The organism is Bacillus sp. LQ01 (assembly GCF_057624735.1).
The window spans coordinates 1-55,813 of sequence record NZ_JBYEZL010000010.1 but is presented as its reverse complement, the minus strand read 5'-3'; the positions used below and the strand labels follow the sequence as shown (position 1 = coordinate 55,813).

71 protein-coding genes and 2 other annotated features (1 of these 73 cut by a window edge) are annotated in these 55,813 nt (G+C 39.1%); of the genes, 69 read left to right on the top strand and 2 right to left on the bottom strand.

Annotated features, from left to right (window positions below):
* The 67 genes from clpC to AC22L0_RS28155 form a co-directional block, all read left to right on the top strand.
* Positions 1–2,293 carry the 3' portion of an ATP-dependent protease ATP-binding subunit ClpC gene (gene clpC, locus AC22L0_RS28485; protein WP_000971187.1) on the top strand. It extends 143 nt beyond the left edge of the window, so 2,293 of the gene's 2,436 nt are visible here — the last part of the coding sequence; the start codon falls outside the window, past its left edge; its stop codon occupies positions 2,291–2,293.
* Positions 2,294–2,388: 95 nt separating this feature from the next.
* Complete coding sequence (gene radA / locus AC22L0_RS28480) at positions 2,389–3,765, top strand: DNA repair protein RadA (protein WP_001085202.1); 1,377 nt, start codon at positions 2,389–2,391, stop codon at positions 3,763–3,765.
* Positions 3,766–3,768: 3 nt separating this feature from the next.
* Positions 3,769–4,842: a DNA integrity scanning diadenylate cyclase DisA gene (disA, locus tag AC22L0_RS28475; RefSeq protein ID WP_000392158.1), complete on the top strand. Its 1,074-nt coding sequence runs from the start codon at positions 3,769–3,771 to the stop codon at positions 4,840–4,842.
* Positions 4,843–5,002: 160 nt separating this feature from the next.
* Positions 5,003–6,112 carry a PIN/TRAM domain-containing protein gene (locus AC22L0_RS28470; RefSeq protein ID WP_000919677.1) on the top strand — a complete coding sequence of 370 codons (1,110 nt, stop codon included), beginning with the start codon at positions 5,003–5,005 and terminating at the stop codon, positions 6,110–6,112.
* A 16-nt stretch (positions 6,113–6,128) separates the two neighbouring features.
* A complete protein-coding gene (ispD, locus tag AC22L0_RS28465; RefSeq protein ID WP_000288286.1) occupies positions 6,129–6,809 on the top strand; it encodes a 2-C-methyl-D-erythritol 4-phosphate cytidylyltransferase in 681 nt (226 codons plus the stop codon).
* Between the two features lie 116 nt (positions 6,810–6,925).
* Entirely contained in the window at positions 6,926–7,402 is a 477-nt protein-coding gene (gene ispF, locus AC22L0_RS28460; protein ID WP_000488388.1) for a 2-C-methyl-D-erythritol 2,4-cyclodiphosphate synthase, read from the top strand.
* 89 nt (positions 7,403–7,491) lie between these two features.
* Positions 7,492–8,949 carry a glutamate--tRNA ligase gene (gltX, locus tag AC22L0_RS28455; RefSeq protein ID WP_000415143.1) on the top strand — a complete coding sequence of 486 codons (1,458 nt, stop codon included), beginning with the start codon at positions 7,492–7,494 and terminating at the stop codon, positions 8,947–8,949.
* A 47-nt stretch (positions 8,950–8,996) separates the two neighbouring features.
* Positions 8,997–9,244: a binding site (T-box leader), on the top strand.
* A 150-nt stretch (positions 9,245–9,394) separates the two neighbouring features.
* Positions 9,395–10,060, top strand: a complete 666-nt coding sequence (gene cysE, locus AC22L0_RS28450; RefSeq protein WP_000476497.1) for a serine O-acetyltransferase — start codon at positions 9,395–9,397, stop codon at positions 10,058–10,060.
* The gene (gene cysS, locus AC22L0_RS28445; RefSeq protein WP_000152276.1) at positions 10,041–11,438 is read left to right on the top strand and encodes a cysteine--tRNA ligase; all 1,398 of its coding nucleotides are present in this window, start codon (positions 10,041–10,043) and stop codon (positions 11,436–11,438) included. The genes cysE and cysS overlap by 20 nt, the downstream gene beginning before the upstream one ends.
* A 2-nt stretch (positions 11,439–11,440) precedes the next feature.
* On the top strand, positions 11,441–11,848 hold the full coding sequence (locus AC22L0_RS28440; protein WP_000564261.1) for a Mini-ribonuclease 3: 408 nt from the start codon (positions 11,441–11,443) through the stop codon (positions 11,846–11,848).
* Positions 11,845–12,588 (top strand): 23S rRNA (guanosine(2251)-2'-O)-methyltransferase RlmB, encoded by a 744-nt coding sequence (gene rlmB / locus AC22L0_RS28435; RefSeq protein WP_000200237.1) that lies wholly within the window; start codon positions 11,845–11,847, stop codon positions 12,586–12,588. The genes AC22L0_RS28440 and rlmB overlap by 4 nt, the downstream gene beginning before the upstream one ends.
* Before the next feature lie 3 nt (positions 12,589–12,591).
* Complete coding sequence (locus AC22L0_RS28430) at positions 12,592–13,104, top strand: NYN domain-containing protein (RefSeq protein WP_000997880.1); 513 nt, start codon at positions 12,592–12,594, stop codon at positions 13,102–13,104.
* A 67-nt stretch (positions 13,105–13,171) separates the two neighbouring features.
* Complete coding sequence (locus tag AC22L0_RS28425) at positions 13,172–13,831, top strand: RNA polymerase factor sigma-70 (RefSeq protein ID WP_000387193.1); 660 nt, start codon at positions 13,172–13,174, stop codon at positions 13,829–13,831.
* Between the two features lie 136 nt (positions 13,832–13,967).
* Positions 13,968–14,114: a 50S ribosomal protein L33 gene (gene rpmG, locus AC22L0_RS28420; protein ID WP_014481927.1), complete on the top strand. Its 147-nt coding sequence runs from the start codon at positions 13,968–13,970 to the stop codon at positions 14,112–14,114.
* Positions 14,115–14,146: 32 nt separating this feature from the next.
* Entirely contained in the window at positions 14,147–14,326 is a 180-nt protein-coding gene (secE, locus tag AC22L0_RS28415; protein WP_048534910.1) for a preprotein translocase subunit SecE, read from the top strand.
* Between the two features lie 120 nt (positions 14,327–14,446).
* Complete coding sequence (nusG, locus tag AC22L0_RS28410) at positions 14,447–14,980, top strand: transcription termination/antitermination protein NusG (RefSeq protein WP_000415794.1); 534 nt, start codon at positions 14,447–14,449, stop codon at positions 14,978–14,980.
* Positions 14,981–15,147: 167 nt separating this feature from the next.
* Entirely contained in the window at positions 15,148–15,573 is a 426-nt protein-coding gene (gene rplK, locus AC22L0_RS28405) for a 50S ribosomal protein L11 (RefSeq protein ID WP_001085872.1), read from the top strand.
* 176 nt (positions 15,574–15,749) lie between these two features.
* The gene (gene rplA / locus AC22L0_RS28400; protein WP_001987630.1) at positions 15,750–16,442 is read left to right on the top strand and encodes a 50S ribosomal protein L1; all 693 of its coding nucleotides are present in this window, start codon (positions 15,750–15,752) and stop codon (positions 16,440–16,442) included.
* Between the two features lie 49 nt (positions 16,443–16,491).
* Positions 16,492–16,636 (top strand) — a sequence feature (ribosomal protein L10 leader region).
* A 39-nt stretch (positions 16,637–16,675) separates the two neighbouring features.
* Positions 16,676–17,176 carry a 50S ribosomal protein L10 gene (rplJ, locus tag AC22L0_RS28395; protein ID WP_000048716.1) on the top strand — a complete coding sequence of 167 codons (501 nt, stop codon included), beginning with the start codon at positions 16,676–16,678 and terminating at the stop codon, positions 17,174–17,176.
* A 67-nt stretch (positions 17,177–17,243) separates the two neighbouring features.
* Positions 17,244–17,603 (top strand): 50S ribosomal protein L7/L12, encoded by a 360-nt coding sequence (gene rplL / locus AC22L0_RS28390; RefSeq protein ID WP_000159736.1) that lies wholly within the window; start codon positions 17,244–17,246, stop codon positions 17,601–17,603.
* A gap of 76 nt (positions 17,604–17,679) precedes the next feature.
* Positions 17,680–18,279, top strand: coding sequence for a class I SAM-dependent methyltransferase (locus tag AC22L0_RS28385; RefSeq protein ID WP_087965424.1), 600 nt, complete (start codon positions 17,680–17,682; stop codon positions 18,277–18,279).
* A 291-nt stretch (positions 18,280–18,570) separates the two neighbouring features.
* Positions 18,571–22,104, top strand: coding sequence for a DNA-directed RNA polymerase subunit beta (gene rpoB / locus AC22L0_RS28380; protein WP_000147553.1), 3,534 nt, complete (start codon positions 18,571–18,573; stop codon positions 22,102–22,104).
* A 37-nt stretch (positions 22,105–22,141) separates the two neighbouring features.
* Positions 22,142–25,753 (top strand): DNA-directed RNA polymerase subunit beta', encoded by a 3,612-nt coding sequence (gene rpoC / locus AC22L0_RS28375; RefSeq protein WP_000567939.1) that lies wholly within the window; start codon positions 22,142–22,144, stop codon positions 25,751–25,753.
* A gap of 113 nt (positions 25,754–25,866) precedes the next feature.
* Positions 25,867–26,115, top strand: coding sequence for a 50S ribosomal protein L7ae-like protein (locus tag AC22L0_RS28370; protein WP_000121837.1), 249 nt, complete (start codon positions 25,867–25,869; stop codon positions 26,113–26,115).
* A 114-nt stretch (positions 26,116–26,229) separates the two neighbouring features.
* A complete protein-coding gene (gene rpsL / locus AC22L0_RS28365; protein ID WP_001142341.1) occupies positions 26,230–26,652 on the top strand; it encodes a 30S ribosomal protein S12 in 423 nt (140 codons plus the stop codon).
* A gap of 29 nt (positions 26,653–26,681) precedes the next feature.
* Complete coding sequence (gene rpsG / locus AC22L0_RS28360) at positions 26,682–27,152, top strand: 30S ribosomal protein S7 (RefSeq protein WP_001137491.1); 471 nt, start codon at positions 26,682–26,684, stop codon at positions 27,150–27,152.
* A 208-nt stretch (positions 27,153–27,360) separates the two neighbouring features.
* Positions 27,361–29,439: an elongation factor G gene (fusA, locus tag AC22L0_RS28355; protein ID WP_000090370.1), complete on the top strand. Its 2,079-nt coding sequence runs from the start codon at positions 27,361–27,363 to the stop codon at positions 29,437–29,439.
* A 117-nt stretch (positions 29,440–29,556) separates the two neighbouring features.
* A complete protein-coding gene (gene tuf / locus AC22L0_RS28350; RefSeq protein WP_001029614.1) occupies positions 29,557–30,744 on the top strand; it encodes an elongation factor Tu in 1,188 nt (395 codons plus the stop codon).
* 398 nt (positions 30,745–31,142) lie between these two features.
* Complete coding sequence (gene rpsJ / locus AC22L0_RS28345; protein ID WP_001040596.1) at positions 31,143–31,451, top strand: 30S ribosomal protein S10; 309 nt, start codon at positions 31,143–31,145, stop codon at positions 31,449–31,451.
* A gap of 34 nt (positions 31,452–31,485) precedes the next feature.
* Positions 31,486–32,118: a 50S ribosomal protein L3 gene (gene rplC / locus AC22L0_RS28340; RefSeq protein ID WP_000160207.1), complete on the top strand. Its 633-nt coding sequence runs from the start codon at positions 31,486–31,488 to the stop codon at positions 32,116–32,118.
* A 25-nt stretch (positions 32,119–32,143) separates the two neighbouring features.
* The gene (rplD, locus tag AC22L0_RS28335; protein ID WP_001127258.1) at positions 32,144–32,767 is read left to right on the top strand and encodes a 50S ribosomal protein L4; all 624 of its coding nucleotides are present in this window, start codon (positions 32,144–32,146) and stop codon (positions 32,765–32,767) included.
* Positions 32,767–33,057 (top strand): 50S ribosomal protein L23, encoded by a 291-nt coding sequence (gene rplW / locus AC22L0_RS28330; RefSeq protein ID WP_001205558.1) that lies wholly within the window; start codon positions 32,767–32,769, stop codon positions 33,055–33,057. Before rplD ends, rplW begins: the two co-directional genes overlap by 1 nt.
* Before the next feature lie 28 nt (positions 33,058–33,085).
* On the top strand, positions 33,086–33,916 hold the full coding sequence (rplB, locus tag AC22L0_RS28325; RefSeq protein WP_000511583.1) for a 50S ribosomal protein L2: 831 nt from the start codon (positions 33,086–33,088) through the stop codon (positions 33,914–33,916).
* A gap of 60 nt (positions 33,917–33,976) precedes the next feature.
* Positions 33,977–34,255: a 30S ribosomal protein S19 gene (rpsS, locus tag AC22L0_RS28320; RefSeq protein WP_000124454.1), complete on the top strand. Its 279-nt coding sequence runs from the start codon at positions 33,977–33,979 to the stop codon at positions 34,253–34,255.
* A gap of 17 nt (positions 34,256–34,272) precedes the next feature.
* Complete coding sequence (rplV, locus tag AC22L0_RS28315; RefSeq protein WP_001148024.1) at positions 34,273–34,614, top strand: 50S ribosomal protein L22; 342 nt, start codon at positions 34,273–34,275, stop codon at positions 34,612–34,614.
* Between the two features lie 3 nt (positions 34,615–34,617).
* Positions 34,618–35,277 carry a 30S ribosomal protein S3 gene (gene rpsC, locus AC22L0_RS28310; protein ID WP_000529956.1) on the top strand — a complete coding sequence of 220 codons (660 nt, stop codon included), beginning with the start codon at positions 34,618–34,620 and terminating at the stop codon, positions 35,275–35,277.
* A 1-nt stretch (position 35,278) separates the two neighbouring features.
* A complete protein-coding gene (gene rplP, locus AC22L0_RS28305; RefSeq protein WP_000928969.1) occupies positions 35,279–35,713 on the top strand; it encodes a 50S ribosomal protein L16 in 435 nt (144 codons plus the stop codon).
* Positions 35,703–35,903: a 50S ribosomal protein L29 gene (gene rpmC, locus AC22L0_RS28300; protein ID WP_000855718.1), complete on the top strand. Its 201-nt coding sequence runs from the start codon at positions 35,703–35,705 to the stop codon at positions 35,901–35,903. Before rplP ends, rpmC begins: the two co-directional genes overlap by 11 nt.
* A 20-nt stretch (positions 35,904–35,923) precedes the next feature.
* On the top strand, positions 35,924–36,187 hold the full coding sequence (gene rpsQ / locus AC22L0_RS28295; RefSeq protein WP_000004106.1) for a 30S ribosomal protein S17: 264 nt from the start codon (positions 35,924–35,926) through the stop codon (positions 36,185–36,187).
* A 43-nt stretch (positions 36,188–36,230) separates the two neighbouring features.
* A complete protein-coding gene (gene rplN, locus AC22L0_RS28290; protein ID WP_000615912.1) occupies positions 36,231–36,599 on the top strand; it encodes a 50S ribosomal protein L14 in 369 nt (122 codons plus the stop codon).
* 38 nt (positions 36,600–36,637) lie between these two features.
* Positions 36,638–36,949, top strand: coding sequence for a 50S ribosomal protein L24 (gene rplX, locus AC22L0_RS28285; RefSeq protein ID WP_000558200.1), 312 nt, complete (start codon positions 36,638–36,640; stop codon positions 36,947–36,949).
* A gap of 26 nt (positions 36,950–36,975) precedes the next feature.
* Positions 36,976–37,515, top strand: coding sequence for a 50S ribosomal protein L5 (gene rplE / locus AC22L0_RS28280; RefSeq protein ID WP_001080831.1), 540 nt, complete (start codon positions 36,976–36,978; stop codon positions 37,513–37,515).
* A 33-nt stretch (positions 37,516–37,548) separates the two neighbouring features.
* Positions 37,549–37,734: a 30S ribosomal protein S14 gene (rpsN, locus tag AC22L0_RS28275; RefSeq protein ID WP_001085700.1), complete on the top strand. Its 186-nt coding sequence runs from the start codon at positions 37,549–37,551 to the stop codon at positions 37,732–37,734.
* A 29-nt stretch (positions 37,735–37,763) separates the two neighbouring features.
* A complete protein-coding gene (gene rpsH / locus AC22L0_RS28270; RefSeq protein WP_000245511.1) occupies positions 37,764–38,162 on the top strand; it encodes a 30S ribosomal protein S8 in 399 nt (132 codons plus the stop codon).
* A 32-nt stretch (positions 38,163–38,194) separates the two neighbouring features.
* Positions 38,195–38,734: a 50S ribosomal protein L6 gene (gene rplF / locus AC22L0_RS28265; protein ID WP_000086558.1), complete on the top strand. Its 540-nt coding sequence runs from the start codon at positions 38,195–38,197 to the stop codon at positions 38,732–38,734.
* 31 nt (positions 38,735–38,765) lie between these two features.
* Positions 38,766–39,128 carry a 50S ribosomal protein L18 gene (gene rplR / locus AC22L0_RS28260; RefSeq protein ID WP_000628816.1) on the top strand — a complete coding sequence of 121 codons (363 nt, stop codon included), beginning with the start codon at positions 38,766–38,768 and terminating at the stop codon, positions 39,126–39,128.
* Between the two features lie 21 nt (positions 39,129–39,149).
* Entirely contained in the window at positions 39,150–39,650 is a 501-nt protein-coding gene (rpsE, locus tag AC22L0_RS28255; RefSeq protein WP_000554646.1) for a 30S ribosomal protein S5, read from the top strand.
* Between the two features lie 13 nt (positions 39,651–39,663).
* Positions 39,664–39,846, top strand: a complete 183-nt coding sequence (rpmD, locus tag AC22L0_RS28250; RefSeq protein WP_001085234.1) for a 50S ribosomal protein L30 — start codon at positions 39,664–39,666, stop codon at positions 39,844–39,846.
* A 33-nt stretch (positions 39,847–39,879) separates the two neighbouring features.
* Positions 39,880–40,320, top strand: coding sequence for a 50S ribosomal protein L15 (gene rplO / locus AC22L0_RS28245; RefSeq protein WP_000766081.1), 441 nt, complete (start codon positions 39,880–39,882; stop codon positions 40,318–40,320).
* Entirely contained in the window at positions 40,320–41,621 is a 1,302-nt protein-coding gene (gene secY, locus AC22L0_RS28240) for a preprotein translocase subunit SecY (protein ID WP_000490117.1), read from the top strand. Before rplO ends, secY begins: the two co-directional genes overlap by 1 nt.
* A 56-nt stretch (positions 41,622–41,677) precedes the next feature.
* Positions 41,678–42,328 (top strand): adenylate kinase, encoded by a 651-nt coding sequence (locus AC22L0_RS28235; protein WP_001048989.1) that lies wholly within the window; start codon positions 41,678–41,680, stop codon positions 42,326–42,328.
* The gene (map, locus tag AC22L0_RS28230; protein WP_000582539.1) at positions 42,328–43,074 is read left to right on the top strand and encodes a type I methionyl aminopeptidase; all 747 of its coding nucleotides are present in this window, start codon (positions 42,328–42,330) and stop codon (positions 43,072–43,074) included. Before AC22L0_RS28235 ends, map begins: the two co-directional genes overlap by 1 nt.
* A 68-nt stretch (positions 43,075–43,142) precedes the next feature.
* Entirely contained in the window at positions 43,143–43,361 is a 219-nt protein-coding gene (gene infA / locus AC22L0_RS28225) for a translation initiation factor IF-1 (protein ID WP_001029884.1), read from the top strand.
* A gap of 35 nt (positions 43,362–43,396) precedes the next feature.
* Positions 43,397–43,510 carry a 50S ribosomal protein L36 gene (rpmJ, locus tag AC22L0_RS28220; protein WP_000868344.1) on the top strand — a complete coding sequence of 38 codons (114 nt, stop codon included), beginning with the start codon at positions 43,397–43,399 and terminating at the stop codon, positions 43,508–43,510.
* 21 nt (positions 43,511–43,531) lie between these two features.
* Positions 43,532–43,897, top strand: a complete 366-nt coding sequence (gene rpsM, locus AC22L0_RS28215; protein ID WP_000090788.1) for a 30S ribosomal protein S13 — start codon at positions 43,532–43,534, stop codon at positions 43,895–43,897.
* A 24-nt stretch (positions 43,898–43,921) separates the two neighbouring features.
* A complete protein-coding gene (rpsK, locus tag AC22L0_RS28210) occupies positions 43,922–44,311 on the top strand; it encodes a 30S ribosomal protein S11 (protein WP_000101798.1) in 390 nt (129 codons plus the stop codon).
* 180 nt (positions 44,312–44,491) lie between these two features.
* The gene (locus AC22L0_RS28205; RefSeq protein WP_000569643.1) at positions 44,492–45,436 is read left to right on the top strand and encodes a DNA-directed RNA polymerase subunit alpha; all 945 of its coding nucleotides are present in this window, start codon (positions 44,492–44,494) and stop codon (positions 45,434–45,436) included.
* A 35-nt stretch (positions 45,437–45,471) separates the two neighbouring features.
* On the top strand, positions 45,472–45,834 hold the full coding sequence (rplQ, locus tag AC22L0_RS28200; protein ID WP_000331490.1) for a 50S ribosomal protein L17: 363 nt from the start codon (positions 45,472–45,474) through the stop codon (positions 45,832–45,834).
* Between the two features lie 103 nt (positions 45,835–45,937).
* On the top strand, positions 45,938–46,780 hold the full coding sequence (locus AC22L0_RS28195; protein WP_000711759.1) for an energy-coupling factor ABC transporter ATP-binding protein: 843 nt from the start codon (positions 45,938–45,940) through the stop codon (positions 46,778–46,780).
* Positions 46,756–47,637: an energy-coupling factor ABC transporter ATP-binding protein gene (locus AC22L0_RS28190; RefSeq protein ID WP_000406535.1), complete on the top strand. Its 882-nt coding sequence runs from the start codon at positions 46,756–46,758 to the stop codon at positions 47,635–47,637. The genes AC22L0_RS28195 and AC22L0_RS28190 overlap by 25 nt, the downstream gene beginning before the upstream one ends.
* Positions 47,625–48,419: an energy-coupling factor transporter transmembrane component T family protein gene (locus tag AC22L0_RS28185; RefSeq protein ID WP_001186526.1), complete on the top strand. Its 795-nt coding sequence runs from the start codon at positions 47,625–47,627 to the stop codon at positions 48,417–48,419. Before AC22L0_RS28190 ends, AC22L0_RS28185 begins: the two co-directional genes overlap by 13 nt.
* A 14-nt stretch (positions 48,420–48,433) precedes the next feature.
* Positions 48,434–49,177, top strand: coding sequence for a tRNA pseudouridine(38-40) synthase TruA (truA, locus tag AC22L0_RS28180; RefSeq protein WP_002098927.1), 744 nt, complete (start codon positions 48,434–48,436; stop codon positions 49,175–49,177).
* A 152-nt stretch (positions 49,178–49,329) separates the two neighbouring features.
* On the top strand, positions 49,330–49,767 hold the full coding sequence (rplM, locus tag AC22L0_RS28175) for a 50S ribosomal protein L13 (protein WP_001260793.1): 438 nt from the start codon (positions 49,330–49,332) through the stop codon (positions 49,765–49,767).
* A gap of 21 nt (positions 49,768–49,788) precedes the next feature.
* Positions 49,789–50,181, top strand: coding sequence for a 30S ribosomal protein S9 (gene rpsI, locus AC22L0_RS28170; RefSeq protein ID WP_000079986.1), 393 nt, complete (start codon positions 49,789–49,791; stop codon positions 50,179–50,181).
* 162 nt (positions 50,182–50,343) lie between these two features.
* Positions 50,344–50,772 carry a DUF2521 family protein gene (locus AC22L0_RS28165; RefSeq protein ID WP_001101005.1) on the top strand — a complete coding sequence of 143 codons (429 nt, stop codon included), beginning with the start codon at positions 50,344–50,346 and terminating at the stop codon, positions 50,770–50,772.
* Positions 50,773–50,838: 66 nt separating this feature from the next.
* Positions 50,839–51,552 carry an N-acetylmuramoyl-L-alanine amidase CwlD gene (cwlD, locus tag AC22L0_RS28160; protein WP_000822439.1) on the top strand — a complete coding sequence of 238 codons (714 nt, stop codon included), beginning with the start codon at positions 50,839–50,841 and terminating at the stop codon, positions 51,550–51,552.
* Between the two features lie 144 nt (positions 51,553–51,696).
* Complete coding sequence (locus AC22L0_RS28155; protein WP_000628846.1) at positions 51,697–52,764, top strand: Mrp/NBP35 family ATP-binding protein; 1,068 nt, start codon at positions 51,697–51,699, stop codon at positions 52,762–52,764.
* Between the two features lie 174 nt (positions 52,765–52,938).
* On the opposite strand, the gene gerD is transcribed toward AC22L0_RS28155, so the two are convergent.
* Positions 52,939–53,553, bottom strand: a complete 615-nt coding sequence (gene gerD / locus AC22L0_RS28150; protein WP_000827296.1) for a spore germination lipoprotein GerD — start codon at positions 53,551–53,553, stop codon at positions 52,939–52,941.
* A 139-nt stretch (positions 53,554–53,692) separates the two neighbouring features.
* Between gerD and kbaA the strand changes: the two genes are divergently transcribed.
* Entirely contained in the window at positions 53,693–54,304 is a 612-nt protein-coding gene (kbaA, locus tag AC22L0_RS28145; protein WP_001088526.1) for a KinB signaling pathway activation protein KbaA, read from the top strand.
* A 117-nt stretch (positions 54,305–54,421) separates the two neighbouring features.
* Here kbaA and pdaB read toward each other — a convergent pair whose 3' ends face one another.
* Entirely contained in the window at positions 54,422–55,186 is a 765-nt protein-coding gene (gene pdaB / locus AC22L0_RS28140; protein WP_000464705.1) for a polysaccharide deacetylase family sporulation protein PdaB, read from the bottom strand.
* Between the two features lie 170 nt (positions 55,187–55,356).
* Here pdaB and AC22L0_RS28135 point away from each other — a divergent pair, with 170 nt between their 5' ends.
* A complete protein-coding gene (locus AC22L0_RS28135) occupies positions 55,357–55,575 on the top strand; it encodes a hypothetical protein (protein ID WP_000901147.1) in 219 nt (72 codons plus the stop codon).
* Positions 55,576–55,813 lie beyond the last annotated feature (238 nt).

Here is a 55,813-nt window from a genome sequence, read left to right as displayed (position 1 = left end):
AGCGTTAATTGCTCTTGGATTGAGCCCGGAGAAAGTGCAAAAAGAGGTAGAAGCGTTAATTGGACGTGGAACAGAAGCTTCTCAAACTGTACATTATACACCTCGTGCTAAAAAAGTTATTGAATTGTCTATGGATGAAGCGCGTAAGCTAGGACATTCTTACGTTGGAACAGAACATATTTTACTTGGCTTAATCCGTGAAGGTGAAGGTGTAGCGGCACGTGTTTTAAATAATTTAGGCGTCAGCCTTAACAAAGCAAGACAACAAGTGTTACAACTTCTTGGAAGTAACGAGGCAAGTTCAGGTCACCAAGGTGGTTCATCGACAAATGCCAATACACCGACACTAGACAGTTTAGCGCGCGACTTAACAGTTGTTGCACGTGAGAATCGTTTGGATCCTGTTATTGGACGTAGTAAAGAAATTCAACGTGTAATTGAAGTGTTAAGCCGTAGAACAAAAAACAATCCAGTGTTAATTGGAGAGCCTGGTGTAGGTAAAACAGCAATTGCTGAAGGGTTAGCACAGCAAATCGTAAATAATGAAGTTCCTGAAACGTTAAGAGATAAGCGTGTTATGACACTAGATATGGGAACAGTGGTAGCTGGGACGAAATATCGTGGTGAGTTTGAAGATCGTTTAAAGAAAGTAATGGATGAAATACGTCAAGCAGGGAATATTATTCTATTTATTGATGAACTTCATACATTAATCGGTGCAGGTGGAGCAGAAGGTGCAATCGATGCATCAAATATTTTAAAACCATCTTTAGCACGCGGAGAATTACAATGTATTGGTGCGACAACTTTAGATGAGTATCGTAAATATATTGAAAAGGATGCAGCTTTAGAGAGACGTTTCCAGCCAATTCATGTTGATGAGCCGAGTCTAGAAGAATCAACTCAAATCTTGAAAGGTTTACGCGATCGTTATGAGGCCCATCACCGTGTGTCTATTACAGATGATGCAATTGATGCAGCTGTGAAACTTTCCGATCGTTATATTACGGATCGTTTCTTACCAGATAAAGCAATTGATTTAATTGATGAAGCTGCTTCAAAGGTTCGCTTACGTTCTTATACAACACCACCAAACTTAAAAGAGCTTGAAGTGAATCTTGAGGAAATTCGAAAAGAAAAAGATGCGGCTGTACAAAGTCAAGAGTTTGAAAAGGCTGCTTCCTTACGTGATATGGAACAACGCTTACGTGAGAAATTGGAAGATACAAAGCGTCAGTGGAAAGAACAACAAGGAAAAGAAAATTCAGAGGTTACGGTAGAAGATATTGCAAATGTCGTTTCTACATGGACACGTATCCCTGTTTCTAAACTTGCACAAACAGAGACTGATAAATTATTAAACTTAGAATCCATTCTTCATGATCGTGTCATCGGCCAGGATGAAGCGGTAGTGGCTGTAGCGAAAGCTGTTCGTCGTGCAAGAGCAGGACTGAAAGATCCGAAACGTCCAATTGGTTCATTTATTTTCTTAGGGCCAACAGGTGTAGGTAAAACAGAATTAGCAAGAGCATTGGCAGAATCTATGTTCGGTGATGAGGATGCAATGATTCGCATTGATATGTCTGAGTATATGGAGAAACATTCAACTTCTCGCTTAGTTGGTTCTCCTCCAGGATATGTTGGGTATGAAGAAGGCGGACAATTAACAGAGAAGGTTCGTCGTAAGCCGTATTCAGTTGTCCTATTAGATGAAGTAGAGAAGGCGCATCCTGATGTATTTAATATTTTACTACAGGTATTGGAAGATGGTCGTTTAACTGATTCTAAAGGACGTACAGTTGACTTCCGTAATACGATTGTTATTATGACGTCTAACGTTGGTGCTGAGGCGTTAAAACGTAACAAACATCTTGGATTTAACGTACAAGATGAAAGCCGTGATTATTCGGATATGAAAGGTAAAGTAATGGATGAGCTGAAAAAGGCATTTCGTCCAGAATTCTTAAACCGTATTGATGAAATTATCGTATTCCATATGCTTGAGAAAAAACATATTCAAGAAATTGTGACTCTTATGGTAAATCAGTTAGTGAATCGCTTAAAAGAACAAGAAATTGAATTGCAATTAACAGAAGGAGCGATTGCAGCTATTGCTGATAAAGGGTTTGATCGTGAATATGGTGCTCGTCCACTACGTAGAGCAATTCAGAAGCATGTAGAAGATAGACTATCGGAAGAACTTTTAAAAGGTGCTATTGAGAAAGGACAAAAAGTTATCTTTGATGTAGAAGGGGAAACATTTGTCATTCATAGTGCTGAAAAGGTAAAATAAGTATAGACAAACTAAGAGGGCTACGAGATAGCCCTCTTTCTTGTACGAGAAGGTCAAATGTTTATAGATGAAAGCGAAGTGAAATATAAAAAGATATGGCTAAAAAGAAAACAAAATTCACATGTCAAGAGTGTGGTTATCAATCACCAAAATATATGGGTAAATGTCCAGGGTGTGGTCAATGGAATTCGCTTGTTGAAGAGATGGAACCCGTTGTATCATCCAGACGCCTAAATTATGCAAATGCAATTCAAACAGAAGTAACAAAACCAAGACGTCTTACAGAAGTAGAAACAAAGTCTGAGGCACGTATTGAAACAAAATTTCAGGAGTTTAACCGTGTACTAGGTGGCGGAATTGTAGATGGATCTTTAGTACTTATTGGTGGGGACCCTGGGATTGGAAAATCAACGTTATTATTACAGATTTCCTCGCAATTAGCAGATGCTTCATATGATGTATTGTATATATCAGGTGAGGAGTCAGCAAAGCAGATTAAACTTCGTGCAGATCGTTTACATGTAAATGGTAGTAATCTATTTGTTGTATCAGAGACAGATTTACAGCGTATTGCAGCACATATTGAAGAGATGAATCCTGCTTTTGTTGTTATTGATTCTATTCAAACGATACATTTACCTGAGGTGACATCAGCTCCTGGTAGCGTGGCGCAAGTACGTGAATGTACAGCAGAATTAATGAAACTTGCAAAAACAAAGGGAATCCCAATTTTCATCGTAGGACATGTGACAAAAGAAGGTGCAATTGCGGGGCCGCGTATGTTAGAACATATGGTCGATGCAGTTCTTTACTTTGAAGGAGATCGACACCATACATATCGTATTTTACGAGCTGTAAAGAATCGTTTTGGTTCTACGAATGAAATGGGTATCTTTGAAATGAAAGAACTTGGCCTTGCAGAAGTCTTAAATCCTTCTGAAATTTTCCTTGAGGAAAGACCAGTTGGAGTTGCAGGTTCAACAGTAGTTGCCTCAATGGAAGGAACAAGACCAGTTTTAGTAGAAATACAGGCATTAATTTCCCCTACTAGTTTTGGAAATCCTCGAAGAATGGCGACAGGAATTGATCATAATCGTGTCTCGCTTATTATGGCGGTACTAGAGAAAAGAACAGGTTTACTATTACAAAATCAAGATGCGTATTTAAAAGTAGCTGGTGGTTTGAAATTAGATGAACCGGCAATTGATTTAGCTGTTGCCTTAAGTATAGCTTCAAGTTTTAGAGATAAATCTACGGCACCAACTGATGCGGTAATAGGAGAAGTTGGATTAACTGGAGAAATAAGAAGAGTATCAAGAATCGAACAACGTGTACAAGAAGCAGCTAAATTAGGATTTCAACGTGCTATCATTCCTAGAAAAAATTTAGGGGGGTGGACAATTCCAGAGGGGATTGAGGTTGTAGGTGTTTCTAATTTAGGAGAAGCGCTTCGTTTGACATTAGGAGGCTAGGCTATGGAAGAAAATAAGCAACGTGTCAAAAGTATAATTAATATTTTACAGCTCGTGGCCCCGGGAACACCACTGCGCGAAGGGATAGATAATGTACTTCGTGCACAAACAGGGGGACTAATTGTTCTTGGGTATAATGAGCAGATTAAAAGCATTGTTGATGGTGGTTTTCATATTAATTGCGCATTCTCTCCTGCTAGTTTATATGAATTAGCAAAAATGGATGGAGCACTTATTTTAAATGAAACTGGAAGTAAAATTTTAATTGCAAACGCACAGTTAGTTCCGGATTCATCTATTGATTCTATTGAAACAGGTATGCGTCACCGAACAGCAGAGCGTGTAGCAAAGCAGACGGGCAGCCTTGTTGTGGCCATTTCACAAAGACGTAATGTAATTACGCTATATCAAGGGAACTTACGTTATACACTAAAAGATATAGGTGTCATTTTAACGAAGGCAAATCAAGCAATTCAAACGCTAGAAAAATATAAGGCTGTATGGAATGACGGCATTACGAATTTGGGTATTCTAGAATTTGAAGAGGTCGTTACAATGTCCGAGGTGGTTCACGTTTTACATAGTGTTGAAATGGTGCTGCGTATAAAAAATGAAATATTGAGCTATATTCATGAGCTAGGAACAGAAGGTAGGTTAATTCGTTTACAGCTTACAGAATTACTAGCTGATTTAGAGGCAGAGGCAGCATTGTTAATTAAAGATTATCACCAGGAGAAAACACAAGACCATCATCAAATCTTGAAAAAGTTACAAGATCTTGCAAATACACAACTTTTAGAGGATAGTGATTTAGTTAAATTACTTGGGTATCCAGGACAAACAAGTTTAGAAGAAAGTGTGACACCTAGAGGGTACCGAATCACAAGCAAGATTTCTCGTGTTCCGCCACTTATTATCGAGAATTTAATTAATCGATTTAAAACATTGCAAGGTGTTTGCCGAGCAACTATTAATGAATTGGATGATGTGGAAGGAATTGGAGAAGTGAGAGCGAAGAAAATACGAGAAGGTCTAAAAAGAATTCAAGAGCATCTCTATATGAGTAGACACAATTAAGAATATTACATTGATTCTATAATATAACGACACTAGAACATTTTTGGTATATGATATGATATATTGGTAAATAAAACTATTTACAAAAAAACACGTCCGCTTTTGCATTCGGCGTTTTGATTAGCGAAACAATGGTTAATAATGAGTAGGAGGTGGTTGGATGTTAAAACGGATTGTACAGCTCTTCTTTTTAGTGATCGGGGGAGCGTTAGGGATTTACTTAATCCCAAAAATTATTAATGTATTAGATATCGGTGCGGTTCCTTTGTTGGAAGGATCGTATGTTCGTGCAATTATTGGTGCAATTATTTTATTTTTAACAACATTTTGGCTTGTAGATTATATTGTTCAACTTATTAAGCATATTGAAGAGGCTCTTGTAAAGGCGCCTGTAGCAGATGTTTTATTTGGTACATTAGGATTAATCTCTGGTCTTATTGTTGCATATTTAATTTTGATACCAATTCGTGAATTTACAATTCCAGTTATTAGTACGGTGTTGCAAGTGTTCTTCACCCTTTTACTTGGATATTTAGGATTCCAAGTAGGGTTTAAAAAGAGGAATGAATTGCTAGGATTATTTACATTACCCCAACGCGGAGGTAAGAAGAAAAACAATAGTGAGAATGAAGAGGTAGAGGTCGAAGCAGAAAAATCTACGACTCATTGGAAAATTCTTGATACGAGTGTAATTATTGACGGACGTATTGCAGATATTTGCCAAACAAAGTTTTTAGAAGGAACAATTGTCATTCCGCAATTCGTATTAGAAGAGCTTCAGCATATTGCCGATTCTTCAGATGCTTTAAAGCGTAATCGTGGCCGCAGAGGGCTAGACATTTTAAATCGTATTCAAAAGGAGATGCCAATTCCGGTAGAAATTTATGAAGGCGATTTCGATGATATCCAAGAAGTAGATAGCAAGCTTGTAAAGTTGGCAAAAATCACTGGTGGAACTGTAGTAACAAACGATTTCAATTTAAACAAAGTTTCTGAATTACAAGGGGTTACGGTGTTAAACATTAATGATTTAGCTAATGCGATTAAACCAGTCGTACTCCCTGGTGAAGAATTAAGTGTTTATGTTGTGAAAGATGGTAAAGAACAGAATCAAGGTGTTGCATACTTAGATGATGGTACGATGATTGTAGTAGAAGATGGTAGAGAGTATGTGGGTTCACAACTTGATGTACTTGTTACTAGCGTATTACAAACATCGGCTGGTCGTATGATTTTCGCAAAACGTAAATTGCTAGAAAAAGCATTATAAGTAGAGGATTATTAATATGTATACATTAATTATTCCGGCAGCGGGCCAAGGGAAACGAATGGGTGCTGGTAAAAATAAGTTATTTTTACTTATAGATGAAGTACCAATTATTGTGCACACATTGCGTGCTTTTGAAAAAGATAAAGCGTGCAAAAGTATTATTATGGCAATTAACGAAGAAGAACGCCCGTATTTTGAAGAGTTGATGCAGAAGTACCAGATTGAAAAGCAGGTACAATTTATTCAGGGTGGAGCCGAAAGACAAGATAGCGTATATAACGCACTTCAGTATGCGAGTGGTGTCGAATATGTTCTTGTTCATGACGGGGCGCGCCCGTTCGTAACGAATAAAGTGATTCGCGATGTATTAACTGCAGCAGAAAAATATGGAGCTTCCATTTGTGCAGTGCCAGTAAAAGATACTGTTAAGAAAGTAGAGCAGGGTGTTGTTGTAGAAACGGTAGAGCGGTCTCAACTTAACGCTGTACAAACACCACAAGGATTCTCTGTTTCTCTTTTGCTAGAAGCTCATAGAAGCGCAAAGCAAAGTTGTTTTCTTGGCACAGATGATGCAAGTCTCGTAGAACGCGTTGGGAAGCAAGTTGGTGTAGTGGAGGGGAGTTACTATAATATTAAAGTGACGACTCCGGAAGATCTACTAATTGCTGAAAGTTTCCTTCGTGTTCAGAAGAAATAACGTTGATGATGTGTTAATAAAGAAAAGCTCGGCAACAGCCGGGCTTTTCTTTATAAGGATAGCGATATAATATAGAGTCATAAAGCTCAGTAGTTTAGCTTAAGGAGGAAGTAAGGATGTTTCGAATTGGACAAGGTTTTGATGTACATGAATTTGCGGAAGGGCGTCCGTTGATTATCGGTGGAATTACAATTCCACACGAGAAAGGATTAATTGGTCATTCAGATGCAGATGTATTGTTACATACGATTGCTGATGCATGTTTAGGTGCGATTGCAGCAGGAGATATCGGAAAGCATTTTCCTGATACAGACCCAGCTTTTAAAGATGCAGATTCAGCTGTATTGTTACAAAAAGTTTGGGAATTTGTGCGTGAACAAGGTTACGAGTTAGGAAATTTAGATTGTACAATTATTGCTCAAAAACCAAAAATGGCACCACATATTGAGAGCATGCGTAAGCGCATTAGTGAACTGTTAGAAACGTCTATCAATAACATTAATGTAAAGGCAACAACAACAGAAAAATTAGGATTTACAGGTAGAGAAGAAGGGATTGCTTCTCAAGCGGTTGTTTTATTACAGAAAAAATAATGGTTTTTAATTCGTAAGATGGATAATCACATTTTTTTGGTGTACAATTATAGAATGTGTTGACATTAAGAATGGAAGGTGTACCAATTATGGAAAAGCAAGTGAGAGTGCGCTACGCGCCAAGTCCAACAGGACACTTACATATCGGAAATGCGCGTACGGCATTATTTAATTATTTATTTGCTCGTCATTTAGATGGCAAATTTATTATTCGTATTGAAGATACTGATGTAAAACGTAACGTGGCTGGTGGAGAAGAAAGCCAATTAAAATACTTGAAATGGCTCGGTATGGACTGGGATGAAGGTGTTGATGTTGGTGGTGAATTTGGACCATATCGCCAAACAGAGCGTTTAGATATTTATAAAAAATTATATGAAGATTTATTAGAGCGTGGTCTAGCTTATAAATGTTATATGACAGAAGAAGAGCTAGAAGCAGAGCGTGAAGGACAAATCGCTCGCGGTGAAACACCTCGTTACGCAGGTAACCACCGTGAATTAACTGAAGAACAAGTGAAAGAATTTGAAGCTGAGGGACGTATTCCAAGTATTCGTTTCCGTGTACCAGCTGATCGTGACTACACATTCAAAGATATTGTAAAAGATGAAGTTGCGTTCCATTCAAATGATTTCGGTGATTTTGTTATTGTGAAAAAAGATGGAATTCCAACTTATAACTTTGCAGTAGCAGTAGATGATCATCTAATGGAAATTACACATGTACTTCGTGGTGATGATCATATTTCAAATACACCGAAACAAATGATGATTTATGAAGCTTTCGGCTGGGATATTCCACAATTCGGTCATATGACTCTAATTGTTAATGAAAGTCGTAAAAAGTTAAGTAAGCGTGATGAATCTATTATTCAATTTATTGAGCAATATAAAGAGCTTGGGTATCTTCCAGAAGCAATCTTTAACTTTATTGCACTACTAGGTTGGTCTCCGGTAGGAGAAGAAGAAATCTTCTCTAAAGATGAGTTTATCAAAATGTTCGATGCAGCTCGTTTATCAAAATCACCTGCATTATTTGATTCTCAAAAACTAAAATGGATGAACAACCAGTATATGAAAAAGCAAGATTTAGATACGGTTGTAGAGTTAAGCTTACCGCATTTAGTGAAAGCTGGACGTGTGGGAGAAACTTTAAGCGAACAAGACCAAGCTTGGATTCGTGATGTAATTGCTTTATACCATGAACAAATGAGTTTTGGAGCTGAAATTGTAGAGCTTTCTGAAATGTTCTTTAAAGATCATGTTGATTATGAAGAAGAAGGACAAGAAGTATTAAATGGTGAACAAGTACCTGAAGTACTTCGTGCATTTGCTGGTCAAATAGAAGCTCTAGAAGCAATGGAGCCAGCAGCAATTAAGGCAGCGATTAAAGCAGTTCAAAAGGAAACAGGACATAAAGGTAAAAATTTATTTATGCCAATCCGTGTTGCAACTACAGGACAAACGCATGGTCCAGAGCTTCCGAATGCTATTGCACTTCTTGGAAAAGAAAAAGTTTTAAATCGTCTTCAAAAAGTAATTGGTTAACATTTTCTAGGTTTAGAAATATAATAAGTATACCTAAAACCTAATAAGGAAAAGCGACGAGAAGGAGAAGTAGAAAATCAGGCTTTTTACAGAGAGAACCACCTTTAGGCTGGGAGTGGTTTATAAGCGGATTTTTGAAATGCCCCTTCGAGTCTTCTGCTGAACAGCGAATTGCTTCGTGGGATGTCTTAGGCCGCAAAGTAAGCAGAAGCGGTGTACACCGTTATCATGGATGAGTTTGAGGCTTTTTTTAAGCCTAAACAGAGTGGAACCGCGCTTAAAAGGCGTCTCTGTCAATATGACAGAGACGCCTTTTTTTTATACCGTGTAAATAGGTATGAATATAGAATTTATCTCCTTATATAAAGAATTAGGGGAGAAGTGATGAGTTAGGGGAGTTAGTTCGTTCGACAAAAAAGCAGCCCATAAAGGGGAGGGAACACCGATGTTTAAGAGGCTTCGGGAAGATATTGAAGTCGTTTTTGAACAGGATCCAGCGGCAAGAGGTTATTTCGAAGTCATTTTAACTTACTCTGGATTACATGCAGTTTGGGCCCATCGAATTGCACATGCTTTTTATAAAAGAAATTTTTTCTTTCTTGCACGTTTTGTTTCACAAGTGAGCCGCTTTTTTACTGGCATTGAGATCCATCCAGGAGCAACTATTGGTCGACGCTTTTTTATAGATCATGGAATGGGAGTTGTAATTGGAGAAACTTGTGAAATTGGTGATAATGTAACGATTTATCAAGGGGTTACATTAGGTGGTACAGGAAAAGAAAAAGGGAAGAGGCACCCAACAATTCAGGATAATGTATTAATTGCGACGGGTGCTAAAGTTCTTGGGTCTATTACTGTGGGAGAGAATTCTAAAATCGGAGCAGGGTCTGTCGTATTAAAAGAAGTTCCTGCACATTCTACAGTTGTAGGTATACCTGGCCGTGTCGTTATTCAAAATGGAGTAAAGATTGGTCAAGAATTAAATCACTCTGACCTTCCAGATCCGATTTTTGATAAATTAAAGGCTATGGAAGTAGAACTTGATAAATTGAAGAAACAATTGGAATTAAAGGTAGAAAGGAAGGATAAAAATGACTATTCACATTTATAATACGTTAACACGTCAAAAAGAAGAGTTTGTTCCATTAGAAGAAAATAAGGTAAAGATGTATGTATGCGGACCTACAGTTTATAACTACATTCATATTGGGAATGCAAGACCTCCTATGGTATTCGATACAGTGCGTCGTTATTTAGAATACAAAGGATACGATGTGCAATATGTATCTAACTTTACGGACGTAGATGATAAATTAATTAAAGCGGCAAATGAATTAGGTGAAGATGTACCAACGATTGCTGATCGTTTTGTTGAAGCGTACTTTGAAGATGTAACAGCACTAGGTTGCAAACACGCAACAGTTCATCCTCGTGTAACAGAAAATATGGATATCATTATTGAATTTATTCAAGAACTTGTGAATAAAGGGTATGCATATGAATCAGAGGGTGATGTGTACTTTAAGACGAAGGAATTCGAAGGTTACGGTAAATTATCACATCAACCAATCGCAGATTTACGTCACGGTGCTCGTATTGAGGTAGGGGAAAAGAAACAAGACCCTCTTGATTTTGCTTTATGGAAAGCTGCGAAAGAAGGAGAAATCTTCTGGGAAAGCCCTTGGGGGCAAGGACGTCCAGGATGGCATATTGAATGCTCAGCAATGGCGCGTAAGTACTTAGGGGATACAATTGACATTCATGCTGGTGGGCAAGACTTGGCGTTCCCGCATCATGAAAATGAAATTGCGCAGTCAGAGGCATTGACTGGAAAAACGTTTGCACGTTACTGGATGCATAATGGATATATTAATATTAACAATGAGAAGATGTCTAAATCGCTGGGTAACTTTATTTTAGTTCACGATATTATTAAGCAATACGACCCGCAGTTAATTAGATTCTTTATGTTATCAGTACACTATCGTCACCCGATTAACTTTAGTGAAGAGTTATTACAAAGTACGAATAATGGACTGGAAAGAATTAAAACAGCTTATGGAAACTTAAAGCATCGTATGGAGAGTAGTACGGATTTAACGGACCATAATGAGAAATGGTTAGCTGAAATAGAGAAATTCCAGACTGCATTTGAAGAGGCAATGAATGATGACTTTAACACTGCAAATGCAATTACCGAATTATACAACGTAGCAAATCATGCAAATCAATATTTACTTGAAGAACATACATCTAAAGTTGTGATTGAAGCATACGTAAAACAACTGGAAACGTTATTTGATATTTTAGGATTAGAATTATCAAAAGAAGAATTACTGGATGAAGAAATTGAAGAGCTTATCCAAAAGCGCATTGAAGCTCGTAAAAATCGCGATTTCGCATTGTCTGATCAAATTCGTGACGATTTAAAAGAACGTAATATTATTTTAGAAGATACCGCTCAAGGTACAAGATGGAAAAGAGGATAAGGATGATTGATGCAAAGCAATTAAACAGCTTGGCGTTAGCGTATATGGGTGATGCGGTATATGAACAATATATCCGCTATCACCTCCTTCAAAAAGGAAAAGTTCGCCCTAATCAATTACATCGCTTAGGGACGAGCTTTGTTTCAGCAAAAGCACAGGCGAAAGTTGTTTATCATTTATTAGAGACGGCATTTTTGACAGAGGAAGAAGAGGCGGTATTAAGAAGAGGGCGTAATGCAAATTCAGGTACAGTTCCGAAAAATACGGATGTACAAACATATCGACATAGTACAGCCTTTGAAGCACTAATTGGTTATCATCATTTATTAAATAATCGTGAAAGATTAGACGAAATTGTATATAAGGCAATTGCAGTTTTAGAAGAAAAGGAAGGGGGCACATCATCATGACTAGTGAATATATTATCGGACGTAACCCTGTAATTGAAGCGTTAAGATCAGGGAGAGATATTAATAAAATTTGGATCGCAGAAGGTGCTGCCAAAGGACAAGTACAAATTGTACTAGCGTTAGCGAAAGAAAATAAGATTATTTTACAACATGCACCAAAGAAAAAGTTAGATCAATTAGTTGAGGGTAATCATCAAGGTGTAATTGCTCAAGTAGCTGCATATCAGTATGCAGAGTTAGAAGATTTATTCAAAGTGGCAGAAAAACGTAATGAAGATCCGTTCTTCTTGATTTTAGATGAGATTGAAGATCCGCATAACCTAGGTTCTATTATGCGTACTGCTGATGCAACAGGAGCTCATGGAATTATTATTCCGAAGAGAAGAGCTGTGGGACTTACCGCATCAGTTGCGAAAGCATCAACAGGAGCGATTGAATACATTCCTGTTGCGCGCGTAACAAACTTATCTCGTACAATTGATGAATTAAAAGAGCGTGGACTTTGGATTGCTGGTACAGATGCCAAAGGGAAAACGGATTACCGTAATTTAGATGGTACAATGCCGATTGGATTAGTAATTGGTAGTGAAGGAAAAGGTATGAGTCGTATTATTGGTGAAAAGTGTGATTTCTTAATCACTCTACCGATGGTTGGTAAAGTTACATCCTTAAATGCTTCAGTAGCCGCAAGTTTGTTAATGTATGAGGTATATCGTAAACGTCACGAAATTGGTAAATAAAAAATGAACGATATTTTAATCGTTGACGGCTACAACATTATCGGAGCTTGGGGAGATTTGAAGAAACTGCGGGATGTAGATTTACAATCATCAAGAGATGCGCTTATTGATAAGATGGCGGATTATCAAGGTTATACAGGCACAAAAGTGATGATAGTCTTTGATGCCTATACAGTCCATGGTATTGAAAAAAAGATGAAACAATCTCGTGTAGAAGTAATATTCACACGAAAGAATCAAACTGCAGACGAAAAGATAGAGCAACTTGCGATAGAGCTTAGAAATATAAATACACAAATATATGTTGCGACTTCTGATTATACAGAACAATGGGTTATATTTGCGCAAGGTGCCCTTCGAAAATCTGCGCGTGAATTAGAGTTGGAAGTACAAGCGATGGAACAACAAGTAAGAAGGCGTACAAAAGACGCGAAAGAACAGCAGCCCGCCATGCGAAAGATATTTAGTAAGGATATTACAGAAAAATTAGAAAAATTAAGAAGAGGAGAGCGTTGAAGCATTGACGCTCTTTATCTTTTTACTGTATAATATTGCTAAATAAATAGCGGTCGGAGGGATCAAGGTGGAAGCAGGCTTCGTAAGTATAGGCGACGTTACATTTCGTGATTTAGAGGATGAGGCAATCGTTGAGTTAGTTCGAAAAGGTAATACTGACGCTCTAGAATATTTAATTCACAAGTATAAGAACTTTGTTCGTGCGAAATCAAGATCTTACTTTTTAGTGGGTGCCGATCGAGAAGACATTGTTCAAGAAGGTATGATAGGGTTGTTTAAAGCAATTCGTGATTATAAAGAGGACAAGCTGTCTTCATTCAAAGCATTTGCTGAACTATGTATCACTCGACAAATTATTACCGCTATTAAAACGGCAACAAGACAAAAACATATTCCTTTAAATTCGTATGTGTCTTTAGATAAGCCGATTTACGATGAGGAATCTGATCGAACGTTATTGGATGTTATTTCTGAAGCGAAGGTGACTGATCCTGAAGAGATGATCATTAGCCAGGAAGAATATACAGACATAGAATCAAAAATATCTGAATTATTAAGCGATTTAGAAAGAAAAGTGCTTTCTTTATATTTAGATGGTCGTTCTTATCAAGAGATTTCAGAACAGTTAAACAGGCATGTGAAATCTATTGATAACGCTTTACAAAGAGTAAAGAGGAAATTGGAACGATATATGGAAATGAGAGAAAGTACAACTTTAAATTCATAAGAAGTAACAAGTGCTGCAGGTGTAAAATAAATCACCTGTTTTCTTTTGTAGAGAGTACAAAATGCATGTCATTGACATTGTCTTTTATTGTATGATACATTTTTAGGGACATAATGTTACAAGGTTGGTGTAACTAATGAGGAAAAAAGTTGTACTCTCATGTGAAGAGTGTAAAAATCGAAACTACTCTACTATGAAAGATACGAGCTCAATAGAGCGACTTGAAATAAAAAAGTTTTGTAAAACATGCAATCAGCATACAGTTCACAAGGAAACAAAATAAATAATTGAAATAATACACTGGAGGTCCCGCAGATGCGTTTAACGAACTTTTTCGGCGATGTAGGTCGCGAAATGAAAAAAGTAAGTTGGCCTAAAAAAGATGAATTACTCCGCTCAACAGCGACTGTTGTTGCTACAGTTGTGTTCTTTGCGATTTTCTTCGCAGTAGTTGATATGGGCATTTCTTCTTTAATTCGGTTAATTCTTGAATAAGAAGCACTTATCCATGATATAATGTTATTTATAAGAACTGTGTAAAAGCCCGGTGAACGGGTTTTTTCATTTGCGCAAAAAAATGTACGTCAGGGAGGGAAGGACGCTCGTCCTAAATGAATGGAAAAAAGTTGGTATGTTGTCCATACTTATTCTGGATATGAAAATAAAGTAAAAGCAAACCTAGAGAAACGTGTAGAATCAATGGGTATGCAAGATAAAATTTTCCGTGTTGTTGTCCCGGAAGAAGTAGAAGTAGAAATGAAAAACGGAAAAGAAAAATTAATGAAAAGAAAAGTGTTCCCAGGTTATGTATTAGTAGAATTAATCATGACTGATGACTCTTGGTATGTTGTACGTAACACGCCGGGTGTAACTGGGTTCGTTGGTTCTTCTGGTTCTGGATCTAAACCATCACCTCTATTAGAAGAGGAAGTTGTTACCATTATGAAACATATGGGAATGGACAACGAAGTGGTTGATTTCGACTTTGAACTTCATGAGACAGTACGTGTAAATGAGGGGCCATTCGCAGATTATACAGGTGCTATTGAAGAAATTGATGTGGAGAAGAAAAAGGTTAGCGTGCTTGTGGATATGTTTGGTCGCGAGACTCCAGTTGAACTTGACTTCCATCAAATTGAAAAATTATAAAATGAAACTTGAAATGAATTGTAAAAAGTGATAATATCTTTTAAGTCAGTACGTCTTCGTTATCGGAGACGTTTTTTGAAAGATTTTATCCTTACAGATAAAATATGACGTGGGAGGGCAAATCACTGTCCAATTGACCACATCACGGACTTAAGGAGGTGTGTCTCGTGGCTAAAAAGGTAATTAAAATGGTAAAGCTTCAAATTCCTGCAGGTAAAGCTAACCCAGCTCCACCAGTTGGTCCAGCATTAGGACAAGCAGGTGTTAACATCATGGGCTTCTGTAAAGAGTTTAACGCTCGTACAGCAGATCAAGCTGGTCTTATCATCCCTGTTGAAATTACGGTATTTGAGGACCGTTCATTCACTTTCATTACTAAAACTCCTCCTGCTGCTGTTCTTCTTAAGAAAGTAGCTGGTATTGAGTCTGGTTCTGGTGAACCAAACCGTAATAAAGTGGCAACTGTTAAGCGTGATAAAGTACGCGAAATCGCTGAAACTAAAATGCCTGACCTAAACGCTGCTAGCGTAGAAGCTGCAATGCGTATGGTTGAAGGTACTGCACGCAGTATGGGCATCGTTATCGAAGACTAATTCGATTTGTTTTTAAAAAAGGTTGCGGGTCTGGAATTCCAATTCGCAACCTTTATTATCGTAAATGATTATCGTTTTTAAATAAATGGATGGCGCTCATCCTCAGGTTATACCTGAAAACAGGCGTAAACGTGGGAGGTTATTCCGCTAAAACCACATTCGAGGAGGAAATAAAAATGGCTAAAAGAGGTAAAAAGTACGTAGAAGCTGCAAAGCTTGTTGATCGTGCAGCTGCTTACTCTGCAACAGAAGCAGTAGAATTAGTAAAGAAAACAAACACAGCTAAATTTGATGCAACTGTAGAAGCTGCATTCCGTTTAGGTGTTGACCCTAAGAAAGCTGACCAACAAATCCGTGGTGCAGTTGTTCTTCCACACGGTACTGGTAAAGTACAACGTGTATTAGTATTTGCTAAAGGTGAAAAAGCTAAAGAAGCTGAAGCTGCTGGAGCTGACTTCGTAGGCGATACTGATTACATCGGTAAAATCCAACAAGGTTGGTTCGATTTCGATGTAGTAGTAGCAACTCCTGACATGATGGGTGAAGTTGGTAAACTTGGTCGCGTATTAGGACCTAAAGGTTTAATGCCAAACCCTAAAACTGGAACAGTTACTTTCGATGTAACTAAAGCTGTTAACGAAATCAAAGCTGGTAAAGTTGAATACCGCGTTGATAAAGCTGGTAACATCCACGTTCCAATCGGTAAAGTATCTTTCGAAGATGCTAAATTAGTAGAAAACTTCAAAACAATTGCTGACACTTTACAAAAAGTTAAGCCAGCTGCTGCAAAAGGTACTTACATGAAGAACGTAACAGTTGCTTCTACAATGGGACCTGGCGTACGTGTAGACGTTTCTACATTAGCGTAAATTTTGGAAGTTGACTTCATAAAGAAGTTTTAATATAATCATTTATGTTGTGAATTTAATTAGTGTACCGTAGACAGTAGGTGTCAATAGACTTAATTTCCTACCTAGGTGTTAATATACGAAGCGGAATCTTTTTTCTGTGACTATATGCCTCCATGTCTACAAGTTGGGCATGGAGGTTTTTAGTGCACTTTCGGTACATCTTCTATATAATCTACAGGAGGTGTAATAACATGAGCAAAGTAATCGAAACTAAACAACAAGTTGTAACTGAAATCGCGGACAAACTTCGCGCTAGTAAATCTACAATCGTTGTTGACTACCGTGGTTTAACAGTTTCTGAAGCAACAGAATTACGTAAGCAATTACGTGAAGCTGGCGTTGAGTTCAAAGTTTACAAAAACTCTCTAACTCGTCGTGCTGCAGAATCTGCTGAAATGGCTGAGTTAAATGAATTCTTAACAGGACCAAACGCAATCGCGTTCAGTAACGAGGATGTAGTTGCTCCTGCGAAAGTATTAAACGACTTCGCTAAAGATCATGAAGCTTTAGAAATTAAAGCGGGCGTAATCGAAGGTAAACTTGTAACACTTGATGAGGTTAAAGCAATCGCTACTCTTCCATCACGTGAAGGCTTACTTTCTATGCTTCTTAGCGTTCTTCAAGCTCCAATCCGTAACCTTGCACTTGCTACTAAAGCAGTTGCAGACCAAAAGGAAGAGCAAGGCGCTTAATTTTTTAAAAGATAATTACGTATTATCGATAAAACAATACAAACCTATTTAAGGGAGGATATTTACAATGACTAAAGAACAAATCATTGAAGCAGTTAAATCTATGACTGTATTAGAACTTAACGACTTAGTAAAAGCTATCGAGGAAGAATTCGGCGTAACTGCTGCTGCTCCTGTAGCTGTTGCTGGTGGCGCTGGAGAAGCTGCTGCTGAGAAAACTGAATTTGATGTGGAACTAACTAGCGCTGGTGCACAAAAAATCAAAGTTATCAAAGTTGTTCGTGAAATCACTGGTCTTGGCTTAAAAGAAGCTAAAGAATTAGTTGACAACACTCCAAAAGTAATCAAAGAAGCTGCTGCTAAAGAAGAAGCTGAAGAAATCAAAGCTAAACTTGAAGAAGTTGGCGCTGCTGTAGAAGTTAAGTAATTAACTTTTGATGCTTTAAAAAAAGCTCGCTCTCATGCGAGCTTTTTTTTTAACTGTAAAGAAAAGAGGTGGCCATATGGCAGACCATTATTTTTCTAACGACCCTTCTAGTAAAAGTGATCGTAAGCGATGGGAGTTTGCCCTTCGTGGATCTCGATTCACTTTCTTATCTGACCATGGGGTGTTCTCGAAAAACGAAGTGGACTTTGGTTCCCGTCTTTTAATTGAAGCGTTTCAAATGCCAGATATTAAAGGTGATATATTAGACGTAGGTTGCGGATACGGTCCTATTGGTTTGTCGTTAGCGAAAGAGTTTCAAGGTCGTGAAGTTCACATGGTGGATGTGAACGAGAGGGCACTTGGGCTTGCGAAAGAAAACGCCGCTAATAACAAAATCGAGAATATACGTATTTTTCAAAGTAGCGTCTATGAAAATGTAGATGGTAAGTATGCTGCTATTCTATCTAACCCTCCAATTCGTGCGGGTAAAGATATCGTACATGAGATTTTAGAAAAAGCTGTGGAGTATTTAGTTCCAGATGGAGAGCTTTGGATTGTTATTAAAAAGAAACAAGGTGCACCGTCTGCGCTAAAAAAACTAGAAGAAGTATTTTCTGAAGTTGAGGTTGTAGAAAAGAAAAAAGGATATTATATCATAAAATCAAAAAAACGTTGACGGTTATTTTTGGCTATGTTAACATTATACAATGCCAATATATGATTTTCTGCGTTGAGAAAGATGTATATTTTTGTTTCTCTTGGAAAAGATAGTAAAATCAGCAGATTATGAAACAGAATGATGGTTTTCTTATAGAAGCCATTTTTCTTTTTTGAGCAGGTAGAAAGACTCAACGTATTTATCTTTAAGAGAAAGAGACTACGCTAATAGCAGTAGTTGTATTTATTTGTGATTTTGCACAAATTTTTTTGTGCATTTATAATACTCATGATTTGAGGGGTGAAGCAGTTGACAGGTCAACTAGTTCAATACGGACGCCACCGCCAACGAAGAAGTTATGCCCGTATTAGTGAAGTATTAGAGTTACCAAATCTTATCGAAATTCAAACCTCTTCTTATCAGTGGTTTCTTGATGAGGGTTTGCGAGAAATGTTCCAAGACATTTCTCCGATTGAAGACTTTACGGGAAATCTATCGCTTGAATTTATCGACTACAGCTTAGGTGAACCTAAATACTCTGTAGACGAATGCAAAGAGCGTGATGTGACGTATGCAGCACCACTTCGTGTAAAAGTGCGTCTAATCAACAAGGAAACTGGTGAAGTAAAAGAACAAGATGTGTTCATGGGAGATTTCCCACTCATGACAGAGACTGGAACATTCGTAATTAACGGTGCAGAACGTGTTATCGTTTCCCAGTTAGTTCGCTCTCCAAGCGTATACTATAGTGGCAAAGTGGATAAAAACGGAAAACGTGGTTTTACTGCTACTGTAATTCCAAACCGCGGGGCTTGGTTAGAGTATGAGACAGATGCTAAGGATGTTGTATATGTGCGTATTGACCGTACGCGTAAACTTCCTGTAACTGTTTTGTTACGCGCATTAGGGTTTGGCTCTGATCAAGAAATCACCGAGCTTTTAGGTGATAACGAATACTTAAGCAACACATTAGAAAAAGACAACACAGATAGCACAGAAAAAGCATTGCTTGAAATTTATGAGCGTCTACGTCCTGGTGAACCACCAACAGTAGAAAATGCTAAGAGCTTACTTGTGTCTCGTTTCTTCGATCCAAAGCGCTACGATTTAGCAAATGTAGGTCGCTATAAGATCAACAAGAAGTTACACATTAAAAACAGATTGTTTAATCAACGTTTAGCTGAAACATTAGTGGATCCAGAAACTGGTGAAATTTTAGCGGCAGAAGGAACAATCTTAGATCGTCGTACACTTGATCGCATTTTACCTTACTTAGAGAAAAACATTGGATTCAAAACAGCGAAACCAATGGGTGGAGTGGTAGAAGGCGATGTTGAGCTGCAATCTATTAAGATTTATGCTCCTGAGTCGGAAGGCGAACGCGTAATTAATGTAATTGGTAATGCAAACATTACTCGTGATGTGAAACACATCACACCAGGTGATATCCTTGCTTCTATCAGTTACTTCTTCAACCTACTATACAAAGTAGGGGATACAGATGATATTGACCATTTAGGAAACCGTCGTCTGCGTTCTGTTGGAGAACTATTACAAAATCAATTCCGTATCGGTCTTTCTCGTATGGAACGTGTTGTTCGTGAGAGAATGTCGATCCAAGATACAAATGCGATTACACCACAGGCACTAATTAATATTCGTCCTGTTATTGCATCTATTAAAGAGTTCTTCGGAAGTTCTCAGTTATCTCAGTTTATGGACCAAACAAACCCATTAGCAGAGTTAACTCACAAACGAAGACTATCTGCATTAGGACCTGGTGGTTTAACGCGTGAGCGCGCAGGCTTTGAAGTGCGTGACGTTCATTACTCTCACTACGGTCGTATGTGTCCGATTGAAACACCAGAGGGACCAAACATCGGTTTGATTAACTCATTATCTTCGTTCGCGAAAGTAAATGAGTTTGGTTTCATTGAAACACCATACCGTCGTGTTGACCCAGAAACTGGTCTTGTAACAGGGCATGTTGATTACTTAACAGCAGATGAAGAAGATAATTATGTTGTAGCCCAAGCGAATATGAAATTATCTGACGAAGGTGAATTCCTAAGTGAAGATATCGTAGCTCGTTTCCGTGGTGAAAACATTGTCACAAATAGAGAACGCATCGACTACATGGATGTATCTCCAAAACAAGTAGTGTCGGCAGCGACAGCTTGTATTCCGTTCTTAGAAAACGATGACTCTAACCGCGCACTTATGGGAGCGAACATGCAACGTCAGGCGGTTCCGTTAATGAATCCGGAATCTCCGATTGTAGGTACAGGTATGGAGTACGTATCAGCAAAAGACTCAGGTGCTGCAGTAATCTGTAAACATCCTGGTGTTGTTGAGCGCGTAGAAGCACGTGAAGTTTGGGTACGTCGCTATGTAGAAGTTGACGGTCAAACAGTAAAAGGCGACTTAGATCGCTACAAAATGCAAAAATTCATTCGTTCTAACCAAGGAACTTGTTACAACCAACGTCCAATCGTAAGTGTTGGAAATGAAGTTGTAAAAGGTGAAATCCTTGCGGATGGTCCTTCTATGGAATTAGGTGAACTAGCACTTGGACGTAACGTGCTTGTTGGCTTCATGACTTGGGACGGTTATAACTACGAGGATGCGATCATCATGAGTGAGCGCCTTGTAAAAGATGATGTGTACACTTCTATTCATATTGAAGAATATGAATCAGAAGCTCGTGATACGAAGCTTGGACCAGAAGAAATTACACGTGACATTCCAAACGTTGGGGAAGACGCATTACGTAACCTTGACGAGCGCGGTATCATTCGCGTTGGTGCTGAAGTAAAAGATGGAGATTTACTTGTTGGTAAAGTAACACCTAAAGGTGTAACAGAATTAACAGCTGAAGAACGTCTATTACATGCTATCTTTGGAGAAAAAGCGCGTGAAGTACGTGATACATCACTACGTGTACCACACGGTGGTGGCGGTATTATCTTAGACGTAAAAGTATTCAACCGTGAAGATGGCGATGAATTGCCACCAGGCGTGAATCAACTTGTACGTGCATATATCGTTCAAAAACGTAAAATTTCTGAAGGTGACAAGATGGCCGGACGTCACGGTAACAAAGGTGTTATTTCTCGTATTTTACCAGAAGAAGATATGCCTTACTTACCAGACGGTACGCCAATCGATATCATGTTAAACCCATTAGGGGTACCATCTCGTATGAATATCGGTCAGGTATTAGAGCTTCATCTTGGTATGGCAGCAAGATACCTTGGCATTCACATTGCAACACCAGTATTCGATGGTGCTCGTGAGGAAGATGTTTGGGGCACAATTGAAGAAGCTGGTATGGCAAATGACGCGAAAACAATCCTGTATGACGGACGTACTGGTGAACCATTCGATAACCGCGTATCTGTTGGTGTCATGTATATGATCAAACTTGCGCACATGGTTGACGATAAACTTCATGCTCGTTCTACTGGACCATACTCACTTGTAACGCAGCAACCTCTTGGAGGTAAAGCTCAGTTCGGTGGACAGCGTTTCGGTGAGATGGAGGTTTGGGCACTTGAAGCTTACGGTGCTGCTTATACTCTTCAAGAAATCTTAACAGTGAAGTCTGATGATGTTGTTGGACGTGTTAAGACTTATGAAGCAATTGTTAAAGGCGAAAATGTTCCAGAACCAGGCGTTCCTGAATCATTCAAAGTATTGATTAAAGAGCTGCAAAGTTTAGGTATGGACGTTAAAATGATGTCTAGCGACGATACAGAAATTGAAATGCGTGATACAGAAGATGACGATGATCATCAATCAGCAGATAAATTGAATGTCGAAGTTGAGACAACTAAGGAATAATTGGGATAACCTGTAGACTAAAAGGGAGGTAGGCCCCTTGATAGATGTAAATAACTTTGAATATATGAAGATTGGACTTGCTTCACCTGACAAGATTCGTTCTTGGTCATACGGTGAAGTTAAGAAACCAGAAACTATTAACTATCGTACGTTAAAGCCTGAAAAAGATGGCTTGTTCTGTGAGCGTATTTTCGGACCACAAAAGGACTGGGAATGTCATTGCGGAAAATACAAACGTGTACGTTATAAAGGTGTAGTTTGTGATCGATGTGGCGTTGAAGTAACGCGTGCAAAAGTACGTCGTGAACGTATGGGTCATATCGAATTAGCTGCTCCTGTATCTCATATTTGGTATTTCAAAGGTATCCCGAGCCGCATGGGACTTGTCTTAGACATGTCCCCTCGCGCGCTTGAAGAAGTAATTTATTTCGCTTCTTATGTTGTAACAGAAAGTGGAGATACACCACTTGATAAGAAGCAATTACTTTCTGAAAAAGAATACCGTGCATATCGTGATCGATATGGTAGCACATTCCAAGCTGCTATGGGTGCAGAAGCAATTAAAAAGCTACTACAAGACATCGATTTAGATAAAGAAGTAGACTTCTTAAAAGAAGAATTAAAAACAGCACAAGGACAACGCCGTACTCGTGCTATTAAACGTCTAGAAGTATTAGAAGCATTCCGTAACTCTGGAAATGAACCGTCTTGGATGATCTTAGATGTTCTACCAGTAATTCCACCAGAACTACGCCCAATGGTACAGTTAGACGGTGGACGTTTTGCTACTTCTGACTTAAACGACTTATACCGTCGTGTAATTAACCGTAACAATCGTTTAAAACGTCTATTGGACTTAGGTGCACCAAGCATCATCGTTCAAAACGAAAAACGTATGTTACAAGAAGCTGTAGACGCATTAATCGATAATGGTCGTCGTGGCCGTCCAGTTACTGGACCAGGTAACCGTCCATTAAAATCACTATCTCACATGCTTAAAGGTAAACAAGGACGTTTCCGTCAAAACTTATTAGGTAAACGTGTTGACTACTCTGGTCGTTCTGTAATCGTTGTAGGACCGAACTTAAAGATGTATCAATGTGGATTACCAAAAGAAATGGCGCTTGAACTGTTCAAACCTTTCGTAATGAAAGAGTTAGTTGAAAAAGGATTAGCACATAACATTAAGAGTGCGAAACGTAAAATCGAGCGTGTACAACCTGAAGTTTGGGACGTTTTAGAGTCTGTGATTAAAGAACATCCAGTACTTCTAAACCGCGCACCAACACTTCACCGTCTTGGTATCCAGGCGTTTGAACCTACATTAGTAGAAGGTCGCGCAATCCGTCTTCACCCACTTGTATGTACTGCATACAACGCGGACTTTGACGGTGACCAAATGGCCGTTCACGTACCTTTATCATCAGAAGCTCAAGCTGAAGCTCGTCTTCTTATGTTAGCGGCACAAAACATCTTGAACCCGAAAGACGGTAAACCAGTTGTTACTCCATCTCAGGATATGGTATTAGGTAACTATTACTTAACACTTGAGCGTGAAGGTGCAATCGGTGAAGGTATGGTCTTCAAAGATGCAAACGAAGCATTGCTTGCATATCAAAATGGATATGTTCATCTTCATACACGTGTTGCAGTAGCTGCAAGTGCAGTAAACAACGCAACATTTACTGAAGAGCAAAAGAGTATGCTTCTATTAACAACAGTTGGTAAATTAATATTTAACGAAATCTTACCAGAGTCGTTCCCTTATATTAATGAACCAACAAATTCAAACCTTGAAAAAGAAACACCAGCGAAATATTTCGTTGAAAAAGGTGCGAACATTAAAGAAATTATTGCTAGTCGCGAAGAAGTGGCGCCATTTAGCAAGAAAATCCTTGGTAACATCATTGCGGAAGTATTCAAACGTTTCCAAATTACAGAAACGTCTCGCATGCTTGACCGTATGAAAAACTTAGGATTCAAGTACTCTACAAAAGCTGGTATTACAGTTGGGGTATCTGACATTCTTGTATTAGGCGAAAAAGATGAAATTCTCCACGAAGCACAAGCAAAAGTAGATAATGTAATTAAACAATTCCGTCGCGGTTTAATCACGGAAGAAGAACGTTACGATCGCGTTATCTCTATTTGGAGTAATGCAAAAGATGTTATTCAAGGAAAACTGATGAAATCCTTGAATAAACGCAACCCAATCTTCATGATGAGTGACTCAGGTGCCCGTGGTAACGCATCTAACTTTACTCAGCTTGCTGGTATGCGTGGTCTTATGGCCAATCCATCTGGTCGTATCATCGAACTTCCAATCAAATCGAGTTTCCGTGAAGGTTTAACAGTACTTGAGTACTTCATCTCTACGCACGGTGCGCGTAAAGGTCTTGCTGATACAGCACTTAAAACTGCCGATTCTGGTTACTTAACACGTCGTCTTGTTGACGTTGCACAAGATGTAATCGTTCGTGAAGATGATTGTGGAACAGATCGCGGTTTATTAATCGGTGCGATTAAAGAGGGTAATGAAGTTATCGAGTCATTATATGATCGTCTTGTTGGACGTTTTGCAAGAAAAACTGTAAAACATCCTGAAACAGGTGAAGTATTAGTTGCTGAAAATCAATTAATTACTGAAGATATCGCTCATATCGTTGAAAATTCGGGTGTTGAAACTGTAAACATTCGTTCAGCGTTTACGTGTAACACTCGCCACGGTGTATGTAAGAAGTGTTACGGTCGTAACTTAGCAACTGGAACAGACGTAGAAGTAGGAGAAGCGGTAGGTATTATCGCAGCTCAATCTATCGGTGAGCCAGGTACACAGTTAACGATGCGTACATTCCATACAGGTGGGGTTGCCGGAGATGATATCACTCAAGGTTTACCTCGTATCCAAGAGATCTTCGAAGCTCGTAATCCGAAAGGTCAGGCAGTTATCAGTGAAATCGACGGTGTTATCGCAGCGATCAACGACGTTAAAGATCGCCAAGAAGTAGTTGTACAGGGTGAAGTTGAAGCTCGTACGTATGCTATTCCTTACGGTGCTCGTCTGAAAGTAACTCCAGGACAGCCAATTAGCCACGGTAAAGAGTTAACAGAAGGTTCTATTGATCCGAAAGAATTACTAAAAGTAACGGACATTACGGCGGTTCAAGAATACTTATTACGTGAAGTTCAAAAAGTATACCGTATGCAAGGGGTAGAAATTGGTGACAAACACGTAGAAGTAATGGTACGTCAAATGTTACGTAAAGTTCGTGTAAGTGATGCAGGTGAAACAGATGTATTACCAGGAACATTACTAGATATCCATCAGTTCACTGATGCGAATGCTAAGGTCTTACTGCAAGGTAAGCAACCAGCAACAGCTAGACCTGTTCTACTTGGTATTACAAAAGCTTCACTTGAAACAGATTCATTCTTATCTGCAGCATCGTTCCAAGAAACAACTCGTGTCTTAACTGATGCAGCAATTAAGGGTAAACGCGATGAACTTCTAGGATTAAAAGAAAATGTTATTATCGGTAAACTTGTTCCTGCTGGAACAGGTATGAATCGTTATCGCAAAGTGGATCTTGTAAAAACAACACAAGATGACATGAATGTAGAAAACGATGAGGTTTATGTGGAACAGTAAAATTTTCCGGCATAAATTTTGTATAAAAACAATTAATCTTAGTTGACATTGTATGAGTCAAAATGTTACTATAATCAAGGTTGCTCCTGAACGATGCTTTGGAGGATATTTATATGTCTTATCAAAAAGTATCAACTGCTGAAAATGTAGTCGTTGGTCATAAACGCACATTGGAGGCAATCAAAAATGGTACAGTTAAAGAAGTTGTCATCGCAGAGGATGCTGACATGCGGTTAACCCATGCTATCATTCGTGTTGCAATGCAATATAACGTGCCCATAACAAAAGTTGAATCAGTTCGTAAGCTTGGTAAAGCTTCGGGGATTCAAGTGGGAGCTTCAGCAATAGGAATAATAAGTTAAAACTGTTTTTGTGAGGAGAGAGCATTTGCTCTTCCTTGCAAAAACTTTGTTTTCAACTAATAATGAACCACCTGGATATGTGGTCATACAAACATGCGAAGGGAGGATAATCAAATGCCTACTATTAACCAATTAGTGAGAAATGGTCGTACTGATAAAGTATGGAAATCTAAATCACCTGCGTTAAACAAAGGTTTTAACTCTTTAAAGAAAAAATCAACTGATATCTCTGCACCTCAAAAACGTGGTGTATGTACTCGTGTTGGTACAATGACTCCAAAGAAACCTAACTCAGCGTTACGTAAATACGCTCGTGTACGTTTAACAAACGGTATCGAGGTTACAGCTTACATCCCAGGTATCGGTCATAACCTACAAGAGCATAGCGTAGTATTAATTCGCGGTGGTCGTGTAAAGGATTTACCGGGGGTACGTTACCACATCGTTCGTGGTGCGCTTGACACAGCTGGTGTTGACAAACGTATGCAAGGACGTTCTAAATATGGTACTAAGAGACCAAAACCTGCTAAAAAATAATAACTTTAAAATGAAAGGAGGAACTCAATATGCCTCGTAAAGGACCTGTTGCGAAACGTGACGTGTTACCAGATCCAATGTACAATTCGAAGCTAGTAACACGCCTTATCAACAAAATGATGGTTGACGGTAAAAAAGGTAAATCTCAAACAATTCTTTATAATGCGTTCGATATCGTAAACGAACGTACTGGTAAAGAGCCAATGGAAGTATTCGAGCAAGCTCTTAAGAACATCATGCCTGTTCTTGAAGTACGCGCTCGTCGTGTTGGTGGTGCTAACTACCAAGTTCCAGTTGAGGTTCGTCCAGAACGCCGTACAACTTTAGGTCTTCGTTGGTTAGTAAACTACGCTCGTCTTCGTGGTGAAAAAACTATGGAAGAGCGTCTTGCTAACGAAATCTTAGATGCAGCTAACAACGCTGGTGCATCTGTTAAGAAACGTGAAGACACTCATAAAATGGCAGAAGCTAACAAAGCATTTGCTCATTACCGTTGGTAGGATTCAACGTAAAATAAATGTAAGCATAAACCGCTTTATTTGTCGCTTATGGAAGTGTGGAGAGGGAGAATGCCTCTCCCTTTCATCGGGCGCTCGTTTTACATAATGAGAGTACTGGACATACTGACATGTGTAACAATATAAAGTGGCTTTTTTGCTACTTAAAATAAAAAAATCCAATCCATATATGGAAGGAGCAAGACACCAAATGGCAAGAGAGTTCTCTTTAGAAAACACTCGTAATATTGGTATCATGGCTCACATCGATGCTGGTAAAACAACAGCAACTGAGCGTATTCTGTACTACACAGGACGTATTCATAAAATCGGTGAAACTCACGAAGGTGCATCTCAGATGGACTGGATGGAGCAAGAGCAAGAGCGTGGTATCACAATTACTTCTGCTGCAACTACAGCACAATGGAAAGGTCATCGTGTAAACATCATTGATACTCCAGGACACGTAGATTTCACAGTAGAAGTAGAACGTTCTTTACGCGTACTTGATGGCGCTGTAGCAGTACTTGATGCGCAATCTGGTGTAGAACCACAAACAGAAACTGTTTGGCGTCAGGCTACTACTTACGGCGTACCTCGTATCGTATTCGTTAACAAAATGGATAAGATCGGTGCAGATTTCTTATACTCTGTAGGAACAATCCACGATCGTTTACAAGCAAACGCACATCCAATTCAGTTACCAATCGGTGCTGAAGATGAGTTCAATGGTATCATTGACCTTGTTGAAGAGTGTGCTTACATGTACGGTAACGATTTAGGAACAGACATTCAACGTGTTGAAATTCCTGAAGAGCACAAAGAATTAGCTGAAGAATACCGTGGAAAACTTATTGAAGCGGTAGCTGAGCTTGATGAAGAAATGATGATGAAGTACCTAGAAGGTGAAGAAATCACTGTAGAAGAGCTTAAAGCTGGTATCCGTAAGGCTACAACTTCTGTAGAATTCTTCCCAGTAATCTGTGGTTCTGCATTCAAAAACAAAGGTGTTCAAATTCTGTTAGACGCAGTTATCGACTACCTTCCATCTCCACTAGATGTACCTGCTATTAAAGGTACTCTACCGGATACAGATGAAGAAGTAGAACGTAAGTCTAGCGATGAAGAACCATTCGCAGCTTTAGCATTCAAAATCATGACTGACCCTTATGTTGGTAAGTTAACGTTCTTCCGTGTGTACTCTGGTGTGTTAAACTCTGGATCATACGTGAAAAACTCAACTAAAGGTAAGCGTGAGCGTGTAGGTCGTATCCTACAAATGCACGCTAACAGCCGTGAAGAGATTTCAACAGTTTACGCTGGTGATATCGCTGCTGCTGTAGGTTTAAAAGATACTACTACTGGTGATACTCTTTGTGACGAGAAGAGCCTTGTTATCCTTGAGTCTATGGAATTCCCAGAGCCAGTTATCTCTGTAGCTATCGAACCAAAATCTAAAGCTGACCAAGATAAAATGGGTACAGCATTATCTAAGCTTTCTGAAGAAGATCCAACATTCCGTGCTCACACTGACCAAGAAACTGGCCAAACTATCATCGCTGGTATGGGTGAACTTCACCTTGATATCATCGTTGACCGTATGCGTCGTGAATTCAAAGTGGAAGCAAACGTTGGTGCTCCTCAGGTAGCATACCGTGAGACTTTCCGCGCTGCTGCGAAAGTTGAAGGTAAGTTCGCTCGTCAATCTGGTGGTCGTGGACAATTCGGTCACGTTTGGATTGAGTTTGAACCTAACGAAGAAGGTAAAGGATTCGAATTCGAAAACAAGATCGTCGGTGGTGTAGTTCCTCGTGAATACATCCCAGCTGTTGGAGCAGGTCTTGAAGATGCACTTAAAAATGGTGTACTAGCTGGTTATCCACTAGTTGACATTAAAGCTGCATTAGTTGACGGATCTTACCATGATGTCGATTCATCTGAGATGGCGTTCAAAATCGCTGCATCTATGGCACTTAAAGCTGCGGTTTCTAAATGTAGCCCAGTAATTCTTGAGCCAATGATGAAAGTTGAAGTTGTAATTCCTGAAGAGTACATGGGTGACATTATGGGTGACGTAACATCTCGTCGTGGACGTGTAGAAGGTATGGAAGCTCGCGGTAACGCACAAGTTGTTCGCGCTATGGTTCCACTTTCTGAAATGTTCGGTTATGCAACGTCATTACGTTCTAACACTCAAGGACGCGGAACATTCTCTATGGTGTTTGACCACTATGAAGAAGTACCAAAGTCTGTTTCTGAAGAAATTATCAAAAAAAATAAAGGTGAATAATTGATTTTTATCGATTGTTCAAGTATAACTACTTATGTAAGCTTAGAAAGTGGGACGTAAGTTTCACTTTCTAGTCTAAATATAAAATAACCTATATAAACTAAGGAGGAATTTAGAATGGCTAAAGCTAAATTCGAACGTTCTAAACCCCATGTTAACATCGGTACAATCGGCCACGTTGACCATGGTAAAACTACATTAACTGCTGCGATCACTACAGTTCTTGCAAAAGCTGGTGGTGCTGAAGCACGCGGATACGATCAAATCGATGCTGCTCCAGAAGAAAGAGAGCGCGGTATCACAATCTCAACTGCACACGTTGAGTACGAAACTGAAACTCGTCACTATGCACACGTTGACTGCCCAGGTCACGCTGACTATGTTAAAAACATGATCACTGGTGCTGCTCAAATGGACGGCGGTATCTTAGTAGTATCTGCTGCTGATGGCCCAATGCCTCAAACACGTGAGCACATCCTTCTTTCTCGTCAAGTAGGTGTTCCTTACATCGTTGTATTCTTAAACAAATGCGACATGGTAGATGACGAAGAATTATTAGAATTAGTAGAAATGGAAGTTCGCGACCTATTATCTGAATACGGATTCCCAGGCGACGACATTCCTGTAATCAAAGGTTCTGCTCTTAAAGCTCTTCAAGGAGAAGCTGATTGGGAAGCAAAAATCATTGAATTAATGGCTGAAGTTGATGCTTACATCCCAACTCCAGAACGTGAAACTGACAAACCATTCTTAATGCCTGTAGAGGACGTATTCTCTATCACAGGTCGTGGTACAGTTGCTACTGGTCGTGTTGAGCGCGGTATCGTTAAAGTTGGTGACGTAGTAGAAATCATCGGTCTTGCTGAAGAAAATGCTTCTACAACTGTAACTGGTGTAGAGATGTTCCGTAAACTTCTTGACCAAGCTCAAGCTGGAGACAACATCGGTGCTTTACTTCGTGGGGTTGCTCGTGAAGACATCCAACGTGGACAAGTACTTGCAAAAAGCGGTTCTGTAAAAGCTCACGCTAAATTCAAAGCTGAAGTTTTCGTATTATCTAAAGAAGAAGGTGGACGTCACACTCCATTCTTCGCTAACTACCGTCCTCAGTTCTACTTCCGTACAACTGACGTAACTGGTATCATCCAATTACCAGAAGGTACTGAAATGGTAATGCCTGGTGACAACATCGAAATGACTATCGAACTTATCGCTCCAATCGCTATCGAAGAGGGAACTAAATTCTCTATTCGTGAAGGTGGACGTACAGTAGGTTACGGTGTAGTTGCTACTATCGTTGAGTAATCTTAACTGATATAAAAAACCTAAGGGATTTTCCCTTAGGTTTTTTGTTTGCGTTTATATAAGGGAGAAGAGAGTGTTTTTTTGTTTTGACGAGTTTCTTCTATAGTAATATAAAAACAACAAAAGATAATCCAGAAACTGTAAAATAAATTCTGTTAGATGAAAACTTGAAATTCTTTAAAGTGCCATGTATAATAGCAAAAGTAGAGAAAAGCAGATGTAAACAAAAAGATGCTTGCATCTAGACGAATAACATTGTATAATAGACAATGTTGGTCTTTGACTGCGATGAAGTGGAAGGTTGCTGACACACCCGGCCGCTTTGCCATGGCATGGTGTGGGGAAATTTCCATGGAGAAGGTCTATTTTAGAAATAGGCGAACGAAGGAGGGAAAATAATGGCAAAAGAAAAAATTCGTATCCGTTTAAAAGCTTACGATCACCGTATTCTTGATCAGTCAGCTGAGAAAATTGTAGAAACAGCTAAGCGTTCTGGGGCAACAGTTTCTGGTCCGATCCCATTACCAACTGAAAAAACTGTTTACACAATTCTTCGTGCTGTTCATAAGTACAAAGATTCTCGTGAGCAATTCGAAATGCGCACGCACAAACGTCTAATCGACATCGTGAGTCCTACTCCACAAACAGTAGATTCATTAATGCGTTTAGACTTACCATCTGGTGTAGATATCGAAATCAAACTATAATTTATATAACTTAAAAATGTAGGAGGTGTAACTCATGACCAAAGGAATCTTAGGAAGAAAGATCGGTATGACTCAAGTATTTGCTGAGAACGGTGAGTTAATCCCAGTAACAGTTATCGCTGCTAATCCAAACGTTGTTCTTCAAAAGAAAACAACTGAAACTGATGGCTACAATGCAATCCAGTTAGGATTTGAAGATAAACGTGAAAAGTTAACTAACAAACCTGAACAAGGCCACACTGCTAAAGCATCTACAACTCCTAAGCGCTTCATTCGCGAAATCCGCGATGCAGACGTGGACGGATTAGAGGTTGGTCAAGAGGTAAAAGTTGACGTATTCGCTACAGGTGAAATCGTTGATGTAACAGGAATTTCTAAAGGTAAAGGTTTCCAAGGTGTTATCAAACGCCACGGACAATCTCGCGGACCTATGTCTCATGGTTCTCGCTATCACCGTCGTCCAGGTTCAATGGGCCCAGTTGCTCCAAACCGTGTATTCAAAGGCAAAAAACTTGCTGGACGTATGGGTGGAGACCAAGTTACTATCCAAAACTTAGAAATCGTTCAAGTTGACACTGAGCGCAACTTATTATTAGTAAAAGGTAACGTTCCAGGTGCTAAGAAATCTCTTGTAGTTGTTCAAGGCGCTGTGAAGGTTAGCAAATAATTCACAATAGGAAGGAGGAATTCCAATGCCAAAAGTTACTGTATATAACCAAACTGGTTCACAGGTTGGTGAAATCGAATTAGCTGAAGCTATTTTCGGTATCGAACCAAATGAAGCTGTACTTTTCGAAGCTGTAATGATGCAACGTGCATCTTTACGTCAAGGTACACACAAAGTAAAAACTCGCTCTGAAGTTCGCGGTGGTGGTCGTAAACCATGGCGTCAAAAAGGAACTGGACGTGCTCGTCAAGGGTCTATCCGCTCTCCTCAATGGCGTGGTGGTGGTACGGTATTCGGACCTACACCAAGAAGCTATGCGTACAAACTTCCTAAGAAAGTTCGTCGTTTAGCAATCAAATCTGCATTAGCTACTAAAGTAGTTGAGAACAACATTGTAGTTCTTGAAGACCTAGTGTTAAATGCACCAAAAACAAAAGATATGCTAGCAGTACTTAAAGGATTAACTGTTGAGAAGAAAGCTCTTATCGTAACTGCTGATGCAAACGAATCTGTAGAGTTATCTGCTCGCAATATCCCTGGAGTAACAGTAATCACTGCTGATGGCGTAAACGTTTTAGACGTGCTTCATCATGATAAGCTAATCATGACAAAAGCGGCAGTGGAAAAAGTAGAGGAGGTGCTTGCATAATGAGAGATCCTCGTGATATCATTAAGCGCCCAGTTATCACTGAACGTTCTATGGAAATGATGGCTGAAAAAAAATACACGTTCGATGTGGACGTTAAATCTAATAAAACAGAAGTTAAAGATGCTCTTGAAGCGATCTTTGGTGTTAAAGTAGAAAAAGTGAACATCATGAACTACAAGCCGAAAGCAAAACGCGTTGGTCGTCACGCTGGTTTTACTAGCCGTCGTCGTAAAGCAATCGTTAAGCTAACTGCTGACAGCAAAGAAATCGAAATCTTCCAAGGCGTTTAATTCTTACTAAAGAAGGAGGGAAATTGAGATGGGAATCAAAAAGTATAATCCAACTACTAACGGTCGTCGTAATATGACTACGAATGATTTCGCTGAAATCACGACTGATAGACCCGAAAAGTCATTACTTGCTCCTTTAAGCAAGAAGGCTGGTCGTAATAACCAAGGTAAAATCACTGTACGTCATCAAGGTGGCGGACATAAGCGTCAATACCGTATCATCGACTTTAAGCGTAACAAAGATGGAATTCCAGGACGCGTTGCTACGATCGAATACGATCCAAACCGCTCTGCGAATATCGCATTAATTAACTACGTTGACGGTGAAAAACGTTACATTCTTGCTCCTAAATCTTTAGAAGTAGGTATGGAAGTTATGTCTGGCCCAGAAGCTGACATTAAAATCGGTAACGCATTACCATTAATCAACATTCCAGTAGGTACTGTTGTTCATAACATCGAGCTTAAGCCTGGTCGTGGCGGACAATTAGTTCGTTCTGCTGGTACATCTGCTCAAGTACTTGGTAAAGAAGGTAAATACGTACTTGTACGTTTAACTTCTGGTGAAGTACGTCTTGTATTATCTGCTTGTCGCGCTTCAATCGGTCAAGTAGGTAACGAACAACACGAACTTATCAAAATCGGTAAAGCAGGTCGCTCTCGCTGGTTAGGTAAACGCCCAACAGTTCGTGGTTCTGTAATGAACCCGGTTGATCACCCACACGGTGGTGGTGAAGGACGTTCTCCAATCGGACGTAAGTCTCCAATGTCTCCATGGGGTAAACCAACTCTTGGATTCAAGACTCGTAAGAAAAACAAAGCGTCTGACAAATTCATCGTTCGTCGTCGTAAAAAATAATGGGATTGTAGTACGGTTCATTTCTAGAACCGTACGCCAATCACGAAGGGAGGCACCAAAATGGCTCGTAGCTTAAAAAAAGGACCATTTGTCGATGATCACTTAATGAGCAAAATGGAAAAATTAGTTGCATCTGAGCAAAAACAAGTTGTTAAAACTTGGTCTCGCCGTTCAACAATCTTCCCTCAGTTCATCGGACACACAATCGCTGTATATGATGGTCGTAAACACGTACCTGTGTACATCACTGAGGATATGGTTGGCCATAAGTTAGGTGAATTCGCACCAACTCGTACGTACAAAGGTCACCTTGCTGACGATAAGAAAACTAGAAGATAATGAGAGGAGGCACTTCAATGCAAGCTAAAGCAGTAGCGAGAACAGTTCGTATTGCTCCTCGTAAAGTTCGTTTAGTAGTAGACTTAATCCGAGGTAAGCAAGTGGGTGAAGCGATTGCTATCCTTAACCACACACCAAAAACTGCTTCTCCAGTTGTAGAAAAAGTTTTAAAATCTGCAATCGCAAATGCAGAGCACAATTATGAGATGGACATTAACAACCTAGTTGTTGAAAAAGTTTTCGTTGACGAAGGTCCAACGTTAAAACGTTTCCGTCCACGTGCAATGGGTCGTGCAAGCCAAATTAACAAACGCACAAGCCACATCACAGTTGTGGTATCAGAAAAGAAGGAGGGATAATCGATGGGTCAAAAGGTTAATCCAATTGGTCTTCGTGTCGGCGTTATCCGTGACTGGGAATCTCGTTGGTTCGCTGAGAAAGATTACGCTACATTATTACATGAAGACATCAAAATCCGTGAGTACATTAATGTACGCTTAAAAGATTCTGCTGTTGCTAAAGTAGAAATCGAACGTGCAGCAAATCGTGTAAATGTTACAATTCACACTGCAAAACCTGGTATGGTAATTGGTAAAGGTGGTACTGAAGTTGAAGCACTTCGTAAAGCTCTTAACCAATTAACAGGCAAGCGTGTACACATCAACATTTTAGAAGTTAAGAGAGCTGATCTTAACGCTAAATTAGTAGGCGAAAACATCGCTCGTCAATTAGAAAACCGTGTATCATTCCGTCGTGCACAAAAGCAAGTTATTCAACGTGCTATGCGTGCAGGTGCTAAAGGTATTAAAACACAGGTTTCTGGTCGTCTTGGCGGAGCTGATATCGCTCGTGCAGAATCTTACAGTGAAGGAACTGTTCCACTTCATACACTTCGCGCTGATATTGACTATGCAGCAGTTGAAGCTGATACAACATACGGTAAATTAGGCGTAAAAGTATGGATCTACCGTGGAGAAGTCCTTCCTACAAAAAAGAAAGCTTCTGAGGAAGGAGGAAAATAATATGTTAATGCCAAAACGCGTAAAATATCGTAGAGAGCATCGTGGTAAAATGCGTGGTCGTGCTAAAGGTGGAACTGAAATTGCTTTCGGTGAATTCGGTTTACAAGCACAAGCTGCTTCATGGATTACAAACCGTCAAATCGAAGCTGCTCGTCGTGCAATGACTCGTTACATGAAACGTGGCGGTAAAGTATGGATTAAAATTTTCCCTTCTAAACCTTACACTGCAAAACCTCTAGAAGTACGTATGGGTTCCGGTAAAGGGGCACCAGAAGGCTGGGTAGCAGTAGTAAAACCTGGGAAAATTATGTTCGAAATCGCGGGTGTATCTGAAGAGGTAGCACGCGAAGCATTACGTCTTGCAGCTCACAAGTTACCTGTGAAATGTAAATTCGTAAAACGTGAAGAAAATGGTGGTGAATCTAATGAAAACTAATGATATTCGTGAATTAACCACTGCCGAAATCGAAACAAAAGTTAAAGCTTTAAAGGAAGAGTTGTTTAATCTTCGCTTCCAACTTGCTACAGGACAATTAGAGAATCCAACTCGCATTCGTGAAGTGCGTAAAGCAATTGCTCGTATGAAAACTGTAGTTCGTGAAAGAGAGATCGGAATTAATCGATAAATTGAGGGGAGGTTTGCATAGTGAGCGAACGTAACCAACGCAAAGTTTATACTGGTCGTGTAGTGTCTGACAAAATGGACAAAACGATTACAGTTTTAGTTGAAACTTACAAAACTCATTCCTTGTACGGAAAACGTGTTAAGTATTCTAAGAAGTACAAAGCCCATGATGAGCAAAACCAAGCGAAACTTGGCGATATCGTTAAAATCATGGAAACTCGCCCGCTTTCTGCTACTAAGCGTTTCCGTTTAGTTGAAATCGTTGAAGAAGCGGTTATTATCTAAATAGACGAATCGGAATTTTTAGTCCGAAGGGAGGTTTCATAACATGATCCAACAAGAATCTCGTTTGAAAGTTGCTGACAACTCTGGTGCACGTGAACTTTTAACAATTAAAGTATTAGGCGGCTCTGGTCGTAAATATGCTAACATTGGTGACATTATCGTTGCTACGGTAAAACAAGCAACACCAGGTGGCGTTGTTAAAAAAGGTGACGTTGTTAAAGCAGTAGTGGTACGTACGAAGAGCGGAGCTCGTCGTCCGGACGGTTCTTACATCAAATTTGATGAAAACGCAGCGGTTATCATTAAAGACGATAAGAGCCCACGTGGTACTCGTATCTTCGGACCAGTAGCTCGTGAATTACGTGATAGCAACTTCATGAAGATCGTTTCTTTAGCTCCAGAAGTTCTATAATTTAAGGTATTGCCTTGCTAAGGAGGTGCAGAATTAAGATGCATGTAAAAAAAGGTGATAAAGTACAGGTAATCACTGGTAAAGACAAAGGAAAACAAGGCGTTATCCTTGTGGCTTTCCCAAAGCAAAACCGTGTTATCGTTGAGGGTGTCAATATCGTTAAGAAGCACTCTAAGCCATCTCAATTAAATCCACAAGGTGGAATTATTACTAAAGAAGCACCTATTCACGTTTCTAACGTTATGATTTTAGATCCGAAAACAGGTGAACCTACTCGTGTAGGCTTCAAAGTAGAAGATGGTAAAAAAGTTCGTATTGCAAAAAAATCTGGTGAATTATTAGATAAATAATTTTCTTAAGAAAGGAGGTCACTTCATTGAATCGCCTTAAAGAGAAGTTCCAAAAGGAAATTACTCCTGCTCTAGTGAGCAAGTTTAACTATAAATCTGTAATGCAGGTACCAAAAATCGAAAAGATCGTAATCAACACTGGTGTTGGTGACGCGGTATCTAACTCAAAAGCGTTAGACAACGCAGTAGAAGAATTAACACAAATCACAGGTCAAAAACCTGTTGTAACTCGTGCTAAAAAATCAATCGCTGGTTTCCGTCTTCGTGAAGGTATGCCAATCGGTGCGAAAGTAACTTTACGCGGCGAGCAAATGTATGAGTTCTTCGACAAATTAGTATCAGTTTCTTTACCACGTGTACGTGATTTCCGTGGTGTTTCTAAGAAATCATTCGATGGTCGTGGAAACTATACATTAGGTGTTAAAGAGCAACTTATTTTCCCTGAGATTGATTATGATAAAGTAAGCAAAGTCCGCGGTATGGACATCGTAATCGTTACTACAGCGAAAACTGATGAAGAAGCTCGTGAACTTTTAACACAATTCGGTATGCCATTCCAAAAATAATGGAAGCCAACGCTAAGTAGAGGAGGCGAAAACGTGGCTAAAAAATCTATGATAGCGAAACAAAAGCGTACTCCTAAGTTTAAAGTACAAGAGTATACACGTTGCGAACGCTGCGGTCGTCCGCATTCTGTATACCGCAAATTTAAACTTTGCCGTATTTGTTTCCGTGAACTTGCATATAAAGGTCAAATTCCTGGTGTTAAAAAAGCTAGTTGGTAAAACCCACAAATGGGAAGGAGGTAAAACACATGGTGATGACAGATCCAATTGCAGACATGCTTACTCGCATCCGTAATGCGAACATGGTACGTCATGAGAAATTAGAGGTTCCTGCTTCTAAAATCAAAAAAGAGATCGCTGAACTTTTAAAACGTGAAGGTTTCATTCGTGATGTAGAATACATCGAGGATAACAAACAAGGTATCCTTCGTATTTTCCTGAAATATGGTGCAAACAATGAACGTGTAATCACTGGATTAAAACGTATCAGTAAACCTGGCTTACGCGTTTACGCTAAAGCTGACGAAGTACCACGTGTACTTAACGGATTAGGTATCGCTCTTGTTTCTACATCTAAGGGAGTAATGACAGACAAAGACGCTCGTCAATTACAAACTGGTGGAGAAGTAGTAGCATACGTTTGGTAATATATATTTAAAACGAACGGAGGTGTGACCACATGTCTCGTATTGGTAAAAAGATTCTTGAAATCCCTGCAGGTGTTACTATTACAGTTGCAGAAGACAATACTGTAACAGTAAAAGGCCCTAAAGGTGAATTAACTCGTACTTTCAATGCTGATATGCTTATCAAAATTGAAGAGAATACATTAACAGTTGAGCGTCCATCTGAACAGAAGGAACACCGTGCATTACACGGTACAACTCGTGCTTTAATCGGAAACATGGTTGAAGGTGTAACTGAAGGTTTCGCACGCGGACTTGAATTAGTCGGTGTTGGTTACCGTGCTCAAAAACAAGGTGATAAACTTGTATTAAGCGTAGGTTATTCTCATCCAGTAGAAATGACTCCGGAAGCAGGTCTTGAAGTTGAAGTACCTGCACCAACTAAGATCGTAATTAAAGGTATCGACAAGCAACGTGTTGGCGAATTCGCTGCTAACATCCGTGCTGTACGTGCTCCTGAGCCTTACAAAGGTAAAGGTATTCGTTACGAAGGCGAAGTTGTTCGTCGTAAAGAAGGTAAAACTGCTAAGTAAACCCGTTAGGTGAGAGAAAGGAGTGACAAGAATGATCACTAAAGCTGATAAAAATGCGACTCGTAAGAAAAGACATGCACGTGTACGTGCTAAACTTACTGGTACTGCAGAGCGTCCACGTTTAAACGTGTTCCGTTCTAACCAACATATTTACGCTCAAGTTATTGATGATGTGAATGGTGTAACGTTAGTAAGTGCATCTACTCTTGATAAAGACCTTGCTCTTAACGGTACTAGCAATATTGAAGCTGCTACGAAAGTTGGAGAATCAGTTGCTAAGCGTGCTGTAGAGAAAGGCGTTAAAGAAGTAGTATTTGATCGCGGTGGTTACTTATACCATGGCCGTGTTAAAGCTCTAGCTGAAGCTGCTCGTGAGGCTGGATTACAATTTTAATGGTCAAAGGAGGGAAAATTGATGCATCGCATTGACCCAAGTAAATTAGAACTTGAAGAACGTGTAGTTACGATAAATCGTGTCGCGAAAGTTGTTAAGGGTGGTCGTCGTTTCCGCTTTGCTGCACTAGTTGTAGTTGGCGATAAAAACGGTCATGTTGGATTCGGTACTGGTAAAGCACAAGAGGTACCAGACGCAATCCGTAAAGCTATCGAAGACGCTAAGAAAAACTTAATCGCTGTACCATTAGTTGGTACAACAATTCCACACACAATCAACGGTCATTTTGGCGCTGGTGAAGTATTCTTAAAACCTGCTGCTGAGGGTACTGGTGTTATTGCTGGTGGACCTGTTCGTGCGGTCCTTGAATTAGCTGGTGTACAAGATATTCTTTCGAAATCTCTTGGTTCTAACACACCAATCAACATGATTCGCGCTACTGTGAACGGATTAAGCGAACTTAAGCGCGCTGAAGATGTTGCAAAATTACGCGGTAAATCTGTAGAAGAGCTACTAGGTTAAGGAGGGAAAACAAATGGCGAAAAAGTTAGAAATTACCCTCACTCGTAGTGTAATTGGTCGTCCACAAGATCAACGTGCGACGGTAGAAGCTTTAGGTCTTAAAAAGTTGAATTCAACTGTAGTTAAGGAAGAAACTCCTGCTATTCTTGGTATGATCAACAAAGTTTCTCACCTTGTAACTGTAAAAGAAGCTTAAGGATAACTCATTAATATAAGGAGGTGCCTGGGAATGAAACTTCATGAATTAAAACCTGCAGAAGGTTCTCGTAAAGTACGTAACCGTGTCGGTCGTGGTATCGGTTCTGGTAACGGTAAAACTGCTGGTAAAGGTCATAAAGGACAAAACGCACGTTCTGGCGGCGGTGTTCGTCTTGGCTTCGAAGGTGGTCAAACTCCATTATTCCGTCGTTTACCAAAACGCGGCTTCACAAACATTAACCGTAAAGAGTTTGCTATTGTAAACTTATCAACGTTAAATCGTTTTGAAGATGGTACAGAAGTAACACCTGAATTATTGCTGGAAACTGGCGTTATCAGCAAGTTAAACGACGGTGTTAAAGTTCTTGCAAGCGGAGCAGTAGAGAAAAAACTAACTGTTAAAGCGCACAAGTTCTCTTCAAGTGCTAAAGAAGCAATTGAAGCAGCTGGCGGATCAGTTGAGGTGATCTAATGTTTCGTACAATCTCCAACTTTATGCGCGTTGCTGAGATAAGACGTAAAATATTATTCACTTTAGCGATGTTAATCGTATTCAGGATTGGCACGTTTATCCCCGTGCCATTTACAAATGGAGACGTACTGAAGGCACAAGATCAATTAAATGCTTTAGGTATTCTAAATACATTTGGCGGTGGAGCCTTGAAAAACTTCTCCATCTTTGCGATGGGAATCATGCCGTATATTACAGCATCCATCATCGTGCAATTATTGCAGATGGATGTTGTTCCTAAATTTTCGGAATGGTCGAAGCAAGGTGAAATGGGCCGTCGTAAATTAACGCAATTCACGCGTTACTTTACAATTGTTCTTGCGTTTATTCAGGGGTTTGGTATGTCAATCGGTTTTAACGGTATGGTAGGTGGACAATTAATTTTGAATCCAGGTTGGAGCACTTATTTATACATTGCTACGGTACTGACTGCTGGTACTGCATTTTTAATGTGGTTAGGTGAACAGATTACAGCTAAAGGTGTAGGTAATGGTATTTCCATCCTTATCTTTGGCGGTATTGCCGCAGCGATCCCAAGTGTTATATCTCAAGTGTATCAGCAACAGTTTCAAAATATCGGAGATCAATTGTTCATGAGTATCGTTAAAGTTGCATTGATTTTACTAGCTGTGCTAGCAGTTATTGTGGGTGTTATTTTCATTCAACAGGCTGTTAGAAAGATCCCAATTCAATATGCGAAGCGTGTAACAGGAGGAAATGGTGGTTATGCTGGAGCACAAAACACACATTTACCGCTTAAGGTAAATAGTGCTGGTGTTATTCCAGTAATTTTTGCTGTTTCATTCTTAATTACGCCTCCGACTATTGCACAGTTCTTCCCGAAACATGATGTATCGCAGTGGATTATTGCAAACTTTAACTATTCTCACCCAGTGGGAATGATCATATATGTTGCGCTCATTGTAGCCTTCACATATTTCTATGCATTTGTTCAGGTTAATCCAGAGCAAATGTCAGAGAATCTAAACAAGCAAGGTGGATATGTTCCAGGTATTCGTCCGGGTAAGAATACGGAACAATATCTAACAAAAATCTTGTATCGTTTGACCTTTGTAGGATCAATTTTCCTAGCAGCGATTGCAATCTTACCAGTTATCTTTACGAAATTGGGAAATCTTCCTCCATCTGCACAGATCGGTGGAACGAGTATGTTAATCGTTGTCGGCGTTGCTTTAGAAACAATGAAGCAGCTAGAAAGCCAACTGGTAAAACGCCATTACAAAGGGTTTATCAAGCAGTGAGTAAGTGGGAAGAATTGTCTTCCCTACATGCTCATGTACTCTGAGGGGGAACAAGGATGAACTTAATTTTAATGGGGCTTCCTGGTGCTGGTAAAGGTACACAAGCCGAACAGATTGTTGCCAAGTATAACATCCCTCACATTTCAACAGGAGACATGTTCCGTGCAGCTATGAAGGCTGAAACTGAAATGGGTCTACAAGCAAAATCTTTTATTGATAAAGGTGCACTTGTTCCAGATGAAGTTACAATCGGAATCGTTCGTGAACGTTTAAGTCAAGACGACTGCGTAAGAGGTTTCTTACTAGACGGTTTCCCACGAACTGTTGCACAAGCATCAGCTCTTGAAGAAATTATGAAAGATCTTGGCAAAAAAATCGACTATGTTTTAAACATTAATGTGGATTCAGGGTTGTTATTAAAACGCCTTACAGGCCGTCGCATTTGTAAAGAGTGCGGTGCGACTTACCATTTAGAATTCAATCCACCAGCAAAAGCTGATGTGTGCGATAAATGTGGTGGCGAATTATATCAACGCTCTGATGACAATGAAGAAACTGTAGCAAATCGTTTAGATGTAAATATTAAGCAAACAAAACCTTTGCTTGATTTCTACGAAGAGCTTGGTTACTTACAAAGCATTAATGGTGAGCAAGATATCAATAAAGTATTTGCTGATATCGATGTTCTCATCGGAGGCTTAGCGTAATGATAATCTGCAAAACTCCTCGCGAGATAGAAATCATGCGAGAAGCTGGCAGGATCGTTGCTTTGACTCATCAAGAGTTGAAACAGCACATTACTCCAGGAATTACAACGAAAGAGCTCGATCAAATAGCGGAAAAGACGATTCAAAAATATGGTGCTACGCCATCTTTTAAAGGATACAACGGATTTCCGGGGAGCATATGTGCTTCTGTAAATGAAGAGCTTGTACACGGAATTCCAGGGAAGCGCAAGCTCAAAGAGGGCGATATCATCAGTATCGATATTGGTGCGAAATACAATGGGTACCATGGAGATTCTGCATGGACGTATCCAGTTGGAAACATTTCTGAATCTGTTCAAAAGCTACTTGATGTCACAGAAAAATCGTTGTATCTTGGTCTAGAACAAGTAAAACCAGGCGAGAGATTATCAAATATCTCACATGCGGTTCAAACCCATGCTGAAGAGAATGGATTCTCGATCGTTAGGGAGTATGTTGGTCACGGAATCGGGCAAGACTTACATGAGGACCCTCAAATCCCGCACTATGGTCCACCAAATAGAGGCCCTAGATTAAAGCCGGGAATGGTCATCTGTGTTGAGCCGATGGTGAATCAAGGAAGACGATATGTAAAAACACTATCTGATGACTGGACAGTGGTAACGGTAGATGGTAAATGGTGTGCCCATTTTGAGCACACGATTGCTCTTACAGAAGCAGGATACGAAATCCTTACCACTTTATAAGTAGCTGGCTCTCCGGGATTTCAGAGCAGTGTAAAATGTTACTGATTTGAAGAAGGGAGAACTATTGAATGGCTAAAGATGATGTAATTGAAGTCGAAGGTACCGTTCTTGAAACGTTGCCAAATGCTATGTTCAAAGTAGAATTAGAGAATGGGCATGTCGTATTGGCTCACGTTTCTGGTAAAATCCGTATGAACTTCATTCGTATTTTACCAGGAGACAAAGTTACGGTAGAATTATCTCCGTACGATTTAAATCGTGGTCGTATTACGTACCGTTTTAAATAATATAGCACTCCGTAATCTTTAAGGAGGTTCGAGACATGAAAGTAAGACCGTCAGTTAAACCAATCTGCGAAAAATGTAAAGTTATTCGTAGACGTGGAAAAGTAATGGTTATTTGTGAAAACCCTAAACATAAACAAAAACAAGGTTAATCAGAAGGAGGTGCATTCGTAATGGCACGTATCGCAGGTGTAGATATTCCTCGAGACAAACGCGTTGTTATTTCTTTAACTTACGTATTCGGCATTGGTCGCACAACTGCTGAAAAAATTCTTGCTGAAGCAGGTATTTCTGAAGAAACACGAGTTCGTGATTTAACGGAAGACGAATTAGGACGTATCCGTGATATCATCGATCGTATTAAAGTTGAGGGAGACCTTCGTCGTGAAGTATCTCTTAACATCAAACGTCTAATGGAGATCGGTTCTTACCGTGGTCTTCGTCACCGTCGTGGTTTACCAGTTCGTGGTCAAAACTCTAAAAACAATGCTCGTACACGTAAAGGTCCACGTCGTACAGTAGCAAATAAAAAGAAATAATAAGTAAAGGAGGTTGAACTAACAATGGCACGTAAAACAAACACTCGTAAAAAACGTGTGAAAAAGAATATTGAAGCAGGTATAGCTCATATTCGTTCTACTTTCAACAACACAATCGTAACACTTACAGATACTCACGGTAACGCACTTTCTTGGTCTAGTGCTGGTGCACTTGGTTTCCGTGGATCTCGTAAATCTACTCCATTCGCTGCGCAAATGGCTGCTGAAACTGCTGCTAAAGCTGCAATGGAACACGGTTTAAAAACTTTAGAGGTTACTGTTAAAGGTCCTGGTGCTGGTCGTGAAGCTGCAATTCGTGCTCTTCAAGCTGCAGGTCTAGAAGTAACAGCAATTAGAGATGTTACTCCAGTTCCTCATAATGGATGTCGTCCACCAAAACGTCGTCGTGTGTAATTTTTCTGTATAGAATTTTCCCTTTTGTCTATAATGGATATGATGCATTATCGAGAAATTTCGTACAGAAACATCGCTTGTTGTGCACAATCGGGAACTGCCTAAGGGGGACTTTCGGTTAGACAGGGGTTATACCTTTGTTTAACCGGGGTTTCGACGTTTTGAAGGAGGGTTTAGTTAATGATTGAAATCGAAAAGCCGAAAATCGAAACGGTTGAACTTAACGAAGATGCTAAATATGGTAAATTCGTAATTGAACCGCTTGAGCGTGGATATGGTACTACTTTGGGTAACTCCTTACGTCGTATTCTTTTATCCTCACTCCCTGGTGCCGCTGTTACTGCTATCCAAATCGATGGCGTATTACATGAATTTTCAACAGTTGAGGGCGTAGTAGAAGACGTTACGACGATCATCTTAAACTTGAAAAAGTTAGCTCTTAAAATCTACTCTGAAGAAGAGAAGACGTTGGAAATTGATGTACAGGGCGAAGGTATTGTCACAGCTGCTGATATTACTCACGATAGTGATGTAGAAATCTTAAATCCAGATTTACACATTGCAACGTTAGCAAAAGATGCGCATTTCCGCGTGCGTTTAACTGCAAAGCGTGGCCGTGGGTATACGCCAGCTGATGCAAATAAAAGCGAAGATCAACCAATAGGAGTAATTCCTATTGATTCTATTTATACTCCAGTATCACGTGTGACTTACCAAGTGGAAAAGACACGTGTCGGACAAGTGGCTAATTATGATAAGCTTACGCTTGATGTATGGACGGATGGAAGCATCGGGCCAAAAGAAGCTATCTCTTTAGGTGCCAAAATCTTAACTGAGCATTTAAATATCTTTGTTGGTTTAACTGATGAAGCACAAAATGCTGAGATTATGGTCGAGAAGGAAGAAGATCAAAAAGAGAAAGTTCTTGAGATGACTATCGAAGAACTAGACCTTTCTGTTCGTTCTTATAATTGCCTAAAACGTGCAGGAATTAATACTGTACAAGAGCTTGCGAACAAAACAGAAGAAGATATGATGAAAGTTCGTAACTTAGGACGTAAATCCTTAGAAGAAGTTAAACATAAACTTGAGGAATTAGGTTTAGGTTTACGTAAAGACGACTGAGGATTTAAACCCATCAACAAAGGAGGGAACTACGAATGGCATACAGAAAATTAGGCCGTACAAGTGCGCAACGTAAAGCTATGTTACGTGATTTAGCTACTGATTTAATTATCAACGAGCGCATCCAAACGACAGAAACTCGTGCAAAAGAACTTCGTTCTGTAGTGGAAAAAATGATCACTTTAGGTAAACGCGGAGATCTTCATGCTCGTCGTCAAGCAGCAGCTTTCATTCGCAATGAAGTAGCTAACGCTGAGACTGGTCAAGATGCACTTCAAAAACTATTCGCTGATGTAGCTCCACGCTATGCTGAGCGCCAAGGCGGATACACTCGTATTGCAAAAATTGGTCCACGTCGCGGAGACGCAGCACCAATGGTAATTATCGAGTTAGTATAATGATAATTAAAAGGGCAGGACAGTTCTTTTCAAGAAACTGGTCATGGCCCTTTTTTTTAAATATAAAAATAGGCTAACTGTGCGAAGGAAAGGGTGCCTTCTATTGAAAAAAGAGAAACTTCGGATAGAAAATATATCATTTCAATATCCTGGGGCAGCCACTTATGCATTAAAAGATGTTTCATTTTCCTTATATGAGGGAGAATGGGTATCTATTATTGGACAAAACGGTTCAGGAAAGTCTACACTTGCAAAATTATTGAATGGTTTGTTTTTGCCAGAAGCAGGGACTATTACAGTAAATGATACAATGGTTTTATCAGAGGAAACGGTATGGGATGTTCGAAAACAAATTGGAATGGTATTTCAAAATCCAGATAATCAATTTGTTGGAACAACAGTGCAAGATGATGTTGTATTTGGCTTAGAGAATATCGGAATGCCAAGAGAACAAATGATTGAAAGATTAGAACAGGCCTTGCGACTTGTCCGTATGGAAGATTTTCTTAATGATGAGCCTCATTCCTTATCTGGTGGGCAAAAGCAGCGAGTGGCAATAGCAGGCGTTTTAGCACTTCAACCATCTATTTTAATATTAGATGAAGCAACGTCAATGTTAGACCCTCAAGGGAGACGTGAAGTAGTAGAAACGGTTAGACAACTTGTTACTCAAAAAGGTATTACCGTGTTATCGATTACGCACGATTTAGAAGAAGCGGCACAGTCAGATCGTGTCATTATTTTAAATAAGGGAGAAATATTAGAGGAAGGGACTCCAGAAAAAATTTTCAAATCCTCTCATATGCTCCAAGAAATTGGCTTAGATGTACCGTTTTCAGTGAAAATAGCAGAATTATTAAAAAGAAATGAAATTCTCTTGCAAAATACGCATCTTACAATGGAAAGCTTGGTGAACGAACTTTGGAGATTACATTCCAAAAAGTAGAGCATCGTTATCAATATAAAACTCCATTTGAAAGACGCGCACTTTATGATGTAGATGTGTCGTTTCCAAGTGGGGGCTATTATGCCATTATTGGTCATACTGGTTCAGGTAAGTCAACGATGATTCAACATTTAAATGGTTTATTGCAGCCGACAAATGGTACAGTTCAAATTGGTGAACATTTGATTTCGGCAGGAAAGAAAGAAAAAAAGTTAAAGCCACTACGTAAAAAAGTAGGGGTTGTCTTTCAATTCCCAGAACATCAGTTGTTTGAAGAGACTGTGGAGAAAGATATTTGTTTCGGCCCTACTAATTTTGGAGTATCTGTAGACGAAGCAAGGCAAAAGGCTAGAAAGGCAATTGAACTTGTAGGGCTAGAACCGGAACTGTTAACACGTTCTCCGTTCGAATTAAGTGGTGGACAAATGAGACGTGTTGCTATAGCGGGTGTACTGGCGATGGAACCTGAAGTGCTTGTATTAGATGAACCTACAGCAGGACTAGATCCAAAAGGGCAGAACGAACTTATGGAGATGTTTTATAAGCTGCACAAGGAAAAGGGGCTTACAGTTATCCTTGTAACGCATAATATGGAGGATGCTGCTCAGTATGCGGAGCAGATTGTAGTTATGCATAAAGGAACGGTCTTTTTGCAAGGAAGTGCAGAGGAAGTATTTTCACATGCCGATGAACTAGAGAAAATTGGTGTGGATCTTCCTATGTCATTAAAGTATAAACGTGCAATTGAAGAGAAGTTTGGTATTTCAATTCCAAAGGCTACCTTATCTTTAGAGGATCTTACTCATGAAGTTGTGCAGGTGTTACGAAAAGGTGGTCATGAATCATGCAGCAGTTGATTATTGGGAGATATATCCCGGGGAATTCACTTATTCATCAACTTGATCCACGTACGAAGCTGCTGATTGTCTTTTTATATGTATTTGTTGTTTTCTTAGCAAATAATGCGATTTCATATGGATTTTTATTTTTATATGCACTCATTGCTTTATTTTTTGCAAAAGTGCCGATTCGTTATGTACTTTCGGGCTTAAAACCAATTTTATGGATTTTTCTTTTTACATTTTTCCTGCATATTTTTACAAATAAGGAGGGGGATGTACTATTCCAGCTTGGTTGGTTTTCGATATATGAAAAAGGATTAGAGCAAGGGATATACATTTCTGTACGATTCTTCGTTATTATTTTAATGACGACATTATTAACGTTAACGACGACACCTATTGAAATTACAGATGGTTTGGAGACGTTATTAAAGCCGTTGAAGCGTATAAAGGTTCCTGTTCATGAAATCGCATTAATGATGTCAATTTCTCTTCGTTTTATCCCGACATTAATGGATGAAACGAGTAAAATAATGAAAGCACAAGCGTCACGTGGTATTGATTTTGCCGGGGGACCGATAAAAGATAGAATGAAAGCTATTATTTCACTGCTCGTTCCTCTGTTTATCAGTGCTTTTAAGCGTGCAGAGGACTTAGCCATTGCGATGGAAGCTCGTGGATATCAAAGTGGTGAAGGACGTACTAAATTTAGGCAACTACGCTGGAAAACAAGCGATACAGTAACGATTGTCAGCTTATTTTGTTTAGCTTGTATTTTGGCATGGGTGCGATCGTAATGGAGAATAGAGAAATGGATAGAATAAAATGTACGGTTGCATATGATGGCATGCATTTTTGTGGTTATCAAATTCAGCCGAACCATCGTACTGTTCAACAGGAGATAGAAAAAGCATTGCAGAAATTGCATAAGGGAGAACTTGTTCGTGTTCAGGCATCTGGTAGAACAGATTCTACAGTTCATGCAAAAGGACAAGTAATACACTTTGATACTCCTTTGTCTCTTGAAGAGTGGCAATGGATTAATGCTTTAAACACAATGTTGCCAGATGATATTGTTATTAGGCAAGTAGAGAAAAAAACAGAAGAATTTCATGCACGTTACGGTGTTGAGAAAAAAGAATATCGTTATCGTGTATTATTATCAAAGACTGCGGATGTATTCCGTAGAAATTACGTATATCAATATCCATACCCGCTCGAAATCAACTCTATAAGAAAAGCAATTCCTTATTTTATTGGAACACATGATTTCACTTCTTTTTGTTCGGCAAAAACTGACAAAAAAGATAAAGTGCGAACAATTTATGAAATCGAGTTAATTGAACAAAATGATGAAATAATTTTTCGTTTTGTAGGTAATGGATTTTTATATAATATGGTCAGAATTATTGTTGGTACGTTACTTAGCGTAGGGCAAGGAAAGCTTGATCCTGATAGCATTCCAGAGATTTTAGCGAAACAAAATCGTCAGTTTGCTGGAAAGATGGCTCCAGGTCATGGGCTTTACTTATGGGAGGTAAACTATAACAACTAATCCTGGTGTAACATTTGCTTGACATTAGAAACTCAAAAGTATATCATAACATATGGTATTGTTTCTAAAACCACGATTAGCCCCGGAAGGAAATCGTGTTTAAGATAAACAATAGATTTTTTCTATGGAAAAGATAACGAGGAGGGAAACACATGCGTACGACTTTTATGGCAAAAGCTAACGAAGTTGAGCGTAAATGGTATGTGGTTGATGCTGAAGGTCAAACTTTAGGTCGCCTTGCTAGTGAAGTAGCATCCATTTTACGTGGTAAAAACAAACCTACATTTACACCACACGTTGACACGGGTGATCATGTAATTATTATTAACGCTGAGAAAATTCATTTAACAGGTAATAAATTAAACGATAAAATTTACTACCGTCACACTAACCACCCAGGTGGACTTAAGCAAAGAACAGCTCTTGAAATGCGTACAAACTACCCTGTACAAATGTTAGAGCTTGCAATTAAAGGCATGCTTCCAAAAGGACGCTTAGGCCGTCAAGTTTCTAAGAAACTTAACGTGTATGCTGGAGCAGAGCATCCACACCAAGCACAAAAACCAGAAGTTTACGAACTTCGCGGATAATTAATTAAAGGAGGGCTTACTTTGGCACAGGTTCAATACTATGGCACTGGACGTCGTAAGAGTTCAGTAGCGCGCGTACGCCTAGTTCCAGGCGAAGGACGCGTTATCATTAACGGTCGTGATTTTGAAAACTATATCCCATTTGCTGCATTACGTGAAGTAGTGAAACAACCTCTAGTTGCAACAGAAACTTTAGGTAACTACGATGTACTTGTAAACGTAAATGGTGGTGGATACACTGGTCAAGCTGGTGCTATTCGTCACGGTATTTCTCGCGCTTTATTAAAAGCTGATCCAGAATACCGTCTAACACTAAAACGTGCAGGTCTATTAACTCGTGACGCACGTATGAAAGAGCGTAAAAAATACGGTCTTAAAGGCGCACGTCGTGCACCTCAGTTCTCAAAACGTTAATTTTTGTGAACTACAAACCCCAACCATTTTGGTTGGGGTTTTTTTATGTTTCATTCCTCTTTTGCAATTTTTATAGCTTGGAATATTTTAGTGCTACCGCCACGCGTATGCTTCTTCTTTAGAAGTTTAGACTAATACGTATTAGGGAGGTTTATAAGTACTATGAATGTCATTGTCAGCTTACAAGAAAAACAAAAAGAAAAGCAGTTAAAATACGAGCGGAAGATGTTGCGGGAATTATCATTAAAAACATTGCGTTCAAATATTCGTGATGCCTTTCAAATGCAAGAGCTTCATCGTCAGTATGAAGATTACTGTATTGAATTAGGGATAGAATCTTATTTATTAGGAGCGAGATACAGTAAATTTGGTTATTATGGTGAATCGTTTTTTGATGTGAAATATAGAGCTTTAGAAGAAGAACAACAATTAACTGAAACGCTATTTCAATTTTTAACGAGTATGACTATGCGAGAAATAAAGTTGAAAGATGAGGAATTACTTTTTGAATCTTGTCAGCAGTTTATAGGATTGTGGTGGCAAGAAGGGTATGAAAAAGGTGAAAGAAGATATCGATTAAAGCTTCATTAAGACAAGCATAAACTTTCCTCTTGTCCCATATAAGTAATTAGAGGGACTAGCTGGAGGAGGAAAGGTATGAAGAGAATTCGAATTATCTCTTTTGCACTCGCTGCGGTTGTATTGTTTTTTTTAGTTAAACAAGAATTTCAAATTACAAAATCGTGGCGAGCTTGGAATTTACCCTTATCAGGGAAAGTAATTGTATTAGATGCTGGGCATGGTGGACCAGATGGAGGGGCTGTTGGTGGAAAGGATATTATAGAAAAGGATATTACGCTTGAAATTACAAAAAAGGTACAAGACTATTTACAAGAACAAGGTGCACTAGTTATTTTAACGCGTGAGGGAGATTATGATTTAGCTAACAAAGATACAAAGTCATATAGTAGACGTAAAGCAGAGGATTTAAAAAAACGTGTGGAAATCATCAATAAACCTGATGTAGACTTTTTTGCAAGTATTCATTTAAATGCTTTAACTAGTAGTGGATCGAAAGGCGCACAAACGTTCTATTACCGCTCTTCGATTGAAAATGAACGTGCTGCAAAATTTATACAGGCTGAATTGAGAACAAGTTTAGAAAACACGAATCGTTCTGCTAAGACAATTTCGCATGTATATTTATTAAAGTATTCTAAAACACCAGGTGCTTTAATTGAAGCTGGCTTTTTATCGAATGTGAACGAAAGGTATATGTTAAATTCGGAGAAATATCAGCAAAAGGTAGCAGCTGCAATATACCGTGGTATATTACGTTATTTCACGGAAAAAGGAAATCCTCCAGAATAAGGAGGATTTTTTTGAGCTTCTCTCGTTAACGAAGTTTTCGGAAAATATGTTATACTGGAAATGTAAACGCATTTATTTCAAGGATAAGCAGAGATAAATTAAATTAACATTACGTTATTTTTCATACAGGGGGCTGGGCTAATTATGATAACGAAAGAGCAAGTGGTTGAAGCGTTAGAAGGGATTGTAGATCCGTTTTTACATAAAACATTAAAAGAAACAAGTGCAATTAAAGAGGTAACAGTCAAGCCAGAGAAGGAACATGTGAGTGTCAAAATTGCAATCGTAAAAACCGGTACAGCGGAACAAATGCAGTTGCAATCTGGAATTGTAAAGTTAGTAAAAGAACTTGGGGCAGCAACAGTTGGACTTCGTTTTGCAGAATTTACAGAAGAGGAATTAGCTCAGTTTGCACCGGAACAAGAAGAAGAGCAAAGTGAATCTTTATTGTCACCTAATTCAAAAACAACATTCTTAGCAGTAGCGAGTGGAAAAGGTGGCGTGGGAAAATCAACTGTTTCCGTTAACCTTGCAGTTGCTTTAGCTCGTTTAGGAAAAAAAGTTGGTATTATTGATGCGGACATTTACGGTTTTAGTGTGCCAGACATGATGGGGATAGAAAAACGTCCTATCGTAAGAGGTGACAAGATAATTCCGGTGGAACGTTTAGGTGTAAAGGTAATCTCAATGGGCTTCTTTGTAGAGGATAATGCACCAGTTATTTGGAGAGGACCTATGCTTGGGAAAATGTTAAACCACTTCTTCACAGAAGTAGAATGGGGCGATTTAGATTATTTAGTACTAGATTTGCCACCAGGCACAGGTGATGTTGCGTTAGATGTGCACTCAATGTTGCCATCTTGCAAAGAGATTATTGTAACGACGCCTCATCCAACAGCTGCGTTTGTAGCAGCGCGTGCTGGAGCGATGGCATTGCGCACTGAACATAGTATTCTTGGTGTTGTTGAGAATATGGCATATTTTGAAAGTAAGGTAACTGGTGAGAAAGAATATGTATTTGGAAAAGGCGGGGGAGATAAGTTAGCTACCGAATTACAAACGAATGTTCTTGGTCGCATTCCGCTACAACAACCCGATTGGAATAAAGAAGACTTTGCTCCTTCAGTATATGAAGATACACATACAACGGGCATTATTTATAGTAAAATAGCTGAAACAGTAATTGATAGAACAGCTGTTACACAAAAATAAAGTGAAACTTTAATCAGTGGGGTTCACCTGTTACTGCCAACAATAAGGCTTTTGTTGCTAGTAAACCTTTCGCTTAACTAGAGGGGGCCATTTCGTCTGTTAATAGCAAGATAAAGTAATAACGAGTGAACAATGTATAAATTGTCCACTCGTTATTATAGTTATTATTTTTTACTATTCTTCCTTCTTCCCGCCTTGAGAACCACCGTCACCGCCTGCTTCTTTCTTACCAGATCCGCCTTTTTCAGCTTTTTGCACACCTTTACTAATGATATCAATCATCTTGGCTTGGAAGAGTGGACTTTCAGCAGTTTCTGTTAGTACTTGTTGTAGATATTGACGGTATTCTTTACTCTTCATTGTTTGTAACATCATTTTTTCTACTTCAGGATTTTTCATAATTTCTATAACGCCTGCTTGGTATTCAGGGTCTTTTAATAAGGTTTTCATTAATTGGGTTTGTTCTTTCCCCATACTTTTAGCGAACTTCGATGAGAACTCAGGATCTTTAAAGAGCTTTTCCCAGAATTGTTGCCCTTTATCGGATACCATGGCATCTTCAATCGTTTTCTTTACTACTGTTTCATCTAGTATGAGTGCTTGTTTCATTTTTTCATCAGTTAATACATCTTGAATAGCTTTCTTACCTTGATCTGTTTTTAAAATATCAACAATCATTTTCTTTGTTTGATCGTAATCTAGTTCGGATTTCGTTTCTTTTCCTTGTGCGCATGCTGCAAGTGCGATAAGTAGAAAAGAAGAAACGAAAATGAATAGCATCCGTTTCATAAGTTGGAACTCCTTTCAGCACAGTTCTCTCTTTTTAATATAAATATCTTTAAGGAATTTATACATGAACATGGCTAGCTTTTTGAAATTGTCATTGATACAATTTAATTAGAAATATAAGGATAATGGGGGATGTGTTGTGAATAGCCGCAAGTGGGTACGACTATTTTTAACGACGTTGTTTCTTGGTGGAATTAGCACAGTTATTATTGGTTTTGTTTTGGAGTGGGACAAGTACAATAAATTTTTTCAAAATTTCGACGGTAAGGAGATTTTAGCAGTATCTTTCTGGCTGATGGGTGTAGGATTTATTTTTAGTGTTATAAGTCAAATGGGATTCTTTGCATATTTAACAATCCACCGTTTTGGACTAGGGATGTTCCGCTCATCTTCTTTATGGAATGCAGTCCAGCTCTTCTTTATTGCATTCGTATTATTTGATTTTGTGTATTTAAGATCTGTACTTATTGCAAATGGGGAAGTCTCGTTAGGGAATAACATACTTGTTGCTGGAATATTATTTGTGTTTGGAGCAATTGTTGCTTATGTAAAAAGCAAAGAAACAAATAAAAAAGCATTTGTGCCAGCTCTGTTCTTTATGGTTGTTGTAACGATCCTTGAATGGGTACCGGCGCTTCGGATTAATGATACAGATTGGTTATATTTAATGGTTATACCGCTATTGTTATGTAACGCATATCAATTACTTGTATTACATCGTTTAATCGGAAAAACAAGTAAATCAGCTTAATAGAGAGATTTTATACACCAGCAGTTATAATGCTGGAAATGGTATGATTAAAAAAGCTCTACCACCTTCTTGAAAGGTAGTAGAGCTTTTTATGCGTGAAGAGTGGTAGGGAAGAAGCTACTTCACATCTTCACTTTTCGTACTTGTGTTGGAAATAAGTTGTGATACGGATATTTGCTCATATCCATCACTTTTTATTTTTTGCAGGAGCAGCGGTAAAGCTCTATTTGTTTGAAGGGCAGAATCGGATGCGTGTAATAAGACGATATCTCCACCTTTCAAATTATTAGAGACAGTGGAAACGATGTTATTTACACCTGGGTTTTTCCAATCGTTTGAATTATTACTCCAATGCACGACGGTGTATCCAAGTGATTCTGCGATTTTAAGGGTTGCTTTGTTAAATTCGCCACTAGGTGGACGTAACAGCTTGACTTGTTTTACACCAAGTTTCGTAAAAACATCTTGTGCTCGTAAAAGGTCTCGTCTTATTTCATTTGTCTCTAGAGAAGTGTAGGATGTGTAATTGTACCCCATACTACCGATTTCGTGTCCGTCTTTCATGATTCGCTCTACAATATCGGGGTGTCTTTCGGCCCATGCAGCAGAAAGGAAGAATGTTGCATTCTTAATTTCTCTTTCTTTAAGAGTATCTAGGATTGGAATTGCTTTTTTGTCTCCCCAACTAATATCAAACGTAAATGCAACTTGCTTTTTAGCGGTGTCTCCTTTGTAAATTACTTTAGGGCCTGTAGCAGTTGAAAAAGCAGATTCATGTGAATATGTTTTTAAAAAGAGTAGCCATGCTGTAAATAAGGACAGTATCACTATTAAGCTAATGTGTTTAAAATTTCTCTTACTCGTAATAAAAAAGAAAAACATAATATTACGCCCCTTTGTCCAATCCTTTTCAGTTACATATATGCTGTAAATATAAAAAAGAGAACAAAGGATTAATATCGTAAGTAGTGGATATAATGGATGATAGGATTGTGATAATTGAAAATGAGCGGAACGTTTATTGTTGCGTAAGGAATTATTGAGGTGATTGTTTGCTTGGGCTGATGTTGACAAAAGAAGAGAGAAAAGAAATGGAATACATATTGAAGAGAGAATTAGAGGAACTTTTATTTGATTTTGAAGATGAGCGTATTCATGAAGTTGTAAAAAAAGCCATGGAAGAAAGATATAAAATCATTTTCTGTTTATTCCGGAGAGTAGCTAACACAGAAGAATGTATTCGTTATGTAAGAAAAAGAATTTTTTATTAAAAAGTGTTGACGTTAATAGTTTGTATATGTTAAATTAATAACCGTCGCTGATGCGGAAACGCAGAAAACGACAAAAAGAAATTGAAAAACTTAGTTGACATCGAAAAACGAAAATGTTAACATAAGGAAGTCGCAAATGAGCGACCAAGTAGTTCTTTGAAAACTGAACGAAACAAACAACGTGAAACGTCAATTTTTATTTTAGATGCTAGACAAACTAACTTTATTGGAGAGTTTG

What these genes read in the sequence shown, in the direction of transcription:
- rpmD (WP_001085234.1), top strand. Translation starts at nt 39,664, where the DNA reads ATGGCGAAAAAGTTAGAAATTACCCTCACTCGTAGTGTAATTGGTCGT.
- rlmB (WP_000200237.1), top strand. Translation starts at nt 11,845, where the DNA reads ATGACTAGTGAATATATTATCGGACGTAACCCTGTAATTGAAGCGTTA.
- ispD (WP_000288286.1), top strand. Translation starts at nt 6,129, where the DNA reads ATGTATACATTAATTATTCCGGCAGCGGGCCAAGGGAAACGAATGGGT.
- rplW (WP_001205558.1), top strand. Translation starts at nt 32,767, where the DNA reads ATGAGAGATCCTCGTGATATCATTAAGCGCCCAGTTATCACTGAACGT.
- AC22L0_RS28440 (WP_000564261.1), top strand. Translation starts at nt 11,441, where the DNA reads ATGATTGATGCAAAGCAATTAAACAGCTTGGCGTTAGCGTATATGGGT.
- rplQ (WP_000331490.1), top strand. Translation starts at nt 45,472, where the DNA reads ATGGCATACAGAAAATTAGGCCGTACAAGTGCGCAACGTAAAGCTATG.
- rpsE (WP_000554646.1), top strand. Translation starts at nt 39,150, where the DNA reads ATGCATCGCATTGACCCAAGTAAATTAGAACTTGAAGAACGTGTAGTT.
- rplP (WP_000928969.1), top strand. Translation starts at nt 35,279, where the DNA reads ATGTTAATGCCAAAACGCGTAAAATATCGTAGAGAGCATCGTGGTAAA.
- radA (WP_001085202.1), top strand. Translation starts at nt 2,389, where the DNA reads ATGGCTAAAAAGAAAACAAAATTCACATGTCAAGAGTGTGGTTATCAA.
- rplB (WP_000511583.1), top strand. Translation starts at nt 33,086, where the DNA reads ATGGGAATCAAAAAGTATAATCCAACTACTAACGGTCGTCGTAATATG.
- AC22L0_RS28385 (WP_087965424.1), top strand. Translation starts at nt 17,680, where the DNA reads ATGGCAGACCATTATTTTTCTAACGACCCTTCTAGTAAAAGTGATCGT.
- rpsJ (WP_001040596.1), top strand. Translation starts at nt 31,143, where the DNA reads ATGGCAAAAGAAAAAATTCGTATCCGTTTAAAAGCTTACGATCACCGT.
- AC22L0_RS28470 (WP_000919677.1), top strand. Translation starts at nt 5,003, where the DNA reads ATGTTAAAACGGATTGTACAGCTCTTCTTTTTAGTGATCGGGGGAGCG.
- AC22L0_RS28205 (WP_000569643.1), top strand. Translation starts at nt 44,492, where the DNA reads ATGATTGAAATCGAAAAGCCGAAAATCGAAACGGTTGAACTTAACGAA.
- disA (WP_000392158.1), top strand. Translation starts at nt 3,769, where the DNA reads ATGGAAGAAAATAAGCAACGTGTCAAAAGTATAATTAATATTTTACAG.
- rplO (WP_000766081.1), top strand. Translation starts at nt 39,880, where the DNA reads ATGAAACTTCATGAATTAAAACCTGCAGAAGGTTCTCGTAAAGTACGT.
- rpsG (WP_001137491.1), top strand. Translation starts at nt 26,682, where the DNA reads ATGCCTCGTAAAGGACCTGTTGCGAAACGTGACGTGTTACCAGATCCA.
- rplR (WP_000628816.1), top strand. Translation starts at nt 38,766, where the DNA reads ATGATCACTAAAGCTGATAAAAATGCGACTCGTAAGAAAAGACATGCA.
- rplD (WP_001127258.1), top strand. Translation starts at nt 32,144, where the DNA reads ATGCCAAAAGTTACTGTATATAACCAAACTGGTTCACAGGTTGGTGAA.
- cysS (WP_000152276.1), top strand. Translation starts at nt 10,041, where the DNA reads ATGACTATTCACATTTATAATACGTTAACACGTCAAAAAGAAGAGTTT.
- rplJ (WP_000048716.1), top strand. Translation starts at nt 16,676, where the DNA reads ATGAGCAAAGTAATCGAAACTAAACAACAAGTTGTAACTGAAATCGCG.
- rpsH (WP_000245511.1), top strand. Translation starts at nt 37,764, where the DNA reads ATGGTGATGACAGATCCAATTGCAGACATGCTTACTCGCATCCGTAAT.
- rplF (WP_000086558.1), top strand. Translation starts at nt 38,195, where the DNA reads ATGTCTCGTATTGGTAAAAAGATTCTTGAAATCCCTGCAGGTGTTACT.
- AC22L0_RS28165 (WP_001101005.1), top strand. Translation starts at nt 50,344, where the DNA reads ATGAATGTCATTGTCAGCTTACAAGAAAAACAAAAAGAAAAGCAGTTA.
- rplA (WP_001987630.1), top strand. Translation starts at nt 15,750, where the DNA reads ATGGCTAAAAGAGGTAAAAAGTACGTAGAAGCTGCAAAGCTTGTTGAT.
- secY (WP_000490117.1), top strand. Translation starts at nt 40,320, where the DNA reads ATGTTTCGTACAATCTCCAACTTTATGCGCGTTGCTGAGATAAGACGT.
- gltX (WP_000415143.1), top strand. Translation starts at nt 7,492, where the DNA reads ATGGAAAAGCAAGTGAGAGTGCGCTACGCGCCAAGTCCAACAGGACAC.
- rpsS (WP_000124454.1), top strand. Translation starts at nt 33,977, where the DNA reads ATGGCTCGTAGCTTAAAAAAAGGACCATTTGTCGATGATCACTTAATG.
- fusA (WP_000090370.1), top strand. Translation starts at nt 27,361, where the DNA reads ATGGCAAGAGAGTTCTCTTTAGAAAACACTCGTAATATTGGTATCATG.
- rpmC (WP_000855718.1), top strand. Translation starts at nt 35,703, where the DNA reads ATGAAAACTAATGATATTCGTGAATTAACCACTGCCGAAATCGAAACA.
- nusG (WP_000415794.1), top strand. Translation starts at nt 14,447, where the DNA reads ATGGAAAAAAGTTGGTATGTTGTCCATACTTATTCTGGATATGAAAAT.
- rplX (WP_000558200.1), top strand. Translation starts at nt 36,638, where the DNA reads ATGCATGTAAAAAAAGGTGATAAAGTACAGGTAATCACTGGTAAAGAC.
- rpmG (WP_014481927.1), top strand. Translation starts at nt 13,968, where the DNA reads ATGAGGAAAAAAGTTGTACTCTCATGTGAAGAGTGTAAAAATCGAAAC.
- AC22L0_RS28430 (WP_000997880.1), top strand. Translation starts at nt 12,592, where the DNA reads ATGAACGATATTTTAATCGTTGACGGCTACAACATTATCGGAGCTTGG.
- truA (WP_002098927.1), top strand. Translation starts at nt 48,434, where the DNA reads ATGGATAGAATAAAATGTACGGTTGCATATGATGGCATGCATTTTTGT.
- infA (WP_001029884.1), top strand. Translation starts at nt 43,143, where the DNA reads ATGGCTAAAGATGATGTAATTGAAGTCGAAGGTACCGTTCTTGAAACG.
- cwlD (WP_000822439.1), top strand. Translation starts at nt 50,839, where the DNA reads ATGAAGAGAATTCGAATTATCTCTTTTGCACTCGCTGCGGTTGTATTG.
- rplC (WP_000160207.1), top strand. Translation starts at nt 31,486, where the DNA reads ATGACCAAAGGAATCTTAGGAAGAAAGATCGGTATGACTCAAGTATTT.
- AC22L0_RS28235 (WP_001048989.1), top strand. Translation starts at nt 41,678, where the DNA reads ATGAACTTAATTTTAATGGGGCTTCCTGGTGCTGGTAAAGGTACACAA.
- rplL (WP_000159736.1), top strand. Translation starts at nt 17,244, where the DNA reads ATGACTAAAGAACAAATCATTGAAGCAGTTAAATCTATGACTGTATTA.
- gerD (WP_000827296.1), bottom strand. Translation starts at nt 53,553, where the DNA reads ATGAAACGGATGCTATTCATTTTCGTTTCTTCTTTTCTACTTATCGCA.
- rplM (WP_001260793.1), top strand. Translation starts at nt 49,330, where the DNA reads ATGCGTACGACTTTTATGGCAAAAGCTAACGAAGTTGAGCGTAAATGG.
- AC22L0_RS28155 (WP_000628846.1), top strand. Translation starts at nt 51,697, where the DNA reads ATGATAACGAAAGAGCAAGTGGTTGAAGCGTTAGAAGGGATTGTAGAT.
- ispF (WP_000488388.1), top strand. Translation starts at nt 6,926, where the DNA reads ATGTTTCGAATTGGACAAGGTTTTGATGTACATGAATTTGCGGAAGGG.
- AC22L0_RS28370 (WP_000121837.1), top strand. Translation starts at nt 25,867, where the DNA reads ATGTCTTATCAAAAAGTATCAACTGCTGAAAATGTAGTCGTTGGTCAT.
- rpsM (WP_000090788.1), top strand. Translation starts at nt 43,532, where the DNA reads ATGGCACGTATCGCAGGTGTAGATATTCCTCGAGACAAACGCGTTGTT.
- rpsL (WP_001142341.1), top strand. Translation starts at nt 26,230, where the DNA reads ATGCCTACTATTAACCAATTAGTGAGAAATGGTCGTACTGATAAAGTA.
- rplV (WP_001148024.1), top strand. Translation starts at nt 34,273, where the DNA reads ATGCAAGCTAAAGCAGTAGCGAGAACAGTTCGTATTGCTCCTCGTAAA.
- rplN (WP_000615912.1), top strand. Translation starts at nt 36,231, where the DNA reads ATGATCCAACAAGAATCTCGTTTGAAAGTTGCTGACAACTCTGGTGCA.
- rpmJ (WP_000868344.1), top strand. Translation starts at nt 43,397, where the DNA reads ATGAAAGTAAGACCGTCAGTTAAACCAATCTGCGAAAAATGTAAAGTT.
- rpsC (WP_000529956.1), top strand. Translation starts at nt 34,618, where the DNA reads ATGGGTCAAAAGGTTAATCCAATTGGTCTTCGTGTCGGCGTTATCCGT.
- cysE (WP_000476497.1), top strand. Translation starts at nt 9,395, where the DNA reads ATGTTTAAGAGGCTTCGGGAAGATATTGAAGTCGTTTTTGAACAGGAT.
- tuf (WP_001029614.1), top strand. Translation starts at nt 29,557, where the DNA reads ATGGCTAAAGCTAAATTCGAACGTTCTAAACCCCATGTTAACATCGGT.
- rpsK (WP_000101798.1), top strand. Translation starts at nt 43,922, where the DNA reads ATGGCACGTAAAACAAACACTCGTAAAAAACGTGTGAAAAAGAATATT.
- secE (WP_048534910.1), top strand. Translation starts at nt 14,147, where the DNA reads ATGCGTTTAACGAACTTTTTCGGCGATGTAGGTCGCGAAATGAAAAAA.
- AC22L0_RS28185 (WP_001186526.1), top strand. Translation starts at nt 47,625, where the DNA reads ATGCAGCAGTTGATTATTGGGAGATATATCCCGGGGAATTCACTTATT.
- pdaB (WP_000464705.1), bottom strand. Translation starts at nt 55,186, where the DNA reads ATGTTTTTCTTTTTTATTACGAGTAAGAGAAATTTTAAACACATTAGC.
- map (WP_000582539.1), top strand. Translation starts at nt 42,328, where the DNA reads ATGATAATCTGCAAAACTCCTCGCGAGATAGAAATCATGCGAGAAGCT.